This is a genomic window from Synechococcus sp. UW179B, assembly GCF_900474245.1.
GTDB lineage: Bacteria > Cyanobacteriota > Cyanobacteriia > PCC-6307 > Cyanobiaceae > Synechococcus_C.
In genome coordinates this window covers 1-55529 of record NZ_UCNZ01000023.1, presented here as the reverse complement: position 1 = coordinate 55529, position 55529 = coordinate 1, and the positions used below count along the sequence as shown (strand labels likewise).

The 55529-nt window shown below is 54.6% G+C and carries 60 protein-coding genes (1 of these 60 running past the window's edge); 27 read left to right on the top strand and 33 right to left on the bottom strand.

The window, feature by feature from the left end:
- On the top strand, nt 1–475 hold the end of the coding sequence (locus tag DXY38_RS10040) for an NAD(P)/FAD-dependent oxidoreductase (RefSeq protein WP_115071529.1). The gene continues 656 nt to the left of window position 1, outside the view; the window shows 475 of its 1131 coding nt (coding positions 657–1131); its start codon lies beyond the left edge, outside the window; it ends in the stop codon at nt 473–475.
- Here the strand turns inward: DXY38_RS10040 and DXY38_RS10035 are convergent.
- The 5 genes from DXY38_RS10035 to DXY38_RS10015 form a co-directional block, all read right to left on the bottom strand.
- On the bottom strand, nt 472–1986 hold the full coding sequence (locus DXY38_RS10035; RefSeq protein WP_115071528.1) for a deoxyribodipyrimidine photo-lyase: 1515 nt from the start codon (nt 1984–1986) through the stop codon (nt 472–474). The two genes, DXY38_RS10040 and DXY38_RS10035, sit on opposite strands and share 4 nt — an antisense overlap.
- A gap of 170 nt (nt 1987–2156) precedes the next feature.
- On the bottom strand, nt 2157–3329 hold the full coding sequence (locus DXY38_RS10030) for a transaldolase (RefSeq protein WP_115071527.1): 1173 nt from the start codon (nt 3327–3329) through the stop codon (nt 2157–2159).
- Nucleotides 3330–3383: 54 nt separating this feature from the next.
- Nucleotides 3384–5195, bottom strand: a complete 1812-nt coding sequence (locus tag DXY38_RS10025; protein WP_006853388.1) for a penicillin-binding protein 2 — start codon at nt 5193–5195, stop codon at nt 3384–3386.
- A gap of 4 nt (nt 5196–5199) precedes the next feature.
- Nucleotides 5200–5655 (bottom strand): hypothetical protein, encoded by a 456-nt coding sequence (locus DXY38_RS10020; RefSeq protein ID WP_006853389.1) that lies wholly within the window; start codon nt 5653–5655, stop codon nt 5200–5202.
- 87 nt (nt 5656–5742) lie between these two features.
- Nucleotides 5743–7122, bottom strand: a complete 1380-nt coding sequence (locus DXY38_RS10015; protein ID WP_244279092.1) for a CPBP family intramembrane glutamic endopeptidase — start codon at nt 7120–7122, stop codon at nt 5743–5745.
- Between the two features lie 124 nt (nt 7123–7246).
- Here DXY38_RS10015 and DXY38_RS10010 point away from each other — a divergent pair, with 124 nt between their 5' ends.
- Entirely contained in the window at nt 7247–8575 is a 1329-nt protein-coding gene (locus DXY38_RS10010) for a histidine phosphatase family protein (protein WP_208994238.1), read from the top strand.
- Nucleotides 8576–8579: 4 nt separating this feature from the next.
- Nucleotides 8580–9857 carry a dihydroorotase gene (locus tag DXY38_RS10005; RefSeq protein WP_115071626.1) on the top strand — a complete coding sequence of 426 codons (1278 nt, stop codon included), beginning with the start codon at nt 8580–8582 and terminating at the stop codon, nt 9855–9857.
- On the opposite strand, the gene lepB is transcribed toward DXY38_RS10005, so the two are convergent.
- The gene (lepB, locus tag DXY38_RS10000; RefSeq protein WP_115071525.1) at nt 9829–10602 is read right to left on the bottom strand and encodes a signal peptidase I; all 774 of its coding nucleotides are present in this window, start codon (nt 10600–10602) and stop codon (nt 9829–9831) included. The two genes, DXY38_RS10005 and lepB, sit on opposite strands and share 29 nt — an antisense overlap.
- 51 nt (nt 10603–10653) lie before the next feature.
- Between lepB and DXY38_RS09995 the strand changes: the two genes are divergently transcribed.
- Nucleotides 10654–12159, top strand: coding sequence for a hypothetical protein (locus tag DXY38_RS09995; protein ID WP_115071524.1), 1506 nt, complete (start codon nt 10654–10656; stop codon nt 12157–12159).
- On the opposite strand, the gene DXY38_RS09990 is transcribed toward DXY38_RS09995, so the two are convergent.
- The 4 genes from DXY38_RS09990 to DXY38_RS09970 all read right to left on the bottom strand — a co-directional run bounded on the left by DXY38_RS09990 (nt 12122) and on the right by DXY38_RS09970 (nt 14233).
- Nucleotides 12122–12484 (bottom strand): Spx/MgsR family RNA polymerase-binding regulatory protein, encoded by a 363-nt coding sequence (locus tag DXY38_RS09990; RefSeq protein WP_115071625.1) that lies wholly within the window; start codon nt 12482–12484, stop codon nt 12122–12124. The two genes, DXY38_RS09995 and DXY38_RS09990, sit on opposite strands and share 38 nt — an antisense overlap.
- Before the next feature lie 2 nt (nt 12485–12486).
- On the bottom strand, nt 12487–12846 hold the full coding sequence (locus DXY38_RS09985) for a 2Fe-2S iron-sulfur cluster-binding protein (RefSeq protein ID WP_006853396.1): 360 nt from the start codon (nt 12844–12846) through the stop codon (nt 12487–12489).
- Between the two features lie 106 nt (nt 12847–12952).
- Nucleotides 12953–13465 (bottom strand): inorganic diphosphatase, encoded by a 513-nt coding sequence (locus DXY38_RS09980; protein WP_115071523.1) that lies wholly within the window; start codon nt 13463–13465, stop codon nt 12953–12955.
- Between the two features lie 303 nt (nt 13466–13768).
- On the bottom strand, nt 13769–14233 hold the full coding sequence (locus tag DXY38_RS09970; RefSeq protein ID WP_006853399.1) for a hypothetical protein: 465 nt from the start codon (nt 14231–14233) through the stop codon (nt 13769–13771).
- 147 nt (nt 14234–14380) lie between these two features.
- Between DXY38_RS09970 and DXY38_RS09965 the strand changes: the two genes are divergently transcribed.
- The 4 genes from DXY38_RS09965 (at nt 14381) to DXY38_RS09950 (ending at nt 19122) form a co-directional block, all read left to right on the top strand.
- Nucleotides 14381–16177, top strand: coding sequence for a proline--tRNA ligase (locus DXY38_RS09965; RefSeq protein WP_115071522.1), 1797 nt, complete (start codon nt 14381–14383; stop codon nt 16175–16177).
- A gap of 32 nt (nt 16178–16209) precedes the next feature.
- Entirely contained in the window at nt 16210–16632 is a 423-nt protein-coding gene (psb27, locus tag DXY38_RS09960) for a photosystem II protein Psb27 (RefSeq protein WP_006853401.1), read from the top strand.
- 66 nt (nt 16633–16698) lie between these two features.
- A complete protein-coding gene (locus tag DXY38_RS09955; RefSeq protein WP_170952916.1) occupies nt 16699–18036 on the top strand; it encodes an adenylosuccinate synthase in 1338 nt (445 codons plus the stop codon).
- A gap of 72 nt (nt 18037–18108) precedes the next feature.
- Complete coding sequence (locus DXY38_RS09950; RefSeq protein WP_115071521.1) at nt 18109–19122, top strand: adenosine kinase; 1014 nt, start codon at nt 18109–18111, stop codon at nt 19120–19122.
- Here the strand turns inward: DXY38_RS09950 and cutA are convergent.
- Nucleotides 19106–19438: a divalent-cation tolerance protein CutA gene (gene cutA / locus DXY38_RS09945; RefSeq protein ID WP_115071520.1), complete on the bottom strand. Its 333-nt coding sequence runs from the start codon at nt 19436–19438 to the stop codon at nt 19106–19108. The genes DXY38_RS09950 and cutA overlap by 17 nt on opposite strands.
- Nucleotides 19422–20216 carry a precorrin-6A reductase gene (gene cobK, locus DXY38_RS09940; protein ID WP_115071623.1) on the bottom strand — a complete coding sequence of 265 codons (795 nt, stop codon included), beginning with the start codon at nt 20214–20216 and terminating at the stop codon, nt 19422–19424. Before cobK ends, cutA begins: the two co-directional genes overlap by 17 nt.
- Before the next feature lie 29 nt (nt 20217–20245).
- Between cobK and DXY38_RS09935 the strand changes: the two genes are divergently transcribed.
- Nucleotides 20246–20731: a single-stranded DNA-binding protein gene (locus DXY38_RS09935; RefSeq protein WP_115071519.1), complete on the top strand. Its 486-nt coding sequence runs from the start codon at nt 20246–20248 to the stop codon at nt 20729–20731.
- A gap of 21 nt (nt 20732–20752) precedes the next feature.
- On the opposite strand, the gene DXY38_RS09930 is transcribed toward DXY38_RS09935, so the two are convergent.
- Nucleotides 20753–20947 carry a hypothetical protein gene (locus DXY38_RS09930; RefSeq protein ID WP_115071518.1) on the bottom strand — a complete coding sequence of 65 codons (195 nt, stop codon included), beginning with the start codon at nt 20945–20947 and terminating at the stop codon, nt 20753–20755.
- 67 nt (nt 20948–21014) lie between these two features.
- On the opposite strand from DXY38_RS09930, the gene DXY38_RS09925 reads away from it, so the two are divergent.
- The 3 genes from DXY38_RS09925 to DXY38_RS09915 are packed head-to-tail and all read left to right on the top strand — an operon-like array spanning nt 21015 to nt 23545.
- A complete protein-coding gene (locus DXY38_RS09925) occupies nt 21015–21581 on the top strand; it encodes a DUF2854 domain-containing protein (protein WP_115071622.1) in 567 nt (188 codons plus the stop codon).
- A gap of 11 nt (nt 21582–21592) precedes the next feature.
- On the top strand, nt 21593–22450 hold the full coding sequence (argB, locus tag DXY38_RS09920) for an acetylglutamate kinase (protein ID WP_115071517.1): 858 nt from the start codon (nt 21593–21595) through the stop codon (nt 22448–22450).
- Between the two features lie 3 nt (nt 22451–22453).
- Nucleotides 22454–23545, top strand: a complete 1092-nt coding sequence (locus tag DXY38_RS09915; protein ID WP_115071516.1) for a DUF3153 domain-containing protein — start codon at nt 22454–22456, stop codon at nt 23543–23545.
- Nucleotides 23546–23547: 2 nt separating this feature from the next.
- Here the strand turns inward: DXY38_RS09915 and priA are convergent, their stop codons facing one another.
- On the bottom strand, nt 23548–25827 hold the full coding sequence (gene priA / locus DXY38_RS09910) for a primosomal protein N' (protein WP_115071515.1): 2280 nt from the start codon (nt 25825–25827) through the stop codon (nt 23548–23550).
- Nucleotides 25828–26146: 319 nt separating this feature from the next.
- Here priA and rpoD point away from each other — a divergent pair, with 319 nt between their 5' ends.
- The 3 genes from rpoD (at nt 26147) to DXY38_RS09895 (ending at nt 29119) form a co-directional block, all read left to right on the top strand.
- Nucleotides 26147–27478, top strand: coding sequence for an RNA polymerase sigma factor RpoD (rpoD, locus tag DXY38_RS09905; RefSeq protein WP_006853412.1), 1332 nt, complete (start codon nt 26147–26149; stop codon nt 27476–27478).
- Nucleotides 27479–27674: 196 nt separating this feature from the next.
- Nucleotides 27675–28514 carry a hypothetical protein gene (locus DXY38_RS09900; RefSeq protein ID WP_115071514.1) on the top strand — a complete coding sequence of 280 codons (840 nt, stop codon included), beginning with the start codon at nt 27675–27677 and terminating at the stop codon, nt 28512–28514.
- A gap of 251 nt (nt 28515–28765) precedes the next feature.
- A complete protein-coding gene (locus DXY38_RS09895) occupies nt 28766–29119 on the top strand; it encodes a hypothetical protein (RefSeq protein WP_115071513.1) in 354 nt (117 codons plus the stop codon).
- A 106-nt stretch (nt 29120–29225) separates the two neighbouring features.
- Here the strand turns inward: DXY38_RS09895 and DXY38_RS09890 are convergent, their stop codons facing one another.
- Nucleotides 29226–29681 carry a DUF6561 domain-containing protein gene (locus tag DXY38_RS09890; protein WP_115071512.1) on the bottom strand — a complete coding sequence of 152 codons (456 nt, stop codon included), beginning with the start codon at nt 29679–29681 and terminating at the stop codon, nt 29226–29228.
- A gap of 137 nt (nt 29682–29818) precedes the next feature.
- Here DXY38_RS09890 and hemC point away from each other — a divergent pair, with 137 nt between their 5' ends.
- On the top strand, nt 29819–30769 hold the full coding sequence (gene hemC / locus DXY38_RS09885; protein WP_115071511.1) for a hydroxymethylbilane synthase: 951 nt from the start codon (nt 29819–29821) through the stop codon (nt 30767–30769).
- A gap of 9 nt (nt 30770–30778) precedes the next feature.
- Here hemC and DXY38_RS09880 read toward each other — a convergent pair whose 3' ends face one another.
- Nucleotides 30779–31321 carry a L,D-transpeptidase gene (locus DXY38_RS09880; RefSeq protein ID WP_115071621.1) on the bottom strand — a complete coding sequence of 181 codons (543 nt, stop codon included), beginning with the start codon at nt 31319–31321 and terminating at the stop codon, nt 30779–30781.
- Between the two features lie 128 nt (nt 31322–31449).
- On the opposite strand from DXY38_RS09880, the gene DXY38_RS09875 reads away from it, so the two are divergent.
- Entirely contained in the window at nt 31450–32427 is a 978-nt protein-coding gene (locus DXY38_RS09875) for a hypothetical protein (RefSeq protein ID WP_115071510.1), read from the top strand.
- Nucleotides 32428–32517: 90 nt separating this feature from the next.
- Here the strand turns inward: DXY38_RS09875 and DXY38_RS09870 are convergent, their stop codons facing one another.
- The 5 genes from DXY38_RS09870 to DXY38_RS09850 all read right to left on the bottom strand — a co-directional run bounded on the left by DXY38_RS09870 (nt 32518) and on the right by DXY38_RS09850 (nt 35643).
- The gene (locus DXY38_RS09870) at nt 32518–33105 is read right to left on the bottom strand and encodes an inorganic diphosphatase (RefSeq protein WP_006853418.1); all 588 of its coding nucleotides are present in this window, start codon (nt 33103–33105) and stop codon (nt 32518–32520) included.
- A gap of 90 nt (nt 33106–33195) precedes the next feature.
- A complete protein-coding gene (locus DXY38_RS09865; RefSeq protein ID WP_115071509.1) occupies nt 33196–34722 on the bottom strand; it encodes a carboxypeptidase M32 in 1527 nt (508 codons plus the stop codon).
- 106 nt (nt 34723–34828) lie between these two features.
- Complete coding sequence (locus DXY38_RS09860; protein WP_371411006.1) at nt 34829–35113, bottom strand: DUF6737 family protein; 285 nt, start codon at nt 35111–35113, stop codon at nt 34829–34831.
- Nucleotides 35062–35295 (bottom strand): hypothetical protein, encoded by a 234-nt coding sequence (locus DXY38_RS14005; protein WP_115071620.1) that lies wholly within the window; start codon nt 35293–35295, stop codon nt 35062–35064. The genes DXY38_RS09860 and DXY38_RS14005 overlap by 52 nt, the downstream gene beginning before the upstream one ends.
- Before the next feature lie 60 nt (nt 35296–35355).
- The gene (locus DXY38_RS09850; RefSeq protein ID WP_115071507.1) at nt 35356–35643 is read right to left on the bottom strand and encodes a hypothetical protein; all 288 of its coding nucleotides are present in this window, start codon (nt 35641–35643) and stop codon (nt 35356–35358) included.
- A gap of 91 nt (nt 35644–35734) precedes the next feature.
- Here DXY38_RS09850 and DXY38_RS09845 point away from each other — a divergent pair, with 91 nt between their 5' ends.
- The 4 genes from DXY38_RS09845 (at nt 35735) to DXY38_RS09835 (ending at nt 39149) form a co-directional block, all read left to right on the top strand.
- The gene (locus DXY38_RS09845; RefSeq protein ID WP_115071506.1) at nt 35735–36034 is read left to right on the top strand and encodes a 4a-hydroxytetrahydrobiopterin dehydratase; all 300 of its coding nucleotides are present in this window, start codon (nt 35735–35737) and stop codon (nt 36032–36034) included.
- Nucleotides 36035–36042: 8 nt separating this feature from the next.
- The gene (locus DXY38_RS09840; RefSeq protein ID WP_115071505.1) at nt 36043–37119 is read left to right on the top strand and encodes a GTP-binding protein; all 1077 of its coding nucleotides are present in this window, start codon (nt 36043–36045) and stop codon (nt 37117–37119) included.
- An 84-nt stretch (nt 37120–37203) separates the two neighbouring features.
- Nucleotides 37204–37353, top strand: coding sequence for a hypothetical protein (locus DXY38_RS13735; protein WP_170952915.1), 150 nt, complete (start codon nt 37204–37206; stop codon nt 37351–37353).
- 257 nt (nt 37354–37610) lie between these two features.
- Complete coding sequence (locus tag DXY38_RS09835; protein ID WP_115071504.1) at nt 37611–39149, top strand: iron ABC transporter permease; 1539 nt, start codon at nt 37611–37613, stop codon at nt 39147–39149.
- 181 nt (nt 39150–39330) lie between these two features.
- Here the strand turns inward: DXY38_RS09835 and DXY38_RS09830 are convergent, their stop codons facing one another.
- Genes DXY38_RS09830 through DXY38_RS09815 form a run of 4 tightly spaced genes read right to left on the bottom strand, consistent with a single transcriptional unit; the run spans nt 39331 to nt 42762 of the window.
- On the bottom strand, nt 39331–40266 hold the full coding sequence (locus tag DXY38_RS09830; RefSeq protein WP_115071503.1) for a lysylphosphatidylglycerol synthase domain-containing protein: 936 nt from the start codon (nt 40264–40266) through the stop codon (nt 39331–39333).
- Complete coding sequence (gene larC, locus DXY38_RS09825) at nt 40260–41471, bottom strand: nickel pincer cofactor biosynthesis protein LarC (protein WP_115071502.1); 1212 nt, start codon at nt 41469–41471, stop codon at nt 40260–40262. The genes DXY38_RS09830 and larC overlap by 7 nt, the downstream gene beginning before the upstream one ends.
- Complete coding sequence (locus DXY38_RS09820; RefSeq protein ID WP_006853430.1) at nt 41468–42106, bottom strand: hypothetical protein; 639 nt, start codon at nt 42104–42106, stop codon at nt 41468–41470. The genes larC and DXY38_RS09820 overlap by 4 nt, the downstream gene beginning before the upstream one ends.
- Complete coding sequence (locus DXY38_RS09815) at nt 42106–42762, bottom strand: hypothetical protein (RefSeq protein WP_115071501.1); 657 nt, start codon at nt 42760–42762, stop codon at nt 42106–42108. The genes DXY38_RS09820 and DXY38_RS09815 overlap by 1 nt, the downstream gene beginning before the upstream one ends.
- 87 nt (nt 42763–42849) lie before the next feature.
- Between DXY38_RS09815 and DXY38_RS09810 the strand changes: the two genes are divergently transcribed.
- Nucleotides 42850–43632 (top strand): hypothetical protein, encoded by a 783-nt coding sequence (locus DXY38_RS09810; RefSeq protein WP_244279091.1) that lies wholly within the window; start codon nt 42850–42852, stop codon nt 43630–43632.
- Here DXY38_RS09810 and DXY38_RS09805 read toward each other — a convergent pair.
- The gene (locus DXY38_RS09805; RefSeq protein ID WP_115071499.1) at nt 43598–43903 is read right to left on the bottom strand and encodes a hypothetical protein; all 306 of its coding nucleotides are present in this window, start codon (nt 43901–43903) and stop codon (nt 43598–43600) included. The two genes, DXY38_RS09810 and DXY38_RS09805, sit on opposite strands and share 35 nt — an antisense overlap.
- Nucleotides 43904–43963: 60 nt before the next feature.
- On the opposite strand from DXY38_RS09805, the gene xth reads away from it, so the two are divergent.
- A complete protein-coding gene (xth, locus tag DXY38_RS09800; protein ID WP_115071619.1) occupies nt 43964–44788 on the top strand; it encodes an exodeoxyribonuclease III in 825 nt (274 codons plus the stop codon).
- Between the two features lie 2 nt (nt 44789–44790).
- Here xth and DXY38_RS09795 read toward each other — a convergent pair whose 3' ends face one another.
- Complete coding sequence (locus DXY38_RS09795) at nt 44791–46263, bottom strand: FAD-linked oxidase C-terminal domain-containing protein (protein ID WP_115071618.1); 1473 nt, start codon at nt 46261–46263, stop codon at nt 44791–44793.
- Nucleotides 46264–46399: 136 nt separating this feature from the next.
- Here DXY38_RS09795 and hemL point away from each other — a divergent pair, with 136 nt between their 5' ends.
- The 3 genes from hemL to DXY38_RS09780 all read left to right on the top strand — a co-directional run bounded on the left by hemL (nt 46400) and on the right by DXY38_RS09780 (nt 49899).
- A complete protein-coding gene (gene hemL, locus DXY38_RS09790) occupies nt 46400–47701 on the top strand; it encodes a glutamate-1-semialdehyde 2,1-aminomutase (RefSeq protein ID WP_115071498.1) in 1302 nt (433 codons plus the stop codon).
- 5 nt (nt 47702–47706) lie between these two features.
- Nucleotides 47707–48936 (top strand): carbohydrate porin, encoded by a 1230-nt coding sequence (locus DXY38_RS09785; protein WP_244279090.1) that lies wholly within the window; start codon nt 47707–47709, stop codon nt 48934–48936.
- A gap of 90 nt (nt 48937–49026) precedes the next feature.
- Nucleotides 49027–49899 carry a DUF481 domain-containing protein gene (locus DXY38_RS09780; RefSeq protein ID WP_244279089.1) on the top strand — a complete coding sequence of 291 codons (873 nt, stop codon included), beginning with the start codon at nt 49027–49029 and terminating at the stop codon, nt 49897–49899.
- A gap of 547 nt (nt 49900–50446) precedes the next feature.
- Here the strand turns inward: DXY38_RS09780 and DXY38_RS13500 are convergent.
- Nucleotides 50447–51712 (bottom strand): calcium-binding protein, encoded by a 1266-nt coding sequence (locus tag DXY38_RS13500; protein ID WP_136988109.1) that lies wholly within the window; start codon nt 51710–51712, stop codon nt 50447–50449.
- Between the two features lie 430 nt (nt 51713–52142).
- Entirely contained in the window at nt 52143–52637 is a 495-nt protein-coding gene (locus tag DXY38_RS09765) for a YajQ family cyclic di-GMP-binding protein (protein ID WP_115071494.1), read from the bottom strand.
- A gap of 316 nt (nt 52638–52953) precedes the next feature.
- Here DXY38_RS09765 and DXY38_RS09755 point away from each other — a divergent pair, with 316 nt between their 5' ends.
- On the top strand, nt 52954–53196 hold the full coding sequence (locus DXY38_RS09755) for a hypothetical protein (protein ID WP_115071492.1): 243 nt from the start codon (nt 52954–52956) through the stop codon (nt 53194–53196).
- Nucleotides 53197–53239: 43 nt separating this feature from the next.
- On the opposite strand, the gene DXY38_RS09750 is transcribed toward DXY38_RS09755, so the two are convergent.
- The 4 genes from DXY38_RS09750 to DXY38_RS09735 all read right to left on the bottom strand — a co-directional run bounded on the left by DXY38_RS09750 (nt 53240) and on the right by DXY38_RS09735 (nt 55129).
- On the bottom strand, nt 53240–53425 hold the full coding sequence (locus DXY38_RS09750; protein WP_244279088.1) for a hypothetical protein: 186 nt from the start codon (nt 53423–53425) through the stop codon (nt 53240–53242).
- A gap of 347 nt (nt 53426–53772) precedes the next feature.
- Nucleotides 53773–54117: a hypothetical protein gene (locus DXY38_RS09745; RefSeq protein WP_115071490.1), complete on the bottom strand. Its 345-nt coding sequence runs from the start codon at nt 54115–54117 to the stop codon at nt 53773–53775.
- 124 nt (nt 54118–54241) lie between these two features.
- Nucleotides 54242–54637 (bottom strand): hypothetical protein, encoded by a 396-nt coding sequence (locus DXY38_RS09740; RefSeq protein ID WP_136988107.1) that lies wholly within the window; start codon nt 54635–54637, stop codon nt 54242–54244.
- A gap of 255 nt (nt 54638–54892) precedes the next feature.
- Complete coding sequence (locus DXY38_RS09735; protein ID WP_006853444.1) at nt 54893–55129, bottom strand: hypothetical protein; 237 nt, start codon at nt 55127–55129, stop codon at nt 54893–54895.
- Between the last annotated feature and the right edge of the window lie 400 nt (nt 55130–55529).

Below are 55529 nucleotides of genomic sequence, written 5' to 3'. Positions count from 1 at the left end.
CAGTGACGCGGAAGCCGTGCTCGAACAACTCTTACCAGATCTGGGATTTGCCTCCACAGCCGGACTGCGACAGACAGCGGATTTAAGAGTTTGGAATGGCCACACACCTCTTCACGGCAAAGGGATCGTGGCAGTCGGTGATGCCGCATCGCTCTGCGACCCCTTCCTTGCCGAAGGCCTCAGGCCATCACTGATGAGCGGCTGCGAAGCAGCCGTGAGTCTCGATTCTTGGCTCAACGGAACTGAGCCTGACCTCTCCAAGTACACAAAGCGCATGCGCGAACGCTGGGGTGATTCGATGGCTTGGGGGCGTCGCATTGCCCAAGTGTTTTATCGCTTTCCAAACGTGGGCTATCAACTGGGCATCAAGCGCCCCACTGCCCCGCGGCGCATTGCCCAAATTCTCTCTGGTGAGATGGGCTACGGCGACATTGCCCAGAGGGTGATCCGCCGCTTGCTGCTGAAGAGAAGTTAAAGATCTAGCGTGAGTTGTTGGGAATCATCAGGCGCAGGGTTTCGCCGTCGTCGACGGCGACCCGAACCCGTCGGAGATAAGCCTGAACGTCTCGACCCATGGCGCTGCTGAATGCCATCGGCGATGGCAGAAAACCCAGAGCGCTCCCTGATCGCCCAAATCCTCTGCTTCGCTTCCCGAGCCGCAAGCGCAGGTTCCACCATGGGCAGGGGGTAATCCACTCCAAGCTCAAGCCCGGCTTGGCGTTGCGCTGCCATCGACAACTTCCACGGCTCATGCACGTAGACATCAGGAACCAGATGGAGTTCAGGAAGCCAAGTGCGAATGAAGGCACCCTTCAAGTCATGGTCTTGCCCCTGTTTGATCGGGTTGTAGACCCGCACCGTATTGATGGCCGTGCTGCCTGACTGCATCTGGCACTGGCTCCAGTGGATCCCGGGCTCATAGTCCACAAACTGTCGCGCCAGATGAAGGCCGCTATCTCGCCACGGCAACCAGAGGTGGTAGCTGGCAAACGACATCAACATCGCTCGCATCCTGAAGTTGATCCAACCGTGGGCCCGCAAGGCACGCATGCAGGCATCCACGAAAGGCACTCCAGTCCTTCCCTCCGCCCAGGCGGCAAGCCGCTGATCATCAGCGCGGCGCAACCCCCGCATGAACGGATGAAAATCTTCGAATTCAATCGCTGGCTGCGCTTCCAGCTTTTGGATGAAGTGGCAATGCCAATGCAGGCGTGACTCAAAGCTGCTGATCCCACGGCCGCTAAAGCCACGGCTTGTTTGGATCACCTCTCGCATCGAGAGACATCCCCAGGTGAGATAAGCCGAAAGACGCGAACAACCAGTGAAGGCCGTATTGGGGCTGGAGATGGAGCGTGCATACCCTGGCGCGCGATGTTCGAGGAAATCGTTCAGCTCCAGCAAGGCCATGGAACGTCCGCCGCTTTGACGATGCGGGCAAGGATCGGCAGCCAACGCCGGATGGGGGCGCTCAGGAATGAGGCCAGCCTCGATCCCCTCAATCGATGGCAGTCCTAACGGGGAAGGCGTGATCGGCTCGGCCATCTGCGCTTCCCAGCGTTTGGCCCAACGATTGCGCGACCGCAGCCGGCGGATCACCCCAAATTGGGGGATCTCCTTCCAAGGGATCCCATGCTGCCGGCACCAGCGGGCGACCCGTTGATCGCGCTGATACGTCCAACCATTTCCGGTTTCTTCATGGCTCCAGAGCCCATCAAGACCAAATTGACGATGGGCCCGCTCGAACACCTCCAACACATCACCAGTGCGCACCAGCAACGGCTGGCCGAGCTGCGCAAGAGCGAGGCGCAAATCCAACAACGACTCTCGGCAAAACAACCACTGCCGCTCGGAGGCGTCTGGCTGCTGCCACAACTCGGGCTCAACGACATAGAGCGGCAACACTGGCCCACTGAGCAAAGCCTGCTGCAGGGGCTGGTGGTCCTTCACCCGCAGGTCTCGCTTGAACCAAACAAGCTGGAGCGCCATGGAAGCCACCCCCCGAAAGACCCGCTAAAGGAACCTAACGATTGCGTAGGAACGCAGCGAGCACTGTTGGCAGCCACTGTTGCAAGTTCTATTGCAAGCCGCCGAAATGGCACGCCTCCACTCCAAAGAGCAAAGGCGTGCTTGCGGTCTGAAGCCTTTAACCAGCTTGATCAAACAGCGGTTAAGGACAAGGCACCACCGAAACCCAAACGCACATCATCTGGGGTCAAACGACCGTCATGATCTTGATCCAAGGCATCAAAGACCGCGTCACTTCCCAACCATTCATCGCGAGTGATGCAGCCATCACCGTTGAAATCGTTCAACAGGAAAATCTCTTGAACGGCATGGCTGAACGCGGAGCCACCCTCGATCTGAGCCAAACGGTGAGCAAGCTGCTGCTCGAGAGTTTCGATGGCCTTGCTGAAACCTTTGATGCCTTCGCTGAGCTTGTCCGTGGCCATTCGATCGTCGGCCATCATGGAAATGAAACGCTGCTGGTCAACGTTCATTTGCGCAGCGACAGGGGGGAGATTGGCAGGATCGAGCTTGCGAACCAACGAAGCATCACTACTGCGCAATTGATCCAGCAATTTCGGAGAAATGGTCAAGAGATCACAACCTGCCAGCTCGGTGATCTCATCGAGATTGCGAAAGCTCGCTCCCATAATTTCGGTTTTGTAGCCGTAGGTCTTGAAGTAGTTGAAGATGCTGGTGACTGAAATCACACCAGGATCTTCAGGACCTGGATAGGAATCGCGGCCTGTGTCGGCCTTAAACCAATCCAGAATCCGACCAACAAATGGCGAGATCAAGGTCACGTTTGCTTCAGCGCAGGCCACAGCTTGAGAAAAGCCAAACAACAGGGTGAGGTTGCAATGGATGCCATCCTTCTCAAGAACTTCAGCCGCTTTGATCCCCTCCCACGTGGAGGCAATTTTGATCAAGACACGGTCGTTACTAATTCCTGAGTCGTTGTAAAGGCGGATGAGCTTCCGACCTTTTTCAATGGTGGCCTCGGTGTCGTAACTCAAGCGAGCATCAACCTCCGTCGAAACTCGGCCAGGCACAATTTTGAGAATTTCCTTTCCGAATATCACGCTGATTTCATCGAGTGCTTCATGCACCACTTGCTCAACCGGAGCACTCTCACCTAGAAGCCTGCGGGAGGAACGCAAGGCTTCATCAATGAGATTCTCATAGGCAGGAATCTGGGCTGCAGCAAGGATCAGGGAGGGATTAGTGGTCGCATCACGAGGAGTGAAACGCCTGATCGCCTCGAGATCACCCGTATCGGCCACCACCACTGTCATGGCGGAAAGCTGCTCAAGGAGGGTGGCCATGGCGCACTTAAAAATCTATGAATTCAACGTAGCGACGATTTTCAAACTGACAGCTCAAGGAGGAGATGTGTCCGTTTGTGCAGATTTAACCTGACCACTTGGTGGGATTTTTTCAATCACCAGCAGCCCATCAATGATGGATTTAGCCACAGGCAAAGCCACAGTTGAGCCATAGGCGTGGGCCCCTTGTGGTTCATCAACCACCACAAGCACCACATAGCGAGGGTCCTCAATCGGCAGCGTTGCGACAAAACTGCAAATCAAAGCCCCAGGGACATACACACCATTCACGGCCTTTTGCGCCGTTCCTGTTTTGCCGCCAATGCGATAACCAGGGGTGCGCACCCCCTTACCACTGCCTTTTTCCACCACAGATTCCATCCAATTCAAAACCGTGCGCGTGACCTCTGGGCGGAGCAAGGTCTGCCCCATGCGCTCTCCGCTCGGAGCCAAGGCATGACCGGCCCGCAAACCACGGGTGATGTGAGGGCTCACCAACCTCCCGCCATTCGCGATCAGTGCATGGAGTTGAACAAGCTTGAGAGGTGTCAGCGAGAAGCCCTGACCGAAGGCCGCGGTCGCTGGCTCGATGGGCTGTGTGGTGAATTGTTCCTTGGTCTTCAACTGACCTGCCACCGCCCCTGGAAGGTCTGTATCCGGCTTCGCATCGAGCCCAAGCCGACTTAACCAGTCCCAGTAATTAGAGGGGCGCATTTTGCGCATCGCCTGGACCATGCCGACATTGCTTGACACCTGCAGCACGGTTGCAAAGTCCACCACCCCATTGCCCTTGCGGTCGTGGTTGCGAATCGGCCAGCCACCAATCGTGAGGGCGCCACTGTCGTAAACCGTCTCATTGGGTTGGATCACACCTTCCTGAAGCGCTAGGGCCAAATTGATTGGTTTAAAGGTCGATCCAGGTTCGTAGAGATCTTGAACAGACCATTCCCGAAAACGCTCTGGCTTGAAGTCCCAATAACGATTCGCGTCATAGGTGGGCGTTGAAGCCAGCGCCATTAATTCGCCATTGGTGACATCCATCACGATCGCCACCCCCTTTTTGGCTTTCCAGGTCTTGACCTGTGCCGTCAGCGCCTTTGCCGCCAGTTCTTGCAAGCGAGCATCCAAGGTGAGCTGCAATCTCAGGTCATCCCCAAAAAACACGCCCGGCGCCAGGTTGTCTGGCAATGGGGTTCCATCGGCTCCGCGACGGAGACTTCGGGCCTGCTCGTGACGCTGCAGGTCATCGTCACGACTTTGTTCCAGACCCGCCTGGGGCTGACGCTCTTGGTTGAGGAAGCCAACGACATTGGCAAAGAGAGATCCCTGCGGATAGACGCGGTAGGGATAGGGCTCCAGATCGATGCCGCTGATTCCTAAGGAACGAACGGTTGTCGCCGTTTCAGGGTCTACACCCTCAGCCAACTTGATGCCCGACGAGCTGTCTCCCATCCTTTTGTTGAGCTCGTCCGTGGAGAGAGCCAACACCGGAGAGAGGCGTGCAGCAACCTCTTTGCGGTCGCGAATGAGGGTCGGCTCGTCGCCAGGAAAGTTGAAGTACCGAGGATGAGCCCAAAGTCGATAGCGCTCCTCGTCTAAGGCCACAAGCCTGCCGTTGCGATCCACAATCGGCCGACGGCTGCCCAGGGGCTTGGTGCGTTGCGTTTGAACCACGCGGGCCCGCGCCTCCAACTCAGAGGCTTGAAAAATCTGTAGCCAAGCCATACGCCCGACCAATCCCACTAAGCCTGCACACAGCAGGACAAACACCACCTTCATGCGACCGGCGGGCACCGGCTCAAGACGAATCACCCTCCGTCGTTCTCGACGTGTTTTGGAGATCGAGCCTTGCCGGTTGGCTGGCATCTGATCAATACCCGTGATGAATTGAACGATCCATCAAGGAGCCGATGAAAGCCAGATGATCGTGGGATCCAGCGGACGCCTCTTGATTAGGACGTTCGATGTACAGCAATTTTTCAGCGGTCGTCGGCACCATCGCCGTTGGCGTCTGGGTGCGATCGAGGAGATAGCGCTCAAGCATGGCAGTGGACTCCGTCAGTCGATGACCCACGCCTCGCGTGTCCTCCAAGCGTTGAAAGGCGACCGTCCAGCGGTATTGCCAGTGAAGGGTGAGTCCACTGAGAGCCAAAACAGCGGTGAACACACCAATCAAACTGCCATCGGCGACACGATGAAGGCCAGCCAGCAGGGGCGAGCGGCGTGCAACACGCTTGGCAGACAGCGAACCCTGAATGAGCTCGAGGGCGCCAGTGGCTGAAACGTGTTCCTGTGGAGCAGGTTGAATTTGGGGAACCGCGACCACGTTGAACGAACAGGGCAATGCGCCAGTGAACCACCCGTATGGTCCGCCCGCAAGGCAGAGATGTCTTACAGCATCAGGGAAATCATCTCAACTGCCAAGCAGGACAAGATTCAGGAAGGTGACACCGTTCCAGAGAGCATGCATCACCACACAGGGGAGGAGACGACCACTGCTCAAACGCAGCAATGCCAACCCCAAACCAAGAACCAACAAGGGCAGCAATTCACCAATACTGAGGTGAGCGACCGCAAACACAAGGGCGCTACCGAACACGCTCCAACCCCGCCCGAACGAGCGACCTAAAACGGGCAACAACACCCCACGGAACACCGTTTCTTCAAACAGCGGGGCTAACACAACCGCGGTGATGGCCAACAGTGACAAGGCCAACGGATCCCTGCCGTTCAGCACCATTTCCAGCAATGGATTGCTGCCTCCCTGATCCCCGATCAGGCGAGTCATCAACCAACCGGTCAACACCACCGGTGGCATCACCATCAACCAGGCGCGACCACCCTGAAACAGAGCTGTCCACCATGGGGTCACCCGCCACTGCAGCCAACCACCTGCAGGCACCAGCCGTTGATCCAATCCATCCAGCTGGCTCTTGAGGATGAGCAACGGAGGCGTCGCCAAAGCGCAATAACCAATCAAGACAGCCACCGACTGGTTGAGAGGGGCCGCCATGCTGCGAGCCACCAAGGCTGAGAGAGGGGTCACAAGCAGTGGAACCAACACCTCGCCCAGCACCACAAAACCACCGGCGATCAGCAGCACCATGTCAACCAAGCCGAGGGGAGGGGCTTGCAGCTCAGGCCAGGCGGATTGCTTTCGGCGCACAAGCAACCAAAGCTGACGAACCAGCAGAAGAGAACCCAACAACAACGCCGCGAGCGGCATCAGTTCACTCAGAACAAGACGTCGAGCCGCAGCTGTGGCTGAAGAGCGTTCAACACAATCAGCCTCTGCCCCTCCCAGGGCCTGACACACCAGACGCCGCGTTAAGGGATCAGGGCTATTGCCCGACAACAGGTCTTGGTCCTGAGAGGAGAGGTCACGGGGGAGAGGCTCGGTGGCCAGGCTCTCCTGAAGGGTCCGAAGCTTTGGGGTCTGGAGTGGAGTCTCCAGCAAGGTTTTGCGACGCTCCGGGTCATTTTCGAGCGAGGCAAATAAGAGGGTTTGGCGATCGCTGAGACTGTCGAGAGGGGTGTCTCTCAACGTTTCAAGCAAGCTCTTGGCCGGATCTTGGCCCACAAGCAGCGGTTTAAGCGCTGGCGTCAACACGGGATCCGCCAACAACGCCAGCTCTTGCTGCTCCAAGGACAAAGCAGGAGCCACAGAAGGTCGCCCGAGGCTGTCCATCAAGCCGAGGAACCAAACGCTGCAAGCCAGCACCATCGAAACGACAGCCAAAAGGACTTTCCACTTGGGCACTGCGTTTGAACGTCCGTTCAGCGGGCTGGTCAACAGACGATGGGCAACTGCAAACGATTCTCTCCGGCGAAGGGCTACCAACGGCCGATTTTGACCATTTCGGCGTCTGAACGGACCGTGCGCCCATACGATGACCGCGCCTTTCCCTCTTGTTGCGGTGTCACTGCGTCTCCTCCTGGTCCGCCACGGCCTGAGCAGCTTCAACGTTGAGCGCCGCATCCAAGGGCGTAATGATCTATCAACACTCACCGCGATCGGCGAAGACCAAGCGCGGCGCATGGGCATCGCCTTGGCCGACGTGCCAATTGATGCGGCCTACAGCTCACCGCTTCAACGGGCTGCCTCCACCACAGCCGGGGTGCTGAGCGTGCGACAAGACGGGCTGACTCCCGTGCTGGATGACGGACTCCTGGAAATCGATCTTGAGCCCTGGAGCGGACTCAGCGCCGATGAACGGGCAATCAAAGATCCAAAGGGCTACGCCACCTGGCGCCAACAACCGGAAGCTCTCGAACTCACCCGCGCTGATGGCACGCGTTATCAACCCCTGCCCGAGTTGATGGTTCAGGCGCGTGCCTTTTTAAAAGGCCTGTTGGATCGGCATCCGGTCACCGGCGACGACACCGTTCTGGTCGTGGGTCACAACGCGATTCTGCGCTGCTTGATTCTGGTGTTGCTGGGCGAACCCCAAGGAGGATTCAGAAGGCTCCGCCTCGACAATGCATCCTTGTCTGTGTTCAACCTCTCCCCAGGGCCTCACGGTTACCAAGTGCAGATCGAATGCTTGAACAGCATTGCCCACTTAGAACCAGCGCTGCCAGCCAAGGGCAGCCAGGCGCGTCTGATCCTTGTCCGCCACGGTGAAACGGATTGGAACAGGCAGGGGCGTTTCCAGGGACAAATTGATATTCCTCTCAATAGCAACGGCCATGCCCAAGCAGAGGCGGCTCGCTCCTTCCTCGAGGGGGTGACGCTGGATCGGGCCTACAGCAGCTCGATGTCTCGCCCCAAAGAAACCGCTGAGGGGATTTTGAAATCGCACGCCGGCGTACCGCTCACCGTGACTGATGGCCTGATGGAAATCGGTCACGGACTTTGGGAAGGGAAACTGGAATCCGAAATTCGAGAGGGCTGGGAGGCGTTGCTCCAAGCCTGGAAGGATGCTCCCGAAACCGTGCAAATGCCCGAAGGGGAAACCATTCAAGACGTCTGGGAACGCTCTGTGGCCTGTTGGAACACGATCGCGGATGGGCTCGATCCGTCGGAGACAGCCTTAGTTGTGGCGCATGATGCAGTGAACAAAACAATCCTGTGTCACCTCTTAGGCCTTGCCCCCAAAGACATTTGGGCCGTGAAACAAGGCAACGGTGGCGTCACAGTGATCGACATGCCCGAAAATCCCAGCCAACCTGCAGTGGTGAGTTGCCTGAATCTCACGTCCCACCTCGGTGGGGTTCTGGATCGAACAGCAGCGGGAGCCCTGTGAACCCATGACTGAGACGATGCTGCTCGACCCGGTGCAAGTTCTCGTCGCCAGCGATCAGCCGCTCCAAGTAGGGAGTGCTGCTCTCTTTGAAGACGATCGTCTCATCGCTCTTGGAGACGAGGCAAGGGCGCGAGCCAGGGAGCGGGGTGTTTCCGGCAATGACCGGGGCCAGCAACTCCTGGCCCCCTGTCTTGTCGACCCACACTCGAGCCTTCCCCATCCATTTACAGGCAGCGGAGAAACGCTCGAAACCCTCATCAACGCTGCAGGGAGAGCCGGTTATGGGCAGCTAGCCCTACTTCCAAATGGTGAATCGGAACGGGACAGCCCAGACCGCTTAAAGGGATTCCAGCCGAAAGATTGCGATCTCAAAGTGCATTTATGGGGAAGCTTCAGTCACCGCGGAGAAGGAGAACGCCTCAGCAGCCACGCTGATCTTCTTCAGGCAGGGGCTATCGGTCTTAGCGCTGGCGAGCAGATGCCGTCTGCCAACCTCATCGACCGCGCCCTGATGCTCGGAGAGATGGCTGGAGCCCCTGTGCTGATTGCACCCCACGACTCCAGCCTGCGTGGAGACGGAATGATCAGGGAAGGCGTGGAAACACTCCGAGCCGGGTGGCCTGCCGATCCCACCATCAGCGAAACACTGCCCATGGGGCAGCTCCTGGAATTGCAGCGCCGCCACGGCAAGCGCAAGCTTGTGCTCATGAATCTCTCCACCGCTGATGGCGTGGAGATGCTGAGCCACACGCCGTCACCCGCTCTGGCCACGGTGAGCTGGTGGCATCTCGTACAGGATCGTTCCAAGCAAACAGCTGAAACAACCCAATGGTTTGTCACTCCATCCATTGGTGGAGAAGCCGATCGCAACGCCTTGATTGATGGCCTACGGGAAGGAACGATCAACGCCGTTGCTGTCCATGGCATGCCGCTCGACGATGAGGAGTGTCTTTTGCCTCCGGATCAACGTCCGAAAGGGCTATCCGGTCACCACCTCGTGCTGCCAACGCTCTGGAAGCATCTCGTGATCGATTTGGGATGGAGTGTGAACCAACTGTGGCAAGCGCTCAGTTTTGGCCCGGCACGGTTGCTTGGACAGGACGAAGAACGACTCAGGATCGGAAGCAACCGCTGGTTGCTCTTCGATCCTGAGCAAACATGGGATCACACCCGTGACGCCCCCTACGCCCCAAAAGCTGCCAACCAGCCTTGGATCGGCATCCCCATCCGAGGGCAAGTGGTGAGTTGTGGACTCAAGATCCCAACGAACCAAGCCGATTGAATGGCCAAAAGCGCCAGACAGCACGACCAATAATCTGATCTTCAGGAAGGAAGGCCCCCCCCGGCCAATAACGCCCATCCCAGCTGTTGCTGCGGTTGTCACCAAGAACGAGGACCCGTCCCTCCGGGACCGTGGCGTTCAGGGTGCGGCAAAGGCTCATCCCCCGCTTATCCAGAGCGCAGTAATTGGTCACATACGGCTCATCAAGAGCAACACCGTTGACTTGCACCTCTCCTCGAGGGTTCACCACCACCTGATCGCCCGCCACAGCCACAACCCGTTTGATGTAGGCATCACAAGCCGAATGACTGACTCCAGGAATCAGGCCAATCAAAGGGATATTGGCGAGAACGCATTGAAAAGGTGGGGGTGATGTGGTTGCGCGCAAGGCAGGATCAAAGGCATAGGGGGAATTGAACACAACGATTTCTCCTTGCCGAGGTTTGCGGCCGCGGTAGGTGAGCTTCTCGACCAACAGACGATCTTGGATCTGCAAGCCAGGCAGCATCGAGCCTGAGGGAATAAAGCGTGCCTCGGCCAAATAGTGGCGGATCCCGAAATAAAGAGCCACGGTGAAAAACAGCGGGCCCCAAAAATCCCAGAGCGGATGTCCAGAACCCCGTTCCTTTTTCAGATCCTGGTTGCGCTCCTGAAGAGGCTCGCTGCTGTTGGGTTGGTCGTCTTCAGAACGACTGTTGTGTTGCTTGTCTGCCAACAGGCACCTTGCTTCAATCCTGGAAATCACGATAGGCGCGATCAGCCTGTGCTTCTAGCCTGAAACCAGGCACGGTGATCCATGGTCCGACCCCGCTGGCAGGGCGTGAAACCCCGCACCATCCAATTGCTCTGGAATCGCTGGGATCAGGCCTTAGCCCTGATCGCAGCGCTCAACTTGATCTGGGTGATTTTCGATGTCACCTACATTCCGCTGCGAAATTTCTGGCTGCAGAGAACGCTGTATCCCCTCCCTTCGATCAACTTGGCCTTGCCACTGCCGTGGCTGCCAAACATCACCCCCCATTACGACCCGCTGAAGGGCATCGCTGTTCACCCCGACACGATGTCGTATGTCGAACATTTCCGCAGACTCGAGACAACCGCTTCAAAGCAGGGCATTAACAGTCCAGCCGCACGACAATTGCGGCTGGAATTGGTTGTTAAAAACAGCCAATTAGTGGATGAAAACCCGTTCATCAGCTCCGGGAATGTAGGCGCATTCGAAAAGCTCAAGAACCGTCTAAGAGCCCGAGCTGAGATGGATTCAGCCAAACAAGCGGCGGCCCATCTGCTCAGCGACCGTTACTTGAGCAACCACGACTGGGGCCAAGAGCAGCAGTTTTGGAACACCAAAATTCTCCCGCTGGCGGAGACCAATTACTCGCGCGGGATTGATGAAAACGGAATGCCAATCGACCTCTCCTGGCGGATCGACATACCGTTTCAAATCCTGTTCCTCTTGGACATCCTGGTTCGCACCATTCGACTGAAACGCCGATTTCCCGCGATTGCCTGGAGAGACGCCTTACTCAGACGTTGGATTGACCTACCTCTCCTGATCCCCTTTTGGCGTCTGTTGCGCGTTGTTCCAGTCACAGAGCGTCTGTCCCGCGCTCAGCTTCTGAATCTTGAGCCCCTTCGAGCAGCTGTCAGTCGCGGCGTTGTCGCCGTCCTAGCGCTTGAACTGTTTGAAGTGATCACACTTCGTGTGCTGGATGCCATGCAAGGCATCGTGCGCTCGCCAAATCTGCCCGACAGGATTCTCCGGCTTTGTAGTCATCAATCAGTAGACAGCAGTGAAGAGCGGGAACTGGCGGAGCTGCTGCGACTCTGGCTGCCTCTGATCCTCACGCAAGTGGGGCCAGGGATGCGGCCACAACTCGTGGCCCTCTTTGGCCACGCCCTGCAGAGGAATCTTGATGGCCTGGTCTTGCCGGCACCGCTCAGGGAGCTCCCTGGCGTGCAAAAGGCGGAATCCGAGCTGAGTCGTCAGCTCGCCATGGGGATGGTGGATTCGCTGTTGGGGCTTTCAAAGAGCGCAGGCGACCAACTTGGCCAGAAAGACCAAGTGCTCGAGGATCTAGGGATTCAAACGCTCGACCGTTTCTGGGAGGAGCTTGCACGCACCCTCGAACAAGGCGTGGTACTGGAAAGAAGCCAGGAACTCTTGGTGGCGTTCCTCGAAGAATTCAAACGCACCAGCATGTTCCAACTGCACACCCAAGGTGGCGTGGACGAACTGATTACAGAGCTGGATGGACTCAACTTCAACCCAAAAGGGCCTGATTCCAATCCTCGGGCTTGAATCCCACCAAAAAATCTCCGCTCGGCAATGCCACAAAAGGGCGTTTAATCAAACGCCCATCCGCCGCCAAAGCCGCCAGTGCTGCATCGTCACTCATCGCTTTAACGACCTCTGCCCCGAGAGCCCGATAGCTCTGACCACTGGTATTGAAGAGACGTTGACGACTCCCCAAGCGATCAAAGGCAAGCGCGAGCTCCTCTTTTGTGGGAGGAGCTGTTGTGATGTCAACGACCTCATAGGCCAGGTTGTTGGCATCAAGCCAAGCCAAAGCCTTACGGCAGGTGGAGCAGCGGGAGTAGCTGTAAACCTTGATGGTTGGAGCCAAGCTCAACGTCCAAACAAGTTCTTCAAAGCGCCAAGCAGGCTGTTTGAACCCTTGCCAACGCCTTCGTCAGGCCGAGTCCGAATGGTCACATCGCCATTCACACTGGTGCGGCAGCTCAAGCGATAGTTCGCAGGGCGATCGGAGAGGTACACCTCTTCGACATCACTACGGGGGGAAAGGTTCTGGGCTCCTTCGAGAACCTCGATCACGCAGGTTCCGCACTGGCCAACCCCTCCACAATTGTTGAGGTTATTCAGGCCTTTGTAGGGATTGATCCCGGAGGAAAGCGCTGCTTTCCGTAAATTCGCTCCTTCGATGCAACCGACCTGTTGGCCTTCCTGCTCAAAACGGATGGTGGGCACGGGTCGTTCACAATCTAGGCGCGAACCAACTTACAAGAAGTAAGGCCCTAATAGCGCTTCGATCACAGATCTTGCCGAGAAAAGCTGGATTCAGCACCCTGGGCCCTTAGCTACCGGCCGCTCGAATGCATGCCTCCAACAAGGGAGCGACGGCATCCGAATCACGCCAACCCCCAATCGAAATGACACGACCATCCATATTCTTGTAAGTACGGAAAAACTCGGCCACATCCTCCAGCTGGCTGGGTGCAATTTGCCGGATGCTCTGAATCCCTGCTTGCCGAGGGTCAGCGACGGGGACACAAAGAATCTTGCCGTCGTAATGACCCGTGTCATCCATGTCGAGCACTCCGATCGGCCTGGCTTTGATCAAACAGCCCGCAAAAGTGGGTTCCGCCATGATGACCATGGCATCAAGAGGCGATCCATCCTCCGCAAGGGTGTTGGGAACAAATCCGTAATCAAAGGGGTAGCGAATCGATGGGTGAAGCACCCGATCCAGGGCCATCACGCCAACGTCTTCTGAAAACTCATATTTATTGCAACTACCCGCTGGAATCTCAACGATCAGATTGAGTAGCCCCGGAGAGGGTGAAGGAGGCAGGGACCTCAGATCCATGACGATCTTGCGCAGTGAGTGGTGTCAAAGAACCCATGGGAGGGCGATCGGTCAGCACAGCAGCCAACGGAATCCCAAGGCTGGTGAAAGCGAGGATGAACCCCAGAAAGGCAAGTGTTGGCGCAGCAACTTGAAACGACGGTTGCGGAGAAAATTCGCGGGCAGGCTCGGGGTCCATTCAGACAGGATTAAGGACATCCGGCAGGGGAGGGAAGTACTCCTGTGCAAGCCATACCCAATGGCATGGAAAGCTCCGGAAAGGCGTTATGAAGAAACTAAAGAGATTGTCGCACCATCCCAGCGCTAAGCGGCTGGACGCTCTTGTCGATCACGGCGCGCCGCCAGGTCAGAGGGAGCTGCGGGAAGGTCTTCCAAATGTGTTCTGATTTGGCGCAACTCTTCGAGAATGGCTCCTAAGACTTGCTGAGTCGCTGTCGAAGGAGAGTTGAGAACTTCAACGGTGACCTCCTTGATCCTCAAGACATCCTTGGCAAAACGTGCAACCTCATTGGGATGAAAAAGGAGAGGATCCTTTTGATCACTGCGGTATTCAGGATTTAACTTTTTAGGGTTAAAAGGAGGATTTAAATTACGAACGTCAGTATTTGTATAACGATAAACAGAAGCCCTTGATCGATTTAAGGATTTTTGAACATCATCGATAGCAACTAAAGCATCTGATTGAGCCATCACCGCATCAACATCTTTTTCGGATATCAAGGAATCTTCGGCAGCAGAAACAGGATCATTGATCGACCTAGGAAACATGAGACTGATTTAGGACGCACTGGATTGGGCAGACAGTAGCAGCTGAGACTCAGGATGCCAGCGTCGTTCCAAGCGATCGGGACACTTCCTGAAGCGACCTCTTTTTGCAGCGGTGGTAGCTTCCAATCTTGTTGATCATTGATCGCTATGCGCGTCTCCCGCCTGATGCTGGTGACGCTGCGGGATGTTCCCGCTGACGCCGAAATCGCCTCGCAACAATTGCTGATTCGTGGCGGATATATCCGACGCGTTGGCTCAGGAATCTATGCCTATCTCCCACTGATGTGGAGGGTCCTTCAAAGGGTGATGAGAATCGTCAGGGAGGAGATGAATGAGATAGGGGCCCTTGAAACGTTGCTACCGCAACTTCAACCGGCCGAATTGTGGGAAAAAAGTGGCCGATGGCAGGGCTACACCGCCGGCGAGGGGATCATGTTCCACCTTGAAGATCGCCAGGAGCGCTCCCTTGGCCTAGGCCCCACCCATGAAGAAGTCATTACGGAATTAGCCAGCGACCTCTTGAAGTCGTATCGCCAGCTCCCCGTCACCCTCTATCAAATTCAAAGCAAATTCAGGGACGAGATTCGCCCACGCTTTGGCTTGATGCGAGGCCGTGAATTCATCATGAAGGATGCCTATTCCTTCCATGGCGATGAAGCAGATCTGGCAAGCATGTACGCGCAGATGGAAAAGGCCTACACCCGGGTCTTTCAACGTTGCGGCCTGACGGCTGTCGGGGTGGATGCCGATAGTGGAGCCATCGGCGGCGCCGCATCCCAGGAATTCATGGTGACGGCAGATGCTGGCGAAGATTTAATCCTCATCAGCCCTGATGGTGATTACGCAGCCAATCAAGAAAAAGCTATCTCGATCGCACCCCCTGCTCTGCCTTTACCAAGCGGGGAATCGCAGGTCATGTCCACTCCAGGGCAAATCACGATTGATGCGCTCTGCTCCTCCCAGTCGCTTGACCCCAGCCAAGTCATCAAGGTGCTGCTTCTCCTCGCCAAGCTCGAATCTGGCGATGAACAGCCGGTTCTTGTTTGTCTCCGAGGAGACCAGGAACTCAACGAGGTGAAACTCGTGAATGCGCTCACACAACAGCTCGATAGCCCCGTTCTCGATCTCAGCCCGATCAATGCCGATCAGCTGAAATCTCAAGGACTGCAGCCATGGCCGTTTGGATCCATCGGCCCTGACCTGTCTGATCAGCACCTCACGGGCGCGCGCAGCTGGCGAACGAAGTTTTACAAACTCGCCGATACAACAGCTGCCGAGCTCGACCGTTTTGTCTGCGGAGCCAACACAAGCGACGAGCACCGTTGGGGCTGCACTTGGTCTGATCTCGGCACCATTCCAGCGCTGGATCTCCGCAATGCCAGAGCAGGAGATCACTGTGTCCACAGCCCAGAACAGAGCCTCGAAGAACGACGCGGGATCGAGGTGGGGCATATCTTTCAACTCGGTCGCAAGTACTCCCAATCCATGGGAGCTCAAATCACCACGAAAGAAGGCAAACAGCAGCACCTCTGGATGGGGTGTTACGGCATAGGAATCTCACGCCTTGCCCAGGCAGCCGTTGAGCAGCATCACGATGATGCTGGAGTGATCTGGCCGCTCAGCCTTGCCCCTTTTCAGGTGATCGTGGTGGTAGCCAATGTTCAAGACGAGGTCCAAATGGGCCTTGGTGAAGAGATTTACAACGAGCTGCGGGCCGCGGGAATCGATGCCCTCCTGGACGATCGTGGAGAGCGGGCCGGCGTGAAATTCAAGGATGCCGATCTCATTGGAATCCCTTGGAGAGTTGTGGTTGGTCGCGCTGCCGCCGATGGGAAGGTGGAACTCGTGCAACGGTCGGAGAGGGACGCCAACGTTTTAAGTCGAGCCGAAGCCATCTCTTCCCTGCTTGAAGCGATCCCGACCGAGCTACGGGTCCAGCTCTGACCCCGCGTAAAGTCCAGCAAATTTCCTTCGTCATGATCGCCGTACTGAAACGCCTTACCAGCCGTCTAATCAATCTGAGCCTGGCCCTCTGTCTTGGGCTTTCCTTGCTCGTAACGGCCTGCGGAAACGAATCGTCCACGCTTAGCGGGGACTATGTCCAAGACACAGTCGCTGTTGCCCACACCATTCACGACACGTTGGCGCTTCCCCAGGACGCGGCGAATCGCCAAGAGGCTGAAGGAGAGGCTCGCGATTTGATCACCGACTACGTCTCTCGCTACAGAGCACGTCCCAAGGTGAACGGCTTGAGTTCTTTCACGACCATGCAGACGGCACTCAACTCCTTGGCTGGTCACTACAACAACTACACCAACCGTCCCGTTCCCGATGCTCTGCGAGCCAGGATCGACAAGGAACTGGGCAAGGCCGAAAAAGCAGCCGTTCGCGGCACTTGATCACAAAATCGAACAGCACTTTGACCGCAGGCAGGACTGTCTGCGAAAGTGCTGGATTGTGCAGAAATGCGGCTTCGGGCCGCCGATTCTTTGGCCAACGTTGTCGTCATCGGTGCTCAATGGGGTGACGAGGGAAAAGGAAAGATCACGGATCTTCTGAGCCGCTCCGCTGATGTTGTGGTGCGTTATCAGGGAGGCGTTAACGCCGGCCACACCATCGTGGTGGACGGTCGCGTGCTCAAGCTTCACCTGATCCCTTCCGGAATCCTCTACCCAGACACCACCTGCCTGATCGGCTCCGGAACCGTGGTCGATCCCAAGGTGATGCTCGAAGAACTCGACATGCTGATCTCCAACGGGATCGACATTTCAGGGCTCCAGCTGGCATCCACGGCGCACGTCACGATGCCTTACCACCGCCTCTTGGATCTGGCGATGGAAAAGCAACGAGGTGAGCGCAGAATCGGCACAACCGGCCGCGGCATCGGCCCCACCTATGCGGATAAGTCTCAGCGAAGCGGCATTCGTGTTCTCGACCTGCTCGACGAAGATCGACTGCGGGATCGGCTTGAAGGGCCGTTGAGCGAGAAGAATCAACTGCTCGAAACCATCTATGGCGAAAAGCCGTTGGATGCTGAAGAAATCATCAGTGAATATCTGGCTTACGGAAAGCGCTTAGCGCCTCACGTGGTGGATTGCACCCGTGCCATCCATGAAGCCGCGAGCAACCGCAAAAACATTCTTTTTGAAGGAGCGCAAGGCACTCTCCTCGACCTCGATCACGGGACCTATCCCTACGTGACCTCCTCCAATCCTGTGTCAGGAGGGGCCTGCATCGGTGCAGGTGTCGGCCCGACCCTGATCGACCGAGTGATTGGGGTGGCCAAGGCTTACACCACTCGGGTTGGAGAAGGTCCCTTCCCCACAGAGCTCTCGGGAAGTTTGAACGACCAGCTCTGTGATCGAGGCGGGGAGTTTGGAACAACCACGGGCCGCCGTCGCCGTTGTGGCTGGTTTGATGGGGTGATTGGGCGCTACGCCGTTCAAGTCAACGGACTGGATTGCCTGGCGATCACCAAGCTCGATGTCCTGGACGAGATGGATGAAATCCAGGTGTCCGTCGCCTACGAGCTCGACGGCGAACGCATTGAGCACTTCCCCAGCAGCTCCGAAGATTTCGCTCGCTGCAAGCCCATCTTTGAAACCCTCCCTGGTTGGCAATGTTCCACGGCGGAATGCCGTCGCCTCGAAGACCTTCCTGCGCCGGCGATGGACTACCTGCGCTTCCTCGCCGACCTGATGGATGTGCCGATTGCCATCGTTTCCCTCGGCGCCAGCCGAGACCAAACGATCGTGGTGGAAGATCCGATCCATGGGCCCAAACGCGCACTCCTCAGCGCCTGAGCCCGCTCGCATCGCTGACGCAAAACAGCGATCCAGCGAACAGCCATACTCGCTGTACTACCGACAGCAGAGATGTCCTCCACTCCCCGGTTCAGCACCGCCAGTTCTCTCGACGTCGTAGGCATCGGTAACGCCATCGTCGACGTCTTGGTTCAAACCGAGGACCAATTTCTGAGCGATCACAACCTCAGCAAGGGCAGCATGGCCCTTGTTGACGAGGACCAAGCCAAAAGCCTCTACGAAGCAAGCGGTCCAGGTCTCGAAACCTCTGGAGGTTCAGCCGCCAACACCCTGGCCGGTCTCGCTCAACTCGGGAGCAAGTCCGGGTTCATTGGTCGTGTTCGTGACGACCAACTAGGAACCATCTTTATCCACGACATCCGCTCTGTGGGCACCCGTTTTGAGACACCGGCTGCCGTGAGCGGTGCTAGTACGGCCCGTTGCCTCATCTTGGTCACCTCGGATGCCGAGCGCACCATGTGCACCTACCTCGGTGCCTCAACCCAACTGGATCCTGATGATCTCGATCTCTCCATGGTTCGCGACACCAAGGTTCTCTATCTCGAGGGCTACCTCTGGGATAGCCCTGAGGCCAAAAAGGCTTTCATCACAGCGGCTGAAGCCTGCCGAGAAAGCGGCGGACAAGTCGCCCTCTCCCTCTCCGATGGTTTCTGCGTTGACCGTCACCGTGAAAGCTTTCTCGAGCTTGTCGATGGACATGTCGATGTGCTCTTTGCCAATGAGGATGAGATCAAATCGTTGTACGGAGCCACAGACTTCGAGAGCGCGCTTGAACAAGTGAAAGGTCGATGCAGCGTGGCCGTGCTGACCCGCAGTGTTCAAGGGTCTGTGGTGCTCTGCGGGGATCAACGCTGGGACATCCCCTCCTACAAGCTCGGCGATCTCGTCGACACCACAGGAGCGGGCGATCTCTATGCGGGTGGCTTCCTGCATGGGTACACCCATGACCTTCCCCTTGATGTCTGCGGCAAAATGGGATCAATCTGTGCCGGACATGTGGTGACCCAATTGGGGCCTCGCTCCAAGGTTTCCTTGCCTGATCTGATCGCTAAGCATCTGGATTGATCGACGCCGCGGCCCAAGCGCCGTAGGCGTGCGATGGCTGAGCCTGCCAATGCAGGATCTCAGGGGTGTCGTAGCTGTGAAGGGCCTCGATGGCCTCCAGCAGCGCGTTCAAACCGGGTGCCGTGGTCTTGATCAGAAGCTGCACTTCATTGGCATGTTCAACCCGCCCTTCCCAGCGGTAGCAAGACTGAATGGCCTGGAAGCTCACGCAAGCTGCTAGCTCACGGCTGATCAGCTGCTCAACGAGTGCAGAGGCTTTCTGAGCATCAGCCTCCGTGGTTAAAACCAACCACAAAGCCTCAGGACGTGGTGCCATTCAGATGCGTGAGAAGCTCGCCCACGCTATGCACAACAACAACTTCAGCAATCGGTAGAGGTCGGCGCAGGAGCCACAACCCCAGCCCCATCTCGATCGAAAGGCTCGCCCAGAGCGCCTCCGTCGCCCCCCCCGACTGCCTGCAGACCACGTCTGTGATCGCCCAGCGCCTGCAAAGCGCTGCTTCCAGGGCCCCTGGCTCGGGACCCTGCAGGGGTCGCACCACGGCCAGATGATCCGATGGAACGCGCGCTGCTGCCGCCTGAATCAGCGACATCGGCGAAGGAAGGACGCGAGCAAACACGGTGGCTCCTGCTTCACGCGCGACCCTCGCTGCTTCAACCAATTGGCGGGCACCGAGGGCCAAAAGAAGGCGTCGCCCCGCTAACGACTGATCGGCAAGGTCCACCATGGAGCTGAGCACAAAAGCCTTCCCCGAGGCCTCCATCCGCCGTTCGAACCGCACCAACCTCTGGCCCCAGCTTTTGCAAGCCTGGTTCAACTGGTCGCTAATCCTCAGCGCAAACGGGTGAGTGGCATCCACAACCCAATCCACAGGAATCGTCTGCAGCCATTGAGAAATCCCCTCTGAACCCCCGAGCGCACCCACGTGGATCCCTTCCAGCGGCATCCCCTGATAGGGCTGCGCAGCAGAGTCACTGACGACGCTGACATGGACATGCCAGCCTTGCGAGATCAGAACCGCCGCCAACCGCGGGCCATCACCCGTCCCTGCCAGCAACCAGACAGTCCCCTGGCGATTCTCCGGTCGGTGCATCAGGATGGCGCTCACCGTCACAGCTGAGAATGAACCACTGCGTGCTCGAGGTGGATGTCCTTCAAGCTCCCACCCTGCGATACACCCAAGACAACCAAACGCCCATTGCTGAGATGGACGTTTCTTTTGATGCCCTCAGACCTGATGATCCCAAGGGGCAGTTGAAGGTGGTGGGATGGGGAAATCTTGCCCAGGACCTTCAAAATCGCGTGCAGGTAGGGCAGCGTCTCCTGATTGAGGGCCGACTGCGAATGAACACGGTTCCTCGTCAAGACGGCACCAAAGAGAAAAGAGCTGAGTTCACCCTCTCGCGACTCCATTCAGTGGGAGGAGCGGTCTCGAGTCAAGACCAGCCCCCAGTGGCTGCGCGCACGGCGCCAGCTCGCCCCGTACCAGCGCAAACAACGCCCCAGTCCTCGCAAGCACCTAGCAAGCCAGCGGCGGATGGGCAGGACTCAGCAGCTCAGTGGAACACCTCTCCCCTGGTTCCCGAGACCGACGACATTCCTTTTTAACGCCAGCAAGCACCTGAGTTTTCACTGGCTTTTGTCAGAAAATTGTTCTGAAGCGCGCAACAGCAGCTGCCCCAGCTCTCGCTCCAGGGCCGCTAAATCCAGTCTTAATTCGGGCCAGCGACCACGATCAATTTGTTCGAGCAGCCAAGCGCGATCCGTCTCTAGCTGAGCGATCAGCTCACGGGTTTCTACAGGCTGCTCGGACGGGGTGTTCATGATTCTTGGACTCCTGCACCCATCCTGCAGCCCTCTTGGTCACAATGGCTTCAATGCACGGGCCCCCATGAACGAGCTCATTTCGCCCGGAAGTCTGATCACCATCGCTGGCGGTGTCCTCACCGTGGTTGGTGCTTTGGCCTACGGAGCTGGCAATGCCAATCTCAGCCTGCCCACCATCTTTTACGGAATCCCCATCTTTCTCGGGGGGCTCGCGCTCAAATCCTCTGAGCTTCCCCCAGCACGCCGGGTGACACCCAAACCACAATTTCGCGCAGAACGCGAGGCGGCGTCTCCGGAACTGGTCAAGCTGCTGAATGACGTCACGCGCTGGCGCTATGGGCAGAAAGCACATCTCGAGAGCTCTCTTGAAGCACTGAAACTGTGGGATGAGGACAAGCCTTCTCAGCTACTGGAAGTCGAAGAGATCTGCGGTGATGCTGGATATGGGCTAAGGATGCGCTTTGCTTGCGAAGCCGTGGGTCTCGAGCGTTGGCAAGAACGCCGCGAGCGCCTGGGACGCTTTTTTGCCAAAGGGCTTGAAGCGCAAATCATCTCGCTGGAAAACGATCAGCTGGATTTAACCCTGCTTCCCAAGAGTGAGGCCACGACAGGCGAGCATGGAGAGCCCTGAGCACCTGCAGCATGGATGATTCCCTCCGGGTCTCCGTCCTGAGCGAGGCCCTTCCATATATCCAACGATTTGCTGGACGGAGAATCGTTGTCAAGTACGGCGGCGCGGCCATGGTCCACGCAGAGCTACGCGATGCGGTGTTTCGCGACATCGCCCTGCTGGCAAGTGTGGGAGTGCAACCCGTGGTGGTGCATGGCGGAGGCCCAGAGATCAACACCTGGCTCAAGCGGCTCGATATTCCCTCCGAGTTTCGCGACGGATTGCGGGTCACCGATGCCGACACGATGGACGTGGTGGAGATGGTGCTTGTCGGCCGTGTGAACAAACAGATCGTCAATGGACTCAACCGACTGGGAGCTAGCGCTGTAGGCCTCAGCGGTAGTGACGGCCGACTGGTGGAGGCACGTCCCTGGGGGGATGGAAATCATGGCTTGGTCGGCGATGTAGCACGGGTCAATCCCGATGTGTTGGAACCACTTCTGGCGCGGGGATACGTTCCGGTGATTTCAAGCGTGGCTGCCAACCTGGAAGGGGAATCTCACAACATCAATGCCGACACGGTTGCTGGTGAGCTTGCCGCTGCACTGGAAGCGGAGAAATTGATTTTGCTGACGGACACCCAAGGAATCCTTCGTGATCGCGACAATCCCGACTCCTTGATCCGACAACTGAGGCTGTCCGAGGCACGGCAATTGATTCACGAGGGCGTTGTGGCCGGTGGGATGACCCCCAAAACCGAATGTTGCATCCGTGCCCTAGCTCAAGGGGTAGCGGCAGCGCACATCGTGGATGGTCGTGTCCCCCATGCCCTTCTCCTTGAAGTCTTCACCGATGCCGGCATCGGAACGATGGTTCTCGGCCGCGGTTAATCGATGACCAATGCCCTGGCAGCCGCAGAAGCCGCTCTGGAGCGTGGCGATTACGGCCAATGCATCGCCCTGTTGGAGCCCCTCGCAGAAGCCAACCCGATCAGCGACAGTCGAGGAGCTGAGATCCGCATGCTGATGGTCACAGCTTGGATGGGAAAGGGGGATGAAAACAAGGCGCTGAGCACCTGCCGACTGCTCACCCGTTGCAAGGATCCAGATCTGCGAATCAGGGCGCGGCAATTGCTGGATGTGCTGGAAGCGCCAAGCCTGGCAAGACCTGCGAATTGGTCGATGCAATTGCCAACCTTGGAGATGGACCCGCGTGTTGGCAAACGATCCAAGTTGTTCAATCGCCGCAAACTGCCGCCGCCGCCGCCATCCCCTCCCACCGGTCCAACCCGTGCGCCAGCAGGCTTTGCATTGCTGGTGATCGCCGTGCTGGTGGGGCTCACGCTCTTGTTGAGCGGCTGCGTACGCATCACTGCAGACCTCAGCCTCCCAGGACCAGACAGGGTGGAGATGGCTTGGACGATCGATAGCCGCAGTGGCCTCAACCTTCCATGGCAAGACGCGTTCAGTCGTGAGCTGAGGGTGATGAATCTGCCGTGGAAGATTCGCAACGCAGGCCATGGTCACCTGGAGGTGAAGGCACCGACTCAAACCAGTGAAGACGCCGCTGCACTCCTCAGCCAAACCGTGGAAGCAGCAGGACGCACGGCAGGCCTTTCATTGCCACCACCCACCCTCCAGCTGACAGAGCGCAACTGGCTGGTGGGGCTTAAGCAGGAGCTACTTTTGGAACTCGATCTAAGCGCTCTTGAGAGCCTCAATGAGCTGCAAATCGCAATACGCCTTGGGGAGCAAGCGAGCTTGCGCAGCTTGCAAAGCAGCCCTGCCGTGGCAAGCAAAAATGCCAAGGGCGAGCTCATCTGGCCCCTCAGGATTGGCGTTCAGAATCGTTTGCAATGGAGTCAGTGGCGTTGGAGCCGGCTCGGATTGGGCGGTCTCGCGATCTTGGCGCTGCTCGTGTTGACGGCCAGCCTGCAACGGCTCCGATTGCTGATGGGTTTCGGCTACCCGGAATTACCGTCTTGAGTTCAGAGCTGCAGCGGGTCTGGATCAACAGCCAGGGCCACCCCACTGGGCAAGCCATCCCATAGGGAGCTGCCGGATGGCAAAGGCAAGGCAGAAGCTTGGGGCCCATGCAACAACAACTGCCAGCGGCTGCGACCAGCAACCCGTGCCACCGGAGCTGGAGCTGGACCGATGAGCTGCCAACCAGAGTCCTTGCAACCGGGTCGAAGCTGTTCCGCCAACACGGCAGCTGCCGTCGCCGTTGCGGATGCAGATGTCCCAGACAATCGCAACACGCAAGCCCTGGCAAAGGGCACCAATCCAGCATCGCGTCGCTCCACGGCTTCCTCCTCCAGAAAACGCTCATAACGCCCATCCACTAGATGCAAAATCACCGGATGATCGGGGCTGTAGGTCTGAACGAGCACTTGCCCTGGACGCTCACCACGACCAGCCCTGCCAGCCAGTTGCAACAACAACTGAAGCGCCTGCTCCCCAGCGCGAAGATCGGGACGATGCAACAGGCCATCAGCCGCCAACACGGCCGCAAGCGTGACGCGCGGCAGGTCCATCCCTTTTGCCAACATTTGAGTCCCCACCAACACATCCGCTTCGCCAGCGGCAAATTGATCCAACAACCGCCGATGGCCGTCGCGTCCCCCGGTGGTGTCCCGGTCAAAGCGCAGCAATCGCAGTCCTTCCAACTCAGACTCCAGCTGTTCCAAAACCCTTTGAGTCCCAGCGCCAAAGGGCTTAAAAGCCGTAGAACCACAGTGTCCGCAGCTCGTCGTCACCGGAGCTCGATGATCACACCAGTGGCAACGCAGCCACTGTTGAGCGGTACTTTTCCCATGAACGGTTAGCGCCACATCGCAGTGGGGACACTGCATCACCTCCCCACAGCTTCGGCAGCTCAAAAACGTGCTGTATCCACGACGCGGTACCAAGACAACCGCCTGTTCCCCTTGTTCAGGAAGTTTCGACAAGCGATCCATGAGCGCCCTGCTGATTAAGCGGCGATGGCCATCGGCCAGCTCATGGCGCATGTCAATGATCTGCACCGGCGGCAAAGGCTGATCAGAGATGCGCTGTTGAAGCCGCGCTAAAGCCAGCGGACCGTCTGGAGCAAGCTGAATCCAGGTCTCAAGAGAGGGGGTGGCGCTACCCAGCAACACACGCCCTCCCTCCCGTTGCACTCTCGCCATCGCCAGGTCACGGGCGTGATAGCAGGGCATCGGGGATTCCTGCTTATAAGAGCTGTCATGCTCCTCGTCCAACACGATCAAACCCAGGGGGCTGAGCGGCAGAAAGATGGCTGAACGGGTGCCAACGATGACGAGCGGCCCCTCTGCTTCCAGACTGTTGCGCCAGGTGCGTACCCGTTCCCGTTCCGTGCAACCGCTGTGATATTCGAGCACGCGCGAACCAAATCGACGTCGACAGCGATCGACCAGCTGGGGGATCAGACCAATTTCTGGTGTTAGCACCAACACATGCCGCCCTGCGGCCAACTCATCGGCAGCCAGCTGGAGATAGACCTCGGTCTTCCCTGAGCCGGTGATCCCCCAAAGCAGCACACCCCCACCTTCCGGCTGATTTTTAAGGGTTTCGATCGCAATCGTCTGCTCGTCGGTAAGGGTTCTCGGCACTTCCATCTCCGAAACAACTCCCAGCGACGGCGGACTTGGTTGGGCATCCGTAGCGAGACGCAACTCACGAACCAGCCGTTCCCGGCGCACCAGGGCTTGCACGATTCCTGATTGAAAGCCTGCCGCTACCAGGTCTCGCTGCCACGCTCCTCCCCCCAACTCCTGCAACTTGGCCACCAAGCAGGCCTGCCGCGCCGGCAAATCAGCATCCAAACCAGCGTTGCTATCAGGCAACGACACCCACCACAGCCTGCGTTCCTTCACGCTGGCGACAACGCGCTGACCAAGCCAGCCGGGAGGAAGCGCTGCTTTCAGCATTCGAAACGGGCTGGTGTGGCAACGCTGCGCCATCTCCTCAAGCCACGATCTCCATGACTGTCCAACAGCAGCCTGTTGAAGGAGAGCCTCGACCGGCTGGAGCGCACGCTTTTCATCCACAGACGGCCTGCGGCAGGCCGTGACCAAACCCTGCATGCGACGACCACGAAGAGACACCTGAACCAGGTCCCCTAAACGGACATTCAGCTGCTTGCCATCGCTGTAGGTGAAGGTGCGACCATCCCGCCCAGCCTCGAGCCAAACATCAACCACCACTGAAACTGGCGGCGGACGGACGGGATTTTTTGAAAAATCGGTTATTGGGGTTGCGTTCATGACACGTTTTTTTTAAAATAAAACTGTTGGACAGCTCTATAGCTGTTGTTGGAACCAGCAGAGTTCCTTCCAAAGGGAAGATCCGAAGTTCGAGCCATGGGATTCCATGAAGCCGACCGGTCTGAGAATGCCCTTGACAGTTCTGCATCGGACCACTCCAGCTCTCTCAACTTTGCTTAACGCTCCGCGTTTTTCTTTGCGCACCGTTTCTATGACGGGAAGGTGACGCCACAAAAGCAACGGCCTCCATCAGGCTGGTTGCCCTGACTGTTGATGACATTCGCCTCCTGTCCCGCTCTCTCCCTCGTTACTGACCGCCATGAGTCCTGCCGCGACCAAATTGGCACAGGCCAAAGCAAAACCAGCGCCTTCGATCGTGATGCTGGCCGATGAAAAAGGTCAGCCAAAGCTGGTGAAGGCCAAAGCAAAGCCTGCCTCGAAAGCCAAAACCGCCACAAAAGCCAGCACGAAAACAAAAGCAAGCAAAACCAGCACAAAAGCCAAAACCAGCAAGGCCAGCAGCAAAGCAAAAGCCACCGCTCCTGCCGCCAACCTGGACACATCAGCTGATCAATTGCTGGCTGCGGCGGCGACAACCGCAACCGCGGTGAAAGCCACTGAAACGGCAGCTGCAAAGGCCAAAGATGCCAAAGCAGAAGCGAAAGCCAAGGTCTTGGCGAGCATCAAAGTTGGGCCTAAAGGCGTCTACACCGAAGACTCCATTCGGGTTTACCTGCAGGAAATCGGACGCATTCGCCTCCTGCGTCCGGACGAAGAGATTGAATTGGCTCGCAAAATTGCGGACCTGCTGCATCTCGAGGAACTAGCTGCGCAATTTGAGAGCGATAACGGCAAACTTCCTGACACCAAGGAATGGGCAGCACTGGTTGAGATGCCAGTGATCCGTTTCCGCAGACGGCTGATGCTCGGCCGACGCGCCAAAGAAAAAATGGTGCAATCGAACTTGCGCCTGGTGGTGTCGATCGCCAAGAAATACATGAACCGAGGCCTGAGCTTTCAGGACCTCATTCAGGAAGGCAGCCTCGGTCTCATTCGTGCTGCAGAGAAATTCGATCATGAAAAGGGGTACAAGTTCTCGACCTATGCCACCTGGTGGATCCGTCAGGCGATCACCCGTGCCATTGCCGATCAGTCGCGAACCATCCGACTACCCGTTCACCTTTACGAGACCATTTCAAGGATCAAGAAAACCACCAAGGTTCTCAGCCAGGAATTTGGTCGCAAGCCAACAGAGGAAGAAATCGCTGAATCGATGGAAATGACCATCGAAAAATTGCGATTTATCGCCAAGAGTGCACAGCTCCCAATCTCCCTCGAAACCCCCATCGGCAAAGAAGAGGATTCACGACTGGGCGACTTCATCGAAGCCGACATCGAGAATCCAGAGCAAGATGTTGCCAAAAACCTTCTTCGAGAAGACCTTGAAGGAGTTCTTGCAACGCTTAGCCCCCGTGAGCGTGATGTCCTGCGCCTTCGCTATGGACTTGACGATGGACGCATGAAAACATTGGAAGAGATTGGACAAATCTTTGATGTAACCCGCGAGCGGATTCGTCAGATTGAAGCCAAAGCTCTAAGAAAATTGCGCCATCCCAACAGGAATGGGGTCTTGAAAGAATATATCAAATAGCAACCCAAGCTTATATTGATCCACTAGTAGCTCCCTTCCAACAGCCTGGGTTTCTATTAGTGGAGTACCTAACTGGCGGCTAGATAAAAATTATTCATATTGCAAATATAGTTTCTATCTTTTCCATTCGAGGACTAACTCGTCAGAGCTTAGTCTAATATTAAAGAGAATTTGATTTATTAGCTTTTTCTCAGAGATGACTAGCGAATCATGGCTGCCATTACGCAATGGCCTACACGGCACAACAGCATGGTATAGAAATATTCAAAACCCACTATCCAACATAAAAGAAGTTGAGATCATCACAGCAAGGCGACTTAGGAGAGGATGCAAGCCCCTAATCGGACGATACTACGAACCACTTAATATTTCAAAGCTGATATTCCAAATAACAAGTCCAAAAAATATCTTTCTACCTGAAGTAAAAACATCACTTGCATTTTTATTAGGATCAATTCTTTTCAGCATTGGTGGCGCTCTCGATTTGAGCAACATTCACGGGGCGACCTATTTATTCGTTATCGGATCGACCGCCTTCTTGCTAGGAGCATACTGGCAAATTGATCAGATGATCAAAACCCATCGACTACACTTAAGCGGGAAAATAGACTATCTATCGTGCAGCTTTATAGCAGTATTAAGCTCAAAAATAGGGACACTTGCATACAATCTCAATAGCTATTCTTCATATCTTCATCCAAAAGCAATCAACTGGGCATGGCTTATGTCCGAAACAATTCCGTACACCGCAGGAAGCTTTCTGTTCGTCATCGCTGGATATTTTCATATCGTAGAAATTGGACATGGACGAGGAATATTAACAGCACAAATTCAGAGTTTAGAGTGGTGGATTGCAATTACTTTTGCACTCGGCTCATTATTTTTTCTCATCTCAGCCATTCTGGGCTTCCCAGGCGACATCCAAACAGCTACTGCCGTGCATCAAAATGCTTCGGATATTTTCTGCATCATCGGAGGGTTAACCCTTTCCATTCATTCGATTTTAAGCCTCGCAGAGTGCAGTGAAGCCAACTGAAAGCAAGCAATACAAATACTCCATATCAACAAGATCTTTCAACAAACCAAGTAGATCCCATTATGTTGAACTCAAGGCATGTTGAGCCTCCATGCATCACGGCATCTACCCCTGAGACAAACCCCAAATACATGACTAGATAGAAAAAATGATTTTTTACTCACAACATCATCTTTGACCAACCAATTGTCCCTAACCATCAACCATCCCATACATCATAAAAAGCTATTTACTGAAAGCCTATCAAACAAATGAACACAAACAGAAGTACATCAAGCGACTTTCTTCAGGCCCTTGACTCACTCAAAAAAGCAAGACTTGTCACTCGAGCATTCATGATGCACGAACATCAATACAATGCCCTGTCCGAAGACGAACAAGAAAGCTTGTTCAATAGCATCACGCCCTTTTTTAATACAATTTTCGAGATCGAAGACAGAATTTTGGCCTGGTATCGCGAATTTCATCCAGATCTCACAGACGATGACGACCTAATTGAGTCAATCGAAAAGGAACTCGACTACGAAACGCTTCTTTCCGAAAAAGGGAAATTAGACCTAGAAAAACTTTTTAAAGAGGATTCGGATATTGGCAACCATAACTGAGAAAGCAACAAGCCATTCGAGCTTGAACACTAAAGCTTGAAATTCAAAATTAAAATTCCAGGGCTTGAGATTCAACGCTCGTCAATCAACGATTATGAATATCAGCTTATGCCTCATCCTCAATGCATTCGGTGAACTCTTGAAAAGCCCGTTTCAATCGTTCCACAGGAGTTTCTGAAGGCGGACACTCTTGGGATGTGTTGCGTGCATAGACCTGAAGAAGCCGAGGATCAGGATCAAGAATGGAGGCCACGGCGGCTTTATAAACCACAACATTTTTTTGTGACGTCAGGCCCTCTAGATAAGGCTGCAATTGCCAAGGCTGATCAGAGCTGGTTTGAATCACACTGAGTGGACGTATCAATTGGTATGCCCGTTCACCATCTGGATCGGTTGTGTTCCTCAGCCGCGCCATCAAGACACCGCCGCTGCTTAACAGGATCAATTTGATTGTGCCCTCATTCAAAAGCGGCAAAAAAGGGAGGACCTCCTTGCCCGACGTTGCCTGATCCAGAGCAGGCAGACCGTCCTTACGAACTCCGTTAACCACAGGCCCTGGCATGGCAATCGCTCATCTGTGTTGAATCGTAAAGCTGAGCGCCCTGACAAGGCGACTGAGAGGCATGCCAATTTTCATAGACATGCACGTGACAGCGGGGGGCACGTCTGCGTAATCTTGCGGACTGAAGTCTCTCAAACATGGCTCTCGAGCATCTGCGCATCGCCTCACGCCGCAGCCAGCTGGCCATGGTTCAGACCAATTGGGTCAAAGCAGAACTTGAAAAAGCCCACCCCGGTCTCGCCATTTCTGTTGAGGCCATGGCAACCCAGGGAGACAAAATCCTCGACGTTGCCCTAGCGAAGATCGGAGATAAAGGCTTATTCACCAAAGAGCTGGAAGCTCAAATGCTGGTGGGCCGTGCCGAGATCGCTGTTCACTCCCTCAAAGACCTCCCTACAAATCTTCCTGAAGGGCTGATGCTGGGTTGCATCACCGAACGGGAAGACCCCGCCGATGCCTTAGTGGTGAACAGCAAAAATGCTGAGTACACACTGGAGACACTCCCAGAGGGTTCGGTTGTTGGAACGAGCTCGTTACGCCGCCTAGCCCAGCTGCGCTATCACTACCCCCATCTTCAGTTCAAAGACGTTCGCGGGAACGTTATTACCCGTCTTGAGAAACTCGACTCAGGCAATTACGACTGTTTGATCTTGGCCGCCGCTGGACTCAGCCGACTCGGCTTCGGCGATCGAATTCACCAAAGCATCCCCGGAAACATCTCTCTCCATGCGGTGGGGCAAGGAGCTTTAGGGATTGAATGCGTCTGCGATCGTCCCGAAGTGATGGAGCTGATTCAAGTGCTAAACCATGCACCAACCGCAGCTCGCTGCTTAGCGGAACGAGCCTTCCTGAGGGTGCTTGAGGGCGGTTGCCAAGTGCCCATCGGCGTAAACACCCAAATTGAAGGTGACACCATCCAGCTCACGGGGATGGTGGCCAGCCTCGATGGCAAGCGGCTGATCCGTGACGAGCAGGCTGGCCCCATCGCCGACCCTGAAGCGGTGGGACGAGACCTCGCCCATAAGCTCAAAGATCAAGGAGCTGGCGAGATCCTTCAAGAGATCTTTGAACAGGAGCGGAGCCAGTGATCGCTGGTTTCAACGCTTAATTTCCACTGCCATTCCCACTTCCACGTGGTCATACAGCTGCTGAACATGCGCGTTCAACATGCGCACACAGCCGTTGGATACGGCCGCTCTGGTTTTGACCCAATGGGGCCAGGGAGTGCCATGAATACCAAATTGATTGGGTCCACTGCGCAGGAAGCCAATCCAACGATGGCCCAATGGGCTATTAGGTCCAGGCTTGGTATGCAGCTTCCCTGACTTGGTGCTCTGGTACTGAGGATTCATCATCATGTTTTCGACCTTGAACACCCCAGAGGGTGTTGGGGTCTTGGGATCACCGATCGCCACGGGCCATGGGCCATGGGTCTGCCCCTGGCGCACAACACTGATTTGCCTGCGGCCCAGATCCAACACAACGCGCCCCTCCACTGGCGAGCGAACAGCCATTGACACTTGGGTGGGCTGGAATTGGTTGGGCTGGGATCGTGACAGCGCTGGAGCCGCCACGAGAAGAGAGGAGGCGAGCAACGCCACCGGGAGGCCAGGGACACAAGCGGTGCATTTGAGACTCATGAGCAGACAACCAAGACTCACTGGACTCAACGTATGCACTGTGCGAAAAAAAAACCGCACACTGCGAGCCGTGAAACCTTAAGGATTTAAGAAATGTGCTAGCCAGACTCCAGAGCTTCCAAGCCGAAATGAAGCACCAACTGTCCTGGTCTGAAGGAGACGCAAAGCTGTTCTTGCAAGCCATGCAGGAAGTGGGCTCCATGGGAGGCGTTGCAGATCTTGAGCCCATCACCCTGGAAATGATCGAATCCATTCAGAACTTTGTTCTGAAGTCGTCCATCGATCTGAACCACCTCGATGGCATTAAGCCAGCTGCTCTATCAGAGAAGATGGCCGATAAAAGCAAACGCGAACAACTCCTTCAGATCCTGATTCTTCTGCCTTATGTAAACATGAAGGTCGACCCACGGATGGTGGCGATTGTGGATGATTTTGCCGAACATCTAGAGATTCACCCCCAAACAATCAAAGACCTACATCGCGTTCGAGACAATCACTTAAAGCGACTTCTAATTGATTACGGCCGCAGGAGCTTAGGCGAATTTCTGGGGCTCGACTCAGCGCCGAAAGTGATCAAAGGTGTTATCACAATGTTTCACCAAGCCATCGGCGATCGGGCTGTTTCTGAACGGTATCAACAATTAGAGACTTATCCGGAAGGCAGCCTTGGGCACACAGTTTTCCATTGGTACCGGGATAGGAATTGGGCACTACCGGGGGAGAAAAAAAGCACATCTGAATTCCTCTTAAATCACGATTGCTGCCACATTCTTGGAGGATTCAATACAGATGTACAGGGAGAAATGAATGTGGCAGCCTTTCAGGCTGGGCTCTTTGACGATGGTTTTGGCTTTGAATCACTTCTAGAAGTCATTCTCGACTTTCATTTAGGAAAAGCCTTCAGTACGGTTGGAGATATCATTCCATCCTCCACAGGAGCCTTCCATCCAAACGATGCAATGGAAGGCTATGAAAAGGGACTGGCTTGCAACACAAACCTCATTAGAGATTTTAATTTCTGGTCAGAAGCTGATCAATCCGTTTCCAAACTACGAGAGAAATTTAATATTCCAGCCTCATCTAGCCCTCTTTTAATTCAACCTTGATCACCAATTCACAATAAAAAAGCGGGGCATCACCCCGCTTTGACCTAATCATGCAACAGGAGCGCTCTATTCAATAGAAGCTCGCTGATATCAATCCACAAGTTTTGGATCAATCTCAGCAACATACCGAGCTTCACAGCTCTTGATGATCTCTACGGCTTTTTCAGTACCAAAGAATCCATTCACTGTGCAGGTGCCAGGCTTTTTCAGATCCTTGTAATGCTCCCAGTAGTAAGTGGTTTCCTTTTTCCATTGCTCACCAAGATCTTCGAAGCTCTTGATGTGATCAACACGCTTGTCATCTGCCAAAACGGCGATCACCTTGTCATCAACCTCACCACCATCATCAAAGGTCATGATGCCGATAATCCTTGCTTCCACGATCGAACCAGGAATTAAGGGTTCGGTCACGTTCACGATCTCAATATCGAGAGGATCTCCATCCTCATCCCAAGTGCGAGGAATACAGCCATAGGCAAAGGGATAAGCCAGAGAGGAGTACCCAACCCGATCCAGCTTGAGATGGCCTGTTTCCGTAATGAGCTCGTACTTGTTGATCGTGTTGGAGTTCAGCTCCACGATGGTGTTGAGGCGTAGCTCAGCCTCATCAGCAAAGGCCGGCAGCACATGAAGCAGGTTGGGCATGCTGCGGCTTGGAGCCTGGTCGAGATTGGCCATGGGAGAGGACGATCAGCGCCGGAATCCTACGGGGGCCCGACCCCCAACCCAAAGCACGCATCCGTGCCGCACGCGTAACGCTTGCGTGCTTTAACGTCGCTTCGCAGCCAAAAGTTGCGCGAGTTTTTCTTCCAGGTAACGCAAGAAGGGTTCAGAGGTCAGCTCCCGACCACTCACGCTCTGCACCAATTGTTCCGCATTCATCGCCCGTCCGACGGGATGCACAGACTCCCTCAGCCAGGCCAGCAAGGGTGCAACGTCACCATTGCGAACATGCTCCTCAGGAGAACCAATGGCTGCGGCCATCGCCTCACTCAGCTGAGCACTGATCAAATGTCCGAGCAAATACGAGGGGAAGTATCCGAACAGTCCTTCGCTCCAATGCACATCCTGGAGGCAGCCCTCAGCATCGTTGGAGGGAGTCACGCCCAGAAGCTCCCCGTACTGCCGATTCCATTCAGCAGGGAGCTCCTCCACCGAAAGGCCTTGCTCGAGCAAAGCAATCTCTAGATCCGTTCGGATCAAAATATGCAAGCCATAGCTGAGCTCATCGGCCTCGACCCGATTCAGACCAGGAGCCAACGGGTTCATCGCCCTCCAAAGAGCGTCTGCTGATGCGAGCGGAGCCCCGGCAGCCTCAAAATCCTGCCACCACTGCTGCGCGAACGGCCGACTTCTGGCAACCCGGTTTTCCCAAAACAACGATTGACTTTCATGCACGGCCATGGATGTCGCTTGCCCCAGAGGCCAAGCGAACCATTGATGCGACTGATCAGGAAGGCCCTGCTCGTAGAGAGAGTGGCCCCATTCATGGGCTGTGGCCAAGAAACAGGAGAGCGGTTGCCCTGGAACAACTCTTGTCGTGATCCTGTAGTCGCTTGGACCAAGCGTGATCGAGAAGGGATGGGGAGATCGCGCCACACAAGTAATCGACGCGTCCCGTCCCCAGGAGGTCAACAACCTGTCGCAGAGTTGTTGCTGAGCTGGTTCAGGAAGATCCCAACTGAGTTCTCGCTGACGTGGCTGCCCACCCGCTCGTTGCAACAATTCGGGCAAACGCTGCCGAAGTGGTGCAAACAAGGCCTGCAAACGCTTCAACGTGAGATCGGGCTCGAAGGGCTGAGCCAGGGTTTCCCAACAACTACGCGGCTCTGCAAGCTGTCGTGCCTGTTCCTGGCGCAATCCAATCATGGTGCGCAAAGAGGGAGCAAACAAACCGAAATCGGAGTCAGCCCTTGCTTGTTGCCAATTGTTGTAACCCTCGGCTTTCGCCGTTGCCAACGCTGCCACCAACGCGGGATCTAAGGCCTGTTGCCTGGCCAGATCCTGTTCAAGCAAATCAAGATTTCGACCACACGCGGCCTGCTCCGTCTTTGAAAGATCTGACTGGTTCCACTCGACACGGGCTTCCTGAATCAGCTCGGCATACTCCCGAGAGCTCTGCCGGGAATGCAATTGAATCGCGAGGAGCGCCAACTGCTCTCCACGCCAGGAAGCCCCGCCAGAGGGCATGCGGGTGTTTTGATCCCAGTACAGCGTGCTCGCAATGGAGCCAATGATTTTGGTCTGATGCAGGTAATCGCCTAACCGATCCCAGGCCGTGGTCCTGGATCCCATCTGGGCTCCAACGCTGATTGAACCCTATACAGCCCGGTGCTTTGAGGTGAAGACACCCACACATTTCAGCGAAGCAAATTAACCACACCCGGGGTGGTGATTGGGTTCAAGGCAGGGGTTGAATCTCCTCTTGCCTTCTGTACGCAGTGGGCACAAGCACCAGAAACAACATCCACCAAGCCAAAATCGCCATGGTTACGGGAAGCGTGATCCAAAGGCGATGAAGAAACAGCCAGCTGCCAATCGAGATGACACAGCCTGTGAGCACGATGCTCCAGGGCTGACACCACCACGGTTTTAAGGCCCAAAAAGCAACCGGCTGTTGATTCACGTTCAGACCTACTTTTTCCGGCAATAACCAGCACCAACATTCATCCAACCGGAGGCGCAAGCTTCACCATTTGTTGGACTCATTTCATAGTAAATCGGTGATACGCAAGTGGTACCAAGAGTATTCACGTAACCCAAGGGACACTGATCGTGACCCTTTGCTTTCGGGATCTTTTTCTGCGCTAAGGCGTTGGTGGGTGCGACCAAAGACAACAACACCCCGAGGGCAAACAAACGAACCATCAAAGTTGCAACAACTTTGGGCACCATAGGGATGACATTGCTGGGAGGCAAAGCAACGACTCATTTTTTGCGGCAATAGCCACCTCCCACATCCACCCATCCGGATGGGCACGATCGGCCGTCGATGGCCTGGACCGTGTAGGTCATCATTCCAAGCGTGGTGCATTTGCCATTAAGCATGTCCACATAGCCCAAAGGACAACGGCTCTCGATCTTTTTGACAATGCGCTGCGCCGAGGCGGATGGCGCCTGACAGGCCCAGATGACAAGCGCTGCTGTGGGAAGGAGTGAGCTCACAACCCAGACCCGAACAGAGGACGAACGACCAAGCAAGGGGGCCATCGCCATGGGCAATCAAAACGCTTTAAAACATTAGGTCGGTTCTCCCAGTGGATGGGCTCTGAACCAAACTTCAGACACCCAAGATCCGGTTTCATCCATGTCAAAGCAAGCCGTTTTGCTCGATGACGCGGCACGGGGGAGCCTTCGCTCTGCTTGCCCTGCCTGGACCATTGCTGATGATGGGCTGGAAAGAGAGTGGCGCTTCCCCTCCTTCGTTGAAGCCTTTGGCTTTATGACTCAGGTTGCACTCCTGGCCGAACGCGCCAATCACCATCCCGAGTGGAGCAATGTCTACAACCGTGTCACCATTCGGCTAACGACCCATGATCTTGGTGGACTGTCCAGCTGTGATGCCGACTTAGCACAAGCGATCGACTCCCTCCCCGCAACTTTTTAAATCCGGCCATGTCAGCGACTGCTTCCAACCAGATCATTGAAACCAACGGCACACCTGTCACCATTCTCACTGGATTTTTAGGGGCCGGAAAGACCACCCTTCTCAATCACATTCTCAGCAATCAAGACGGACTCAAAACGGCTGTTCTCGTGAATGAGTTTGGCGAGATTGGTATCGACAATGATCTTGTGGTGAGCACTAGCGCAGACATGGTGGAGCTCAGCAATGGCTGCATCTGCTGCACGATCAATGGTGAGTTATTGGAAGCCGTTGAAAAGATTCTGAAGCACCCAGATCCCTTGGATTATTTGGTTGTGGAGACCACAGGCCTTGCCGATCCACTTCCTGTCGCGATGACATTTCTGGGCAGTGAATTAAGAGATCAGACGAGACTGGATTCGATCATCACCCTGATTGATGCTGAAAATTGCAATGACCGCGTTTTTGAAAGTGAAGTTGGGCGCTCCCAAATCATTTACGGAGACATCCTTCTCCTGAACAAAACTGATTTGGTGCCTAAAGAACGCGTTGAAGCGTTGGAAGAAAGCCTGCGCAGTATCAAGAAAGATGCCCGAATCCTCCATTCCGTCAAAGGAGAGGTTCCCTTGCCCCTGCTGATGAGTGTCGGATTGTTTGAAAGCGATCGCATCGCAAACTCAGCCGATCACGACCATGACCATGACCATGACCATCACGACCATGACCATCACGGCCATGGGCACGCGCATCACGGTCACGACCATGGTCATGACCATGAAAGCCATGCTGACCATCTCGACATCGAGGGCTACACCTCGCTGTCATTTAGTAGCGACGGACCCTTCTCCCTGCGCAAATTTCAAAACTTCCTCGACAACCAACTGCCCGAGAGCGTTTTTCGTGCCAAAGGCATCCTTTGGTTCAACGAAAGCGAAAAGCGCCATGTTTTTCACTTGGCTGGCAAACGCTTTTCTATCGATGACAGCGAGTGGGATGGCCAGCGCAAAAACCAGTTGGTGTTGATCGGTCAAGAGATGGACCACAGCACCCTGAGGAGGCAACTTCAAGCCTGCGTTGCCAAAGATGCCGGCAAAGGTTTTTCCTAAACCAATCCCCTTCACACGTTTCGTTCAACCTGGATGTCGAAACCCAATCAAACTGATTAGAGTTTCACCAGCTTTGAGTTGGCGATGTTGGAACTCACCCTTCTCGGGACTGGTTTCATTTTGATTGGCATCGTTCTTTGGTACTCGGCCAACTCTGACGATGACGACAACAGTGGCGGTGGCTTGATGGAGCCCGCACTCGTACCGATCCCTGTTCGGAATTACCGCCGCTGACGGCATCATTTGAGCCCCCTTCCATCTCTCAGCCCAGGATTTTCATCGCTGGGAGGCCCGAACCAACCAAGCCACTCTTGAGTACTGTTCTCAACAGGCTCGTGGTGCGAATGCAGGTCAATAAGAATCCATTCCGTCAACGGGGACATGACTGCATTCCCTTCTTGTGAAGGCCCGAGCCGTTGGCCTCGCTCCATTGGAATGGCTCCATTGCCATCGCTCGCTTGGTTGATCGCTGTGGTTGAGCGCTACCACTCATGACAAGCAAGAGCTTGCAAAGCCAGTGGCAGCAGGGAAGGACTTTGTTGGCGACCTTGGCCTGCCTCCTCGCCGCGCTCGCGCTCTTTCCCCTGGGCGGATTAATTGGAGAGGGGGTCAGGGGCCTCCTTCTTGGCACAGCCAGCCTGGGAGCCGATGGTCTAGTCCAAATCCGTGGAACAACGCTCCTGCTGCTTGGAACCGCGAGTCTCGGGGCCATTCTTGGCTCAGCCAACGGCTGGCTTCTCGCCAATTGCCGCTTCCCCGGCCGACGCCTTCTTCGGATTGCTCAGCTGCTCCCACTCGCCAGCCCTTCGTATCTCTTAGCGGCAACGCTGGTTGATCTGGGCAGCATCCATGGGATCCGAATTCATGGCCTGAGCTGGGGGGTGCTGATCATGGCCTTAAGCACCTATCCCTATGTTTTCCTTCTCAGCACTGAAAGCTTCAGCATCTGCGGACGCCGTCAGCTTGAAGCCTGTCGATGCCTAGGCGTGGGGCCATGGGAAAGCTTTCGACGCATCGCTCTGCCGATGGCTCTCCCTGCCATCGGAGCCGGAATCGCTCTGATGGGAATGGAGGTGGTCAACGAACTTGGGGCCGTCCAACTCCTGGGCATTCCCAGCCTTTCCGCTGGCATTCTCCAAGCCTGGCAACTCGAAGGGAACCCAGCAGGAGCGGTCGGACTCGCCCTCGTCACGCTGATCATCGTGACGGGACTGTTGATCGGCGAACGCAAACTGCGGCGTCGAAGCCGTCGATGGTCTGAAGGCCTCACAGGTGGAGAATCCCCGAATTGGACTCTCACCGGAACGAGAGCCTTGGCCGCTCAGGCCTTGGGATTCATTCCCCCGTTTCTCAGTCTTGGTACACCCTTGATCTGGGCCTGCTTGAACCTTGATCAACTTCAAACCGGTTTACAACCAGAGCTGTTGCTGTTGACCTTGCGCAGTCTTGGGCTCGCCCTTGCCGCGGCAGGTTTGGCCTTAGCAGCGGCCTTGCTCCTGGCGATCACAAAGCGCTGGACCACTGCCCCTTGGATGCACAGCCTGACCTTTCTCGCGGGGCTCGGGTATGCGATCCCAGGGGCCGTCCTCGCTCTGGCCCTCCTCCTCATCGGTGGGCCCTGGCAGCTCTCACCCATCCTGCTGTTGCTTTGGGGCTACAGCGATCGCTTTCTTGCCGTTGCCAAAGGGGGACTTGATGCCGGCTTGGAACGCATGTCACCCAGCCTGGACGAGGCAGCCACTGGCCTGGGCTGTCGCTGGCCGGATGTGCTCCGTCGCATTCACATTCCCCTGCTGCGGGGCCCGCTCGCGGTCGGTGCCCTGCTTGTCTTTGTGGACACGGTGAAGGAACTTCCGCTGACCTTCGCGCTTCGCCCCTTTGATTTCGACACTCTTTCCGTGCGCGTTTTTCAATATGCGAGCGACGAGCGGCTTGCGGCAGCGCTTTGGCCTGCCTTGATGATCCTTGGACTCGGCCTCATTGCTGCAGCAGCCCTGGTGCCAGGCCTCGACCACACAACTGAGACTTAATTCTTCGGCAAAGCAATGGGGTCACACAAATCCAACCAGGGACAAACCTGCCGTTGACCACCTGTTCCTAGTGCTTTTCCAGAGATGCCACTGGAATTATCCGATGCTTGGGAAACCGCTGCGGAAAACTCTTCCAGCGAATCGGCAATTCAGGGAGAGGCCACACCATCAGAACAGCCGATCAAACGCGAACCTTTGCCGTGATCCAGGCATCACCCTTCACAGCAGCAGCAGCGATCAGATCCGCCAAGGTGACAAGCAATCGGTAACTAAGAGCCACGGCAAGCAGGGGAGCCTCCGGCACAATCGTGCCGATACGAAATAACAGAACCACCTCAAACACCCCCAACCCTCCAGGAGCAGCAGGAACGACCAGACCTGCCGTCCAGGCAAGGGCAAAGGCCGCAAGCCAAAGGCCTAGGGGCTGCCCAGACACGAGTCCGAACGTTTGCAAGCAGCACCAAAACCCAGCAAATCGACAGAGAACAAACAGCAGTTCGGAGACGAGGGGCCACCAGGGGTACGACGCTCGACCACTGCCCAGATCCTCATCCTCAATGGAGGTCGTCGTGCCTGGGTCCACTCGATTGAGCTGACGCAACTTGCTGGTCTCCAACCGTCGCAACAAAGGCTCCCGCCAACGTGGCAGCAGCAGCAGAGAAGGAAGAACGCAGAGCAACGCCAAACCGTTTTGAAACCCACCGAACGGCACCCAAAGCAACGCAGCAACGGCCATCACCATGGGCTCCATCAACACCGAAACCAAAGCCTTGCCGCCACCAAGATCAGGCCGGAGAGCACGAAACCGATCAAGGAAATGCCAGATGCCACCAGGCAAATATTTGAGCAAGTTGCTTCGGAGATAGAGCGGCACCAAGGCCAAGCGCTCCGGTTGATGTCCGAGCCAAATCACCAAGACCTTCCAAGCCAGGGCATTGACGACCAAGCTGAGCCAACTCAAACCAAGCCCCAATAACAACCACCACCATCCCTGTCGGCTGATGGTGAGGGCACGCAATCCTGTGGCATGGCTCGCCAACGCCGCACCCACAAAGGCGAGGGTCAACAGGGTGATCCAAAGCCGTAAACCACCTGGCAAAGAAAGCCGTTTCAACACTGCCAGTCCTCCTCGGGCACAAAAGCAAGTGTCTCGCGAGAAAGGCGCTCCCGAAGCTCCATCACGGTGAGACCAGCCTCAGCAGAGACGCGCTGGAGCTCATCTTGCTCCCACTTCAAGGTGAAGGTCCCATCTGGACGGCGCGTCTGCTTAGCGCGAATCATCCCCCAAGGGGTGGTGCTTGTCCCACAACGACGGGGCAACACCCAGCGCCCCTGTTCTCGCTCCCTTAAGCCGATGGTTGGACTATGGCGCCACCACACCTGCCGTAAGGCCGCAGCCTGATTTGGTGTTGTTAGGGCCATCACAGCAGTACCCGGCCTTTGCTTTTTCATCAACACGGCTCCTTGAACCACGTCCAATGCACCAGCCAAACGCAAGTGCTGAGCCAGGCTTGCCAGCTCTTCGGCCGTGGCATCGTCAATCCAAGCCTCCTGCACCACAAGCTCCTGCCAACCAGGCTCTGTTCTGGTCGCATCACGAATGTGCATCATGCGCAGCAGGTTGGGACGGTCCAAAGACCGATGGCCAAGGCCAATGCCAACGGCTTCAACCTCCATCCTGGAGGGACGATGAAAGTGATCTGCCAACACCGCCATTAAGGCCAGACCGGTGGGCGTGGTGAGCTCAGCCGCAGGGAAATTTTCCCCGGTGAGGAGCGGCAGCTGATGGCGCTTTGCCAATTCGAGAACCGCTGGAACTGGAACAGGCAACACCCCGTGGGCCGTCGTCACCCGTCCGTGGCCTGCTGGGGGTGCTGTGCAATAAATCAAACCCGGGGAAAGGTGCTCAATTCCAGCGCAGACGCCGATCACATCCACCAAGCTGTCGATGGCCCCGATCTCATGGAAATGAACCTGATCTGGAGCACAGCCGTGCACCGTGGCTTCCGCATCAGCCAGGGCCTGAAACACCTGCAAAACCTTGGTTTTCAGGGAAGGTGAGAGCGAAGCATCCGAGATCAACTGGCGTAAATCTGACCAGCGACGATGGGGTGGATTGGATTCCTCGCTCCTCACCGTGAGCCGAAGACCACGCAAGCCACCACTCTTGGATTCCTCCACGTTGAGTGCATAGGCCTTGGCGAGGCCAAGAGCCTGCAAGGGCTGATGCACAACCGACTCGGGCACTCCTAAATCCAGGAGTGCCGACAACAACATGTCCCCGGCAAGCCCCGTTGGACAATCAATGACCAGCGCACTCATGCTGGCTCTGGTGGCATGCCGTCCAGCAACCTGTCGGCGATTGATTCAATCTCAGTTCGCCGCGAACGCAGAAGCTGCTCCACCTCCCGACGTGCCCGTCGTTGCTCGCGCTGAGCCGTGTCGACATCTTGTCCTGACACGCCCCAGATGCGTCCCAATAAAGCCCTGTCATCTTCACCACCTTGAGGGGGTCCCTCGAGCAATGTCTCTGCAGCCATCCCGGCCTGAAGGACGCGGCTCCAGCGACGCAAGTCTTCCAGAGACAACCGGGCCCGGTCGGGCAGTGCAAATTCAGTGACACCGTTACAGCGCAACCCCGCCTTCAGGCAGCCACGGGTTCCGACAAGAACCCTTTTGACCTCAAGATTCTCCTCTTGGGCCACCAACCAGTGACCTGCCTCGTGAAACGCGACTCTGCGCAATCTGTTGCGTCCGCCGGGCAGGGATTCCGCCAACAGGTGACCTCCCATCCCATTCAACTGAGCGGCATCGACGGTGAGGCCCAATAGGGCCCCTCCCAAGCCGAGAGCAATCCAAGCCGGCGACAGTCCGATCAATGGTCCGAACACAGCCAACCCGGTGGCACTGGCCACCGCGACACCGGCCGTGGTGTTGAAGGTGGGGGAAGAGGGCATCAGGTCTTGGCAGGTCGGGAACGAGCACCTCCCTTACGGGAACCCTCCCGACCTTTTCCGCCTCGCGTCGGCATCGGTGCAATCACTTCCACAGCCTCTACGGCGAGGAGCTGTCCTTGACGTCGCACATCCAAACTGACGAAATGTCTTAGATGCTCGAGGGGCAGCTCTCCAGTGAGCTGAACTTTGAACGGCAACGGGCGGAATCCGTCAGCGCGAGGCTGCTGCCGCACCTTCACCACAAGCTCATTGGCTTCTGGCTTGGTGAAAATCAATTCCCCGCGAATCGAGAAAAAATCGTCGCCTTCGGGCAGTTGATCCAACGGGTCCTGGACCTCGGATGCCGAGGCCTCCGAGGTTTCAGCTGTCGCTAGCGTGCTCGGCTCCCAAATCCCTGCAATTTGAAGATGCAGCTGCTCAGACTCACGGCAGCGGGGGTACACCACCCAAAGGTGGGGCGTTGTCATGTCGAGATGACGACGCATGAGAGTCAGCATCCTGCCAAGAACGACAGTCTCTAATTCATTGCCATCGGAATCAATCAAGACTCCCCGGGTCAATTGATCCTCGGATTCCGGTCGGTAGATACCCCTAACAACACCGATCGCCCGGTACTGGAGGGGTTCTGTAACCGGGGAAATCGGATGGTCGCGCATTGCTGTCAGTGGCTTCCATTTGCCTGTGACGACTCTAGCCAGCTCGAGGGATTCGATTCAGAGTGGTCCCAGCACTCCCCATGCAGATTGGCCAGCGCTAACCGACAACAGGCGGTTCGAAATCGATGGTTAATGGGGTTGGGACTTCCTTTGGCCCTGATCACAGGCTGGTTTGTAGCCCAGTCACTCAATCAAAATCCAACGGGGAACCAGCAGACCAAGGTGCCGAAAGCCAAGGCGCAGCAGGCCCTGGAGTCAGAGCAAAGGCTGGAGCGACTCGCCCTCTCCCATCCACGAGATTGGCGTTGGCGCTTGCTCCTGGCCCAAAGGAAGCTCCAAGGGGGGGATCGCGATGGCGCAAGGCGCGAGCTCATCACCCTTCAAGCCCTGTGGCCCAATCGGCCAGAGGTCCAAAACCTCCAACTGCTGTTGGATGTGGGAACAAAGCGTCAGGCCGCCGCTTTGAAACAGACAAGCGATCGTTTCCAGCAAACCCCCAAAGGTCAAAGACTCTTGCTTGGATTGCGCCTGGCGGATCTGCAACGTCTCTCCGGACAAGACAACGCAGCCATGGCCACCTATCGCCTGATCGCCACAGAGTCTCCCAAGAGCATGCAGCCTTTGCTTGCCCTCGCCCTTCTCCATCGAGACAAGGGACAGAATCAGCAATCGCAACAGGTCCTGCTCAGTGCCCGAAACAGACTGTCTGGCAGCGAACAGGACAAGCAAACCCTCGATCAGTTAGCCGTGCGCTGGCAACTTGATTCCTTCCGAAACAGTGAGGACAGCACTGCAAAACGTCGTGCAAGCGTGCTGATCCCTCCCACCTCTCCGACTAAGGCGCTGGCTGGGACGACTCCAGAGCCCTAAGGGCCGCATCAATGGCATCGGCAGGAGGTGTGGCGTCATTCATGGCATTCGCCCTACGCAACCGATTCATCAATTCCATGGGGTTGGTGGCATCAAGCACCGACTCCTGGTTTTTCTGGCCGGGCACGGTCTGGAACACGTCACGCTGCTGGGGAGACTGATAGCCACTACTCATCGGGCTTTCCTGAGCCAAACCATCCACGCAGGTGACCAGCGAAATAGCACTGATGAACCCAAGCAGATGGGGTCGGAACGGGGTCAGCGATGGCACGTTCTCAGCTCCCAGATAACGGCCTGATGCTAAGGGTCACCTTTGGAAGCCGCATCATCCGTGCAAATCGCCAGCTGGAATGTCAATTCCGTGCGAACCCGACTGGATCATGTTCTGAATTGGCTTGAGCGCTCGGAAGCAGACCTGCTGGCATTGCAGGAAACCAAGGTGGATGATCCTCAATTCCCGCTAGAGCCTTTTCTCGAGAGGGGTTATCAAGTTCAGATTCATGGACAGAAGGCCTACAACGGCGTTGCGCTGATTAGTCGCACCCCTCTGGACGATGTACGCATGGGCTTCAGCGCAGAACTTGTGGACGACAGCGAAGCCGAGGAACTTGGTGCTCAAAAACGCGTGATCAGCGCTCTGATCGATGGCGTTCGCGTGGTGAATTTGTACGTCCCCAATGGATCGAGTCTCAAATCGGACAAATACAGGTACAAACTCACCTGGCTGTCCTGTCTGGAGCGCTACCTAAAGGCCATCCAAACCAGAGATGAACCGCTCTGCGTGGTGGGAGATTTCAACATCGGTCTTGAAGCGCGAGACCTCCCTGATCCCGATCGCTTATCCGGGGGGATCATGGCCTCCGATCGCGAACGCAACGCGTTGCGAGCAGCCTTAGGTCCCGATCTCCAGGACGCCTTTCGTCTGTTTGAGCCGAACAGCGGCCATTGGAGCTGGTGGGATTACCGCAGTGGTGCTTGGGACCGAGACCGTGGCTGGCGAATCGATCACGTCTATCTCGATGAAACCCTTCGGGACGTCGCACGAAGCTGTTCGATCGATAAGCAAGAACGTGGACGGCTCCAACCCAGCGACCATGCACCTGTGATTGTTGACCTGGCCTGGGACTTGGAGGACGACGAAGAGGTTGAGGACTGATTTCAGTAGACAATGGCTTCTTCAGGAAGCGATCGTCCTTCTGCCTGCAATTGCACGGACCGTCGCATCGACTCGCCACAGGTCTGCGGAGTCGGAAAAATTTTTCCGGGATTGGCACGGCCAAGCGGATCAAAAGCCAGCCGAACCCATTGCATGCTGTCCAGATCTTCAGCGCTGAACATTTGGTCGAGAAAGCAGCGTTTATCGCTGCCAACGCCGTGCTCACCACTGATGCTGCCGCCGACCTCCAGGCAAAGGTTCATGATCGCGCCTCCGAGGGCTTTCACCCGTTCATTCACACCCTGCTCTGAAGCCCGATACAAGATCAGCGGATGCAGGTTGCCATCACCGGCATGAAACACATTCGCCACCACCAATCCGTGCTCCGCACTGAGCTGATCAATGGCCTTGAGAACCCTTGGCAGAGCCGTGCGCGGGACCACACCGTCCTGGAGGTAATAGCTGGGGCATTGCCTGCCAAGCGCTGAAATGGCACTTTTACGCCCTTTCCATAGACGGGCCCGATCCTCTTCACTCCAGGCTTCCCGGATAGCGCCGGCCCCAGCCTCTCGACAAAGGTCGGTGGTGACCGTGACAGCTTGCTTGACCTCTGGTTCCTGGCCATCCAGCTCAATCAATAAAACCGCTCCAGCCTCCGGCGGATACTCCTCTTCTCCAAACGCTTCGTTCACCGCCTTGATGCAGGTCTGGTCCATGATTTCCAACCCAGCTGGCAACACCCCAGCGCGCGTGATCAGGCGCACAGCCTCTCCAGCCGCCTGCATGGAAGAGAAGTCGGCGAGCAACACCGCTACAGCATCCGGGGCATGCAGCAAGCGAAGCGTGATCGCCGTAGCAATTCCAAGCGTGCCCTCACTTCCAATAAACACGCCCCGCAGATCCAGTTCAGCCGCATCGCACAACGCGCTGCCAAGGCGTGTGGGTGTGCCATCCGGCAGCACAACATCCAAAGCGAGCACATGGTTGCTGGTGACGCCGTACTTCAAGCAGTGCACGCCACCAGAATTTTCAGCCACATTGCCGCCGATGCTGCACACCACCTGACTGGAGGGATCTGGCGCGTAATAAAAGCCATCACCAACAACCGCACGGCTCACCCAACTGTTGATCACACCGGGCTCCACCGTGATCGTCTGATTGGCGAGATCAATATCAAGAATGCGACGCATGCGGCTGGTCACAACCAACAGCGCGTCTTGCTCCACCAACGCACCACCGGAAAGCCCGGTACCACTCCCTCGAGCCACAAAGGGAATGCCGTGACGGTGGCAACAGGCCAGGATTTGGGCCACCTGATCAGCCGTTTCTGGCAACACCGCAAGCTTCGGCATGTGCCGATCCATGGTGAGACCGTCACAGTCGTAAGACAACAATTCCTGGCGCCTTGCGACGACTGATTTCGACGGAAGGAACCCTCTCAATTCCCGCTCAAGCGCTGGCCAGTCGTAATTCACGGATGACGTGCCGAACTTCAGCAACCTAGGCAGTTTTGTCAGCAATTCTTAGGCTTCAACTACATAAAAAACACATCGGGCCGTTCTTGGGTCAAGATGTTGCACGGTTTGCAATTGCCCATTGGCTCCCGTCCCCGTGACTGCTTCCACTCTGAACACCAGCCACTCCCAGGCCATTTTCAGTGCTGCCAAGGCTCTGATGCCTGGTGGCGTGAGCTCTCCGGTGCGCGCCTTCAAGTCGGTCGGCGGGCAACCCATCGTGTTCGATCGGGTCAAAGGCCCTTACGCCTGGGATGTCGATGGCAATAAATATGTGGATTACATCGGCAGCTGGGGGCCAGCCATCTGCGGTCATGCCCATCCAGAGGTCATCAGTGCTCTTCAAGAGGCCATTGAGAAAGGCACAAGTTTTGGTGCTCCCTGCGCCTTAGAAAACACCCTTGCGGAGATGGTGATTGAAGCCGTCCCCAGCGTGGAAATGGTGCGCTTTGTGAACAGCGGCACCGAGGCCTGCATGTCGATGCTGCGCTTGATTCGCGCGTTCACTGGGCGCGACAAGATCATCAAGTTCGAGGGCTGTTACCACGGCCATGCGGACATGTTCCTTGTCAAGGCTGGTTCCGGTGTGGCAACGCTCGGCCTACCCGACTCCCCCGGAGTACCACGGAGCACCACAGCCAACACGCTGACAGCTCCCTACAACGATTTGGAGTCGGTCAAACAGCTCTTCGCTGAAAACCCCGACGCCATTGCCGGCGTGATTCTTGAGCCAATTGTTGGCAATGCTGGGTTCATCCAACCTGAGCCAGGATTTTTGGAGGGGTTGCGAGAACTCACCAAAGAAAACGGCGCACTTCTAGTCTTTGATGAAGTGATGACTGGTTTCCGTATCAGCTACGGAGGAGCTCAAGCTCATTTTGGAGTGACTCCAGATCTCACAACGATGGGGAAAGTGATTGGTGGAGGTTTGCCCGTTGGGGCCTATGGCGGTCGCAAAGACATCATGGAGATGGTGGCTCCAGCTGGTCCTATGTATCAAGCAGGGACGCTGAGCGGCAATCCATTAGCGATGACGGCTGGAATCAAAACACTCGAGTTGCTCAAGCAGCCAGGAAGTTACGAGAAACTGACTGCAACAACGGAACGCTTGATTCAAGGAATCCTCGATGCGGGCCATGAGGCAGGGCTTCCGATCACCGGGGGCAGCGTTGGCGCCATGTTTGGTTTCTTCCTCTGTGAAGGTCCAGTTCGCAATTTCGAAGAAGCGAAAACAACCGATTCCGTACGGTTTGGACAGCTGCACCGAGCGATGCTGCAACGCGGTGTTTACCTTGCACCGTCGGCGTTTGAAGCGGGCTTCACGTCTCTTGCCCACTCCGATGAAGACATCGACGCGACCATCAAGGCATTCCGAGAAAGCTTCGCTGCAATCGCCTGAATCAAGTGAAGATCACGGCTCTAGGTATCGCGAATGCGATGCTGAGCTTTGGTCTTTTGATGACTGAAGCACACGCAAACGAAACGGAAACATCTCAACCACAACCTGCTTGGGTTGATTTAACTCTGGATTTCACCGCCCAACCGGTGGTGGGAATTGCAGGAGGACTGGAGCCTTCAGCCAGCAGTTGGATGCAACAAGTTGCGGCAGGACTCACCCTCGGCACTGGCCTGAACAAAAATCGAAGCGACTGGACATCTTTGGATCACTGGCGAATTCAGCTCGAACTGAGTCAGTTCACAGGCAATTCAAAACTCAATGAAGAATTAGGGACCCATTATCCACTGCAAAGCCTAGTCAATCCAACAGGAACATGGATCACACGAGCATCATTAGAACGAATAGAAGGGGAAAACGAGATCGACTGGAGCATGAATGCTGGCCTGATTTCAAAGGGAAACAATGTAATGGAAATACCAGCCCTCGATTACTACACAAATTACACCTTAACCACACCCTATAACTTATCGATAACCGGCCTTCCAGCCACGCCACTTGTCGCAACAGGCATGCAAATAGGCTTGCATCACAAACAGTTAGGGAGCGTCGATTACGCATACTACAACTTAAACAAGACACATCAAATCGCAACCTCACTTGGGGTTACTCCGTTAACACCGGAGCTGGAAGGAACTCTTCAAGTTTTCCAGTGGTCGCTCAATCCATTAGCCAATCCACAACAGACAAGGACAGAATCAAAACAAAATTTACCCGATCCGCTCATTCAATTAGGCGGCTATATTGCAGCCACTGACTTAAACATCAACACTGATAGGAATTTAGGCGATGGCACAAACCGTGGGATTTATGGAACGATCACATGGCCATTATCCCTACCCATCGGCAACGAAAGCAAAATCTGGATATCCAGCAGCCTCAGTTTAAATCCAAACAACAACCCATTAATCAGCTATACCGCTGGAGGACTGCTCAGCCAAGGCATTCTGCCTGGAAGACCCTTGGATATACTGGCACTAGGATTTAACCGAAGTGGTTTCAGTCAAAGCGTTAACCCAAACCAAAGCTACGAAGGGGTCATAGAACTCAACTACAAGATTCAAATCTCAGAAAGCCTGCAAATACAGCCACTCATGCAATGGATCGTCAACCCTTCTGGGATAGGATCTCGTCCAACAGTTTGGGCAACAGGAGCTCAAATCAACCTCTCCATTTAAGATCGCATGAAAATACAGGGATCAAGCCTAATCTCTATTTTGAGACAGGCCGCTAGCTTCTCAATAGCTTTCAATGCAACAGCATTGCTAATGCTCGATACCAGCATGCGCAGCAGCCTTGCAGAAACTATTACACTGATTCTGAGCAATGGTGACAAAATTCAAGGAAAATTAGTTAAGAGCGAAAGCACTGATAATGTGACCGTAATTGATCATCCAAGCTTAGGCAAACTGCAAATCAAATCCGCTGCCCTGAAAAGCAAGCCAAAAAAAAAGCACTGGACAGGAAGCCTCTCAGCTGGAATAACAGGAACAAATACAGATCGTGATTACGACCTCGACAGCACATTTCAACTGATCACACAATATAAGGATGAAAAGAATCTTCTCTCCTTCAAAGCAAATACAGAGTACGGACTTACAAAAAGCACCAATCAAAAAGAAGGGTCAACAGACACCAACCAAGGACAGGTTGACTTGCGTTATTCATATGGTTTTTCAGGAAAATTGAGCGCCTATTCATCCAACTCCTATGAGTACGACATGCTAAATCAGGTCGGCCAAAATAATCTCGTTAATTCAATTGGACTTGGGTATGACCTAATCGCAACAGATACCACAACTCTCAATGTATCAGCAGGACCTTCGGCCCAGAGCCTCTGGGGAGGAAGATTTTGCACAGCTGACAAGGACTGCGGAAAAACTTACCCAGCAAGCACTGCTCGAATCAGTTTCGACTGGCTTCCTAACAACTACTTCAACCTGTCTCTCAGCAATCAGTTCACAAATGCCTACATCAATGGCTTTTCTCCGAGCAACAATTTCTCAGGAACCATCAAAATCTATCCCTTAGGGGACAAAAAACTATTCACATCCCTAAACGGACAATTTATCTACAATTCTCTCACGTCACCAAAAGTTGACAATAGCTTTTCATTGCAACTTGGCACGCAACTTTTTTAATCTTGCTTTGAAACAAATGAAAAATAGTGGAATTCATTGGGCTAGGAAAGGGGCTTCGGCCTAACGCAACTTCGTTTCACTCCACCGCAAAGCAAGCCATAGACACGGGCACACCAGACCTAACCGAATGAGCATCCAAATTCATGATTAACGACACCCACCAGCCATCTCGACAAGCAAGTAGCACGATTGGCCCCTGAGATCACAAGAAAAATGTTCATTAAGCATAAGAATCCATAGGAAGTTTTTGGCAATGGGTGCTTAATCAAAAGCCAAAGAGCTCTTGGTAGCAATTCATGTGAAAGACTGCACAAGATCTACCCAAAAATAATTTCTCGCATGATTGATACATAAACCACAGAACAGCAACATCCTTTCTGAACTTAATAGTAAAAGAGCACCATGCAGGCTCTCCCTGAATCAAGCAGCAAGATGCTCTCCACAGAATTGAATCCAATCATGGAAACAAAACAAAGCCAGCAATCAAGCTGCTGACTTTGTATGTTGAAAAATTAATCATACAAACTGAATTCAAACAGAGAAATTGCTAGTTCTCTAAAACTATTGAAGACAATGTCAATGGGTTTTCTGTAGAAAAGGACACAAAAGTCCTCAAGTCAGAATCAGTTGTCGAGATCCATGTTCCCGCATTGCCCTCCGGCATAATGACTAAACGACCTCCAAACTTGTCAGAGTCGATATAGATGAAATCACCCATAGCAAAATCTTCGATCGAGTCCAAGCCATTGCTCAAATAGAAGGAATCGTCACCAGGACCACCAACCATTAGATCATCTCCTTCACCTCCGTATAAGAAATCATCACCCATTCCTCCAAATAATCGATCGTGGCCTGCATCACCCCATAGAGTATCGGCCAACAAACCGCCCCTAATCGTGTCATCACCTTGAGCACCATGGATCTGGTCCATTCCAGGACTATTGCCATCATTCCCAAGATGATCACCAGTCAACAAATCACCATCACGACCTCCCCAAACAAGCATATTTTCATAGCGAGAATTAACTCCAACACCATTTTCAGCCCACTTAAACTGATGATAAGTATTATCAGCAGAATCACGAATCAAATTATAATTATAAGTACCATATTCACCACCTTCACCATAAGCAGGCTGCAAAATATAGTCCTTATTCAGAAAAATTTTCTCTTTCCTCCAGCCATCAGGCAATACAGCCTTATCAAACTGCTGTTCAACTTGTGCGGCATCTTCAACACCAGAAGCATGCATGATGTATCCATTTCCATTGGAGTCATAAATTCGATATCGCTGTATAGGTGCAGCATTAGGATCATTGTTTTGATTAGCCCAGAATTTCATATTCTGAGCCTTAAAATTATTAGTAATTTTTATAACGCCTTCAGGGGGAGTCGTCGTAAAATAACCTGCATAAAAAGGGCCCTTGCTAGAAATTTCAGAATATTGTTCTGACGAATACGGCCACATCGCATTTTGAGCAAAAGACATCGCAGCCCATGTGTATCCCTCAGGATTACTGGGATCATCCGATGTAGAGATGTATTCAGTTTCGCCTAAAGGAACCCCTGGCGAAGAAATAAAATGAGACTGATTAAACTGAAGATAGCGAGTTGTATTTTTAAGATAAGGTGCTGGTGGCTGATAATCCGTCCAGGCATCAGCCGTCATGACAGAATCGCCACTTACCGAAGGGTCTTGGCCACCCTTATATGTATTTATGTAGTTTCTAATATTACCGGCAGGAGGAAGAATAGGTGAAAGGTCGAGGATCTCGTAAGCCTCAGAAATATCAGTCCAGTAAGAACCTGACATGCGACATTCGTTGAAAAATTATATTCTAGACAATGATCTAGAGAAATCACTAGGCAAAAATACGACGAACAGCGAAACCTTAAGCATCACTAAAGGTTAACACAAAGGCCGCCATTTGCATCAAAGCTTTCGCTCCAAGAAAGAGGCAAACCAAACCAACAATATTTATTAGAATCGCACTATTTTAAAATGTGACAACCAAGACCAAGGGAAACACGAGGAAACAAAAGACTCGACTTAGCAAACAATATCCTCGATCAGTAACAAGTTTTCCCAAAAGATTACCTAAACATACTTGATTTACTTAAGAGCAGAATAACGATCCCGTCCAAGAAAGTCGTCCAATCAGCGGTCTACCAGAAATGAATAGTTCCTTAGCAGAATCGATACTTGCGCATTACAAATATATCTTTTGTATCGCAGAATAGAACTAGCGGTAGTTTTCAAACTGTAAAGGAACATCCAGTTCGTCTTCTTTTGCTTTTACTAATTGAATGGCAGCCTGAAGGTCGTCCTTACTCTTACCAGTAATACGAAGACTTTCCCCTTGAATCGCAACCGTGACCTTCTTCAATTCATCGCGAACCATTTTGCTCAGCTTTTTCGCCAACTCTTGACTCAGACCCTTTCGCAATTGAATAACCTGCTTCACGCGATTACCCCCCACAGCCTCAGGCGTCTGAAAGTCAAAAATCTTCAAAGAAAGATCACGTTTCGTTGCTTTAGTCCTCAAGATATCTTCAACAGCCTGCAATGTCATGTCACTGGCTGTTGTGATAACCACTTCCGTTTCGGCTAGATCAATCTCAGTACCCGAGTCCTTAAGGTCATAGCGATTTCCAACATCCCGGCGGACTTGATCCAGAGTATTGACCAGCTCCTGGCGGTCAAAATCAGAAACCACATCAAATGAATATGACGCCATAGTGCTGTGCTGCTGTTCCGAACAGGTCTTTGCTCAACTTACTCACGGTGAGCGATCGTGGCAGTCTGAACAAACAAACTCACAGCATCTCGGCTGCTTTTGGCGCTCAAAAGCAGAGTTGCGGGCCCAAATGCCTAAAAAACAGTCGGAAGGTCGATGATTATGGCGCACAAGCCAGTGGGCGATTCAACAATGATCCTCAAAACATTGAGTAAATGTTATTTTCACAAAAGAATTAACAAAGAATTCACATCAAAACCCAAGCAAGTCTAATTTATAATCAAAAAACTTACTCACGCAGGCTTTCAGACTCTCCATGACAACACCACTTGATCAAGCGCTCCTCATTGCCAATGAGATGGAAAAACTTGCTGATCAACTGAAGCCTGCAGTGATTCGAGCCGCTCGTTCAGATGATGAGGGACGAAAAAATCTCGACCGTATTGAATATGTCCTTGGAACGATTGGGAAAGCTCTGATCCTTACTGACTACAGCGTGGATGAACAAAAAGATCTCGATAAACTCGAAGAGTTCAGAGAACTTCATGGAAAGCAGTGAGGCCGAGGAGCCCTAAAGCTCCCTGCTCAAGCAGGGATCAAAATTAGGGAATGGGCTCATCGGATGCAGCTTGTTCTAAGTCTTTCCAGGTCAAGTCAATGAGGGGGAGCGCCTCATCAATTTCTCTTTTCACGCCAGAGGCTTCATCACTTAGCCCCTGCTCGATCAGCTGCTGGTATTTCTTGTATTGATTGACCCAGATCAGGATCGTGGGGGTGCTGTTCGTCATGCTTCTAGGGTGGAGCGACATTCCAGGACATCCCATAGGCAGAGGATGTAGGGGAAGGGCCTTTGGGCATCAGATCAACCCTAAAGGTAATCGATTCATAGGCGAGGAAGGCCTGAATGCTCGAGAGCCCACATACCCAATAGCGAATAGAGCTGCCATCGAGGGGTTGCGATGGCCATTTAAGTAAAAAAAAAAGCGATGCCTCAGAGAAGCGAACTGGCCAAAAAGTGTTCTCAAAGGGTCAACTCTGAACCCAAGCTTGCATCGAGACAACATATTTGAAGATGTTTAAAAAGCCTCATCCATCACATCTACGAATCAAAAGATGAAAAGCCTAAAGAAGTGACCTAGAAGTCATGTTTTTCACCTTCAACCACCATCGCCACCAATAAGGGCCAGTAGCGATAGCTCGCCCGAATCAAAAGGGCCCAAATCAACCAGAGAAGCCAAAAATTGACGCTCTCATCAATGGCCTCACGACAGTTCTGTTGCAAGCGCGTTGCCTCAGGGCCTGAAACTTGCTCTTGCAACGACCGATTCATGGCTGCACACACCCTTCCAGCCGGAAGGCGGAACAATTCTGCAGAAAGCCAGGCCGGAGCTAAAGCCACGGGAATAGAAACCAACCATCTGCCGACAAATCGCTCTAACGAACGACTCGGCACGATGCGTCTCGGCTTGGGAGAAGGCATCAAACGCCAATCCAGACGCTCACTGTCCTGAAATTAGAAACGGCTGGTCAACAAGACCAGCGCATTGACATCAAGCGAAAGCTTTTCTGTTGGACACTGATTGACCAACCACGCGGTACACCGTTTAAGAACTCAGCATCACACAACTCGATTCAAGGAAGTCTGGATGATTGCGCCGGTAGGTTGAGGCATCCTCTGCCCAAAACTCACTCCAACCGGCAGTTCCAACGTAATTGGTGTATAGCCAAGCGCCGTTGCGGCCAAAGTTCATCCAAGGACTCTCAGGCGTTTGACGGGTCGGGCTAAAAAACGTCATCGATCCACCACTCAGGGTGCCTGGCCAACGTTGATTCCCATAAACAACGACCGCCTTTGTTGGATTTTCCTTGGAACGATCAACACTTACCTCACCAAGCGGGCCGCAGCGATACCTCACCGACTCCAAGGCGAGAGCACGCCCTGGGAGAGTGCATACAACCACAAGCAACGACCAACGGGCCATGTTGTGCCATGACGTCATGGGGCATCGACCTGAAAGGGCCATTCTCCCATTAACAAACGCGATCACATTGCCAGCCAACAAACAAACAAACAATCGGCTAAAAAACAGTCCAGCACTCACCTATCAGGAACTCAAAAGCGACTAAAATCAACGATTTAGCCCGATATTTCAAGCCAATTTAATGAGCATCAGACGACGTACTTCCACACTCAACGTAGACACAAACTCAATCAGATTATGGATGATTGACCCCGAATCACATGCGACTGATAATCATGTTTGACGCTTAAATGTGTAACAACCGCCGTGGTAACCCGTGAATGGCTGGGCATAGGTAATCAATTCCCACCCCTGCTGTCCAAGCTCATTCATCAGCCCCACCAAAGTGACATCATGCTGTGGGTTCCTTCGAGAAATCAGCTGCTTTTCATCAAGCCAAAGCTCTTCAATTTCTCCAGTCCACGACTTTCCTTTCGGAACAAAACGCAATTGCGTGTATTCCCAAGTCATGGAGGTCAGTCGTCATCATGATGACTGTAAAGCAAAGATCGAGCTGACTAACCCTAGAAAGCACAATCTCAATGCACTTCAACGATGACAGCGCAACTCAAGCGTGAGCAGCCACAGGCCGATGCCGCAAGGCTGCACAGGCAGGGGGAGCGAGCAGGCCTCTGCCCTCAGCCAACGACAAACACGGCCGTTATGAACACGGCAGAAATAGCCGCTAGAAAACTGCCGATACCAGCAGCTTGAATCAAGTTTGGGCTCATCAGAAATCCTCGATGCCCTTGGTATGGCTCAAGCCAAGCTCTGACATCAAGACTTGTCGTGAAACGGAAACGAAAAAGCAATCAGAAACGGAGAGGCCGCCCCTCCCGGATGGAAGAGACGGCCTAGCTCGCTCGTTTAT

Bases quoted from the DNA above. Each gene is read 5' to 3' on its own strand.
- DXY38_RS10035 (WP_115071528.1), bottom strand. From the start codon at position 1,986: ATGGCGCTCCAGCTTGTTTGGTTCAAGCGAGACCTGCGGGTGAAGGAC.
- DXY38_RS10030 (WP_115071527.1), bottom strand. From the start codon at position 3,329: ATGGCCACCCTCCTTGAGCAGCTTTCCGCCATGACAGTGGTGGTGGCC.
- DXY38_RS10025 (WP_006853388.1), bottom strand. From the start codon at position 5,195: ATGCCAGCCAACCGGCAAGGCTCGATCTCCAAAACACGTCGAGAACGA.
- DXY38_RS10005 (WP_115071626.1), top strand. From the start codon at position 8,580: ATGACTGAGACGATGCTGCTCGACCCGGTGCAAGTTCTCGTCGCCAGC.
- DXY38_RS09995 (WP_115071524.1), top strand. From the start codon at position 10,654: ATGGTCCGACCCCGCTGGCAGGGCGTGAAACCCCGCACCATCCAATTG.
- DXY38_RS09980 (WP_115071523.1), bottom strand. From the start codon at position 13,465: ATGGATCTGAGGTCCCTGCCTCCTTCACCCTCTCCGGGGCTACTCAAT.
- DXY38_RS09970 (WP_006853399.1), bottom strand. From the start codon at position 14,233: ATGTTTCCTAGGTCGATCAATGATCCTGTTTCTGCTGCCGAAGATTCC.
- DXY38_RS09965 (WP_115071522.1), top strand. From the start codon at position 14,381: ATGCGCGTCTCCCGCCTGATGCTGGTGACGCTGCGGGATGTTCCCGCT.
- psb27 (WP_006853401.1), top strand. From the start codon at position 16,210: ATGATCGCCGTACTGAAACGCCTTACCAGCCGTCTAATCAATCTGAGC.
- DXY38_RS09955 (WP_170952916.1), top strand. From the start codon at position 16,699: ATGCGGCTTCGGGCCGCCGATTCTTTGGCCAACGTTGTCGTCATCGGT.
- DXY38_RS09950 (WP_115071521.1), top strand. From the start codon at position 18,109: ATGTCCTCCACTCCCCGGTTCAGCACCGCCAGTTCTCTCGACGTCGTA.
- cutA (WP_115071520.1), bottom strand. From the start codon at position 19,438: ATGGCACCACGTCCTGAGGCTTTGTGGTTGGTTTTAACCACGGAGGCT.
- cobK (WP_115071623.1), bottom strand. From the start codon at position 20,216: ATGCACCGACCGGAGAATCGCCAGGGGACTGTCTGGTTGCTGGCAGGG.
- DXY38_RS09935 (WP_115071519.1), top strand. From the start codon at position 20,246: ATGAACCACTGCGTGCTCGAGGTGGATGTCCTTCAAGCTCCCACCCTG.
- DXY38_RS09930 (WP_115071518.1), bottom strand. From the start codon at position 20,947: ATGAACACCCCGTCCGAGCAGCCTGTAGAAACCCGTGAGCTGATCGCT.
- DXY38_RS09925 (WP_115071622.1), top strand. From the start codon at position 21,015: ATGAACGAGCTCATTTCGCCCGGAAGTCTGATCACCATCGCTGGCGGT.
- argB (WP_115071517.1), top strand. From the start codon at position 21,593: ATGGATGATTCCCTCCGGGTCTCCGTCCTGAGCGAGGCCCTTCCATAT.
- DXY38_RS09915 (WP_115071516.1), top strand. From the start codon at position 22,454: ATGACCAATGCCCTGGCAGCCGCAGAAGCCGCTCTGGAGCGTGGCGAT.
- priA (WP_115071515.1), bottom strand. From the start codon at position 25,827: ATGAACGCAACCCCAATAACCGATTTTTCAAAAAATCCCGTCCGTCCG.
- rpoD (WP_006853412.1), top strand. From the start codon at position 26,147: ATGAGTCCTGCCGCGACCAAATTGGCACAGGCCAAAGCAAAACCAGCG.
- DXY38_RS09900 (WP_115071514.1), top strand. From the start codon at position 27,675: ATGACTAGCGAATCATGGCTGCCATTACGCAATGGCCTACACGGCACA.
- DXY38_RS09895 (WP_115071513.1), top strand. From the start codon at position 28,766: ATGAACACAAACAGAAGTACATCAAGCGACTTTCTTCAGGCCCTTGAC.
- DXY38_RS09890 (WP_115071512.1), bottom strand. From the start codon at position 29,681: ATGCCAGGGCCTGTGGTTAACGGAGTTCGTAAGGACGGTCTGCCTGCT.
- hemC (WP_115071511.1), top strand. From the start codon at position 29,819: ATGGCTCTCGAGCATCTGCGCATCGCCTCACGCCGCAGCCAGCTGGCC.
- DXY38_RS09880 (WP_115071621.1), bottom strand. From the start codon at position 31,321: ATGAGTCTCAAATGCACCGCTTGTGTCCCTGGCCTCCCGGTGGCGTTG.
- DXY38_RS09875 (WP_115071510.1), top strand. From the start codon at position 31,450: ATGAAGCACCAACTGTCCTGGTCTGAAGGAGACGCAAAGCTGTTCTTG.
- DXY38_RS09870 (WP_006853418.1), bottom strand. From the start codon at position 33,105: ATGGCCAATCTCGACCAGGCTCCAAGCCGCAGCATGCCCAACCTGCTT.
- DXY38_RS09865 (WP_115071509.1), bottom strand. From the start codon at position 34,722: ATGGGATCCAGGACCACGGCCTGGGATCGGTTAGGCGATTACCTGCAT.
- DXY38_RS14005 (WP_115071620.1), bottom strand. From the start codon at position 35,295: ATGGTTCGTTTGTTTGCCCTCGGGGTGTTGTTGTCTTTGGTCGCACCC.
- DXY38_RS09850 (WP_115071507.1), bottom strand. From the start codon at position 35,643: ATGGCGATGGCCCCCTTGCTTGGTCGTTCGTCCTCTGTTCGGGTCTGG.
- DXY38_RS09845 (WP_115071506.1), top strand. From the start codon at position 35,735: ATGTCAAAGCAAGCCGTTTTGCTCGATGACGCGGCACGGGGGAGCCTT.
- DXY38_RS09840 (WP_115071505.1), top strand. From the start codon at position 36,043: ATGTCAGCGACTGCTTCCAACCAGATCATTGAAACCAACGGCACACCT.
- DXY38_RS13735 (WP_170952915.1), top strand. From the start codon at position 37,204: ATGTTGGAACTCACCCTTCTCGGGACTGGTTTCATTTTGATTGGCATC.
- DXY38_RS09835 (WP_115071504.1), top strand. From the start codon at position 37,611: ATGACAAGCAAGAGCTTGCAAAGCCAGTGGCAGCAGGGAAGGACTTTG.
- larC (WP_115071502.1), bottom strand. From the start codon at position 41,471: ATGAGTGCGCTGGTCATTGATTGTCCAACGGGGCTTGCCGGGGACATG.
- DXY38_RS09820 (WP_006853430.1), bottom strand. From the start codon at position 42,106: ATGCCCTCTTCCCCCACCTTCAACACCACGGCCGGTGTCGCGGTGGCC.
- DXY38_RS09815 (WP_115071501.1), bottom strand. From the start codon at position 42,762: ATGCGCGACCATCCGATTTCCCCGGTTACAGAACCCCTCCAGTACCGG.
- DXY38_RS09780 (WP_244279089.1), top strand. From the start codon at position 49,027: ATGCTCGATACCAGCATGCGCAGCAGCCTTGCAGAAACTATTACACTG.
- DXY38_RS13500 (WP_136988109.1), bottom strand. From the start codon at position 51,712: ATGTCAGGTTCTTACTGGACTGATATTTCTGAGGCTTACGAGATCCTC.
- DXY38_RS09765 (WP_115071494.1), bottom strand. From the start codon at position 52,637: ATGGCGTCATATTCATTTGATGTGGTTTCTGATTTTGACCGCCAGGAG.
- DXY38_RS09755 (WP_115071492.1), top strand. From the start codon at position 52,954: ATGACAACACCACTTGATCAAGCGCTCCTCATTGCCAATGAGATGGAA.
- DXY38_RS09750 (WP_244279088.1), bottom strand. From the start codon at position 53,425: ATGACGAACAGCACCCCCACGATCCTGATCTGGGTCAATCAATACAAG.
- DXY38_RS09745 (WP_115071490.1), bottom strand. From the start codon at position 54,117: ATGCCTTCTCCCAAGCCGAGACGCATCGTGCCGAGTCGTTCGTTAGAG.
- DXY38_RS09740 (WP_136988107.1), bottom strand. From the start codon at position 54,637: ATGACGTCATGGCACAACATGGCCCGTTGGTCGTTGCTTGTGGTTGTA.
- DXY38_RS09735 (WP_006853444.1), bottom strand. From the start codon at position 55,129: ATGACTTGGGAATACACGCAATTGCGTTTTGTTCCGAAAGGAAAGTCG.